The 57,143-nt window shown below is 62.1% G+C and carries 50 protein-coding genes, 1 tRNA gene, 2 pseudogenes and 1 riboswitch (1 of these 54 running past the window's edge); of the genes and pseudogenes, 31 read left to right on the plus strand and 22 right to left on the minus strand.

The genetic code is table 11. The features are described 5' to 3' along the window. Positions 1–559: 559 nt before the first annotated feature. Positions 560–853, minus strand: coding sequence for a hypothetical protein (locus AC4FS3_RS24710; protein ID WP_491022728.1), 294 nt, complete (start codon positions 851–853; stop codon positions 560–562). 472 nt (positions 854–1,325) lie between these two features. Between AC4FS3_RS24710 and secE the strand changes: the two genes are divergently transcribed. From secE to AC4FS3_RS24780, 14 genes are all read left to right on the plus strand, one after another. Continuing rightward, on the plus strand, positions 1,326–1,517 hold the full coding sequence (gene secE / locus AC4FS3_RS24715; RefSeq protein ID WP_092895871.1) for a preprotein translocase subunit SecE: 192 nt from the start codon (positions 1,326–1,328) through the stop codon (positions 1,515–1,517). A gap of 240 nt (positions 1,518–1,757) precedes the next feature. After that, entirely contained in the window at positions 1,758–2,291 is a 534-nt protein-coding gene (gene nusG, locus AC4FS3_RS24720) for a transcription termination/antitermination protein NusG (protein ID WP_198839196.1), read from the plus strand. A gap of 123 nt (positions 2,292–2,414) precedes the next feature. Next, the gene (gene rplK / locus AC4FS3_RS24725) at positions 2,415–2,867 is read left to right on the plus strand and encodes a 50S ribosomal protein L11 (protein ID WP_092895875.1); all 453 of its coding nucleotides are present in this window, start codon (positions 2,415–2,417) and stop codon (positions 2,865–2,867) included. A gap of 5 nt (positions 2,868–2,872) precedes the next feature. Then, positions 2,873–3,565, plus strand: a complete 693-nt coding sequence (gene rplA / locus AC4FS3_RS24730) for a 50S ribosomal protein L1 (protein WP_092895877.1) — start codon at positions 2,873–2,875, stop codon at positions 3,563–3,565. A 519-nt stretch (positions 3,566–4,084) separates the two neighbouring features. Beyond that, entirely contained in the window at positions 4,085–4,600 is a 516-nt protein-coding gene (gene rplJ, locus AC4FS3_RS24735; protein ID WP_491022729.1) for a 50S ribosomal protein L10, read from the plus strand. 81 nt (positions 4,601–4,681) lie between these two features. Next, positions 4,682–5,053, plus strand: a complete 372-nt coding sequence (gene rplL / locus AC4FS3_RS24740) for a 50S ribosomal protein L7/L12 (RefSeq protein WP_198839198.1) — start codon at positions 4,682–4,684, stop codon at positions 5,051–5,053. A gap of 243 nt (positions 5,054–5,296) precedes the next feature. Next, on the plus strand, positions 5,297–9,430 hold the full coding sequence (gene rpoB, locus AC4FS3_RS24745) for a DNA-directed RNA polymerase subunit beta (protein WP_491022730.1): 4,134 nt from the start codon (positions 5,297–5,299) through the stop codon (positions 9,428–9,430). An 87-nt stretch (positions 9,431–9,517) separates the two neighbouring features. Then, positions 9,518–13,756 (plus strand): DNA-directed RNA polymerase subunit beta', encoded by a 4,239-nt coding sequence (rpoC, locus tag AC4FS3_RS24750; protein WP_491022731.1) that lies wholly within the window; start codon positions 9,518–9,520, stop codon positions 13,754–13,756. 325 nt (positions 13,757–14,081) lie between these two features. After that, positions 14,082–14,951 (plus strand): DMT family transporter, encoded by an 870-nt coding sequence (locus AC4FS3_RS24755; RefSeq protein WP_491022732.1) that lies wholly within the window; start codon positions 14,082–14,084, stop codon positions 14,949–14,951. A 292-nt stretch (positions 14,952–15,243) separates the two neighbouring features. Further along, the gene (gene rpsL / locus AC4FS3_RS24760; protein WP_092895889.1) at positions 15,244–15,615 is read left to right on the plus strand and encodes a 30S ribosomal protein S12; all 372 of its coding nucleotides are present in this window, start codon (positions 15,244–15,246) and stop codon (positions 15,613–15,615) included. A gap of 20 nt (positions 15,616–15,635) precedes the next feature. After that, positions 15,636–16,106 (plus strand): 30S ribosomal protein S7, encoded by a 471-nt coding sequence (gene rpsG / locus AC4FS3_RS24765; RefSeq protein ID WP_092895891.1) that lies wholly within the window; start codon positions 15,636–15,638, stop codon positions 16,104–16,106. 9 nt (positions 16,107–16,115) lie between these two features. Further along, entirely contained in the window at positions 16,116–18,233 is a 2,118-nt protein-coding gene (gene fusA / locus AC4FS3_RS24770; protein ID WP_491022733.1) for an elongation factor G, read from the plus strand. Between the two features lie 80 nt (positions 18,234–18,313). Beyond that, the gene (tuf, locus tag AC4FS3_RS24775) at positions 18,314–19,489 is read left to right on the plus strand and encodes an elongation factor Tu (RefSeq protein WP_283176081.1); all 1,176 of its coding nucleotides are present in this window, start codon (positions 18,314–18,316) and stop codon (positions 19,487–19,489) included. A 214-nt stretch (positions 19,490–19,703) separates the two neighbouring features. Further along, a complete protein-coding gene (locus AC4FS3_RS24780; protein ID WP_491022734.1) occupies positions 19,704–20,654 on the plus strand; it encodes an endonuclease/exonuclease/phosphatase family protein in 951 nt (316 codons plus the stop codon). Positions 20,655–20,712: 58 nt separating this feature from the next. Here the strand turns inward: AC4FS3_RS24780 and AC4FS3_RS24785 are convergent, their stop codons facing one another. From AC4FS3_RS24785 to rpmH, 11 genes and pseudogenes are all read right to left on the minus strand, one after another. After that, a complete protein-coding gene (locus tag AC4FS3_RS24785) occupies positions 20,713–21,033 on the minus strand; it encodes a hypothetical protein (RefSeq protein ID WP_491022735.1) in 321 nt (106 codons plus the stop codon). 125 nt (positions 21,034–21,158) lie between these two features. Continuing rightward, positions 21,159–21,929 carry an amino acid ABC transporter ATP-binding protein gene (locus tag AC4FS3_RS24790; protein WP_491022736.1) on the minus strand — a complete coding sequence of 257 codons (771 nt, stop codon included), beginning with the start codon at positions 21,927–21,929 and terminating at the stop codon, positions 21,159–21,161. Between the two features lie 9 nt (positions 21,930–21,938). Beyond that, positions 21,939–22,583: pseudogene (locus tag AC4FS3_RS24795) on the minus strand (amino acid ABC transporter permease); the annotation flags it as partial. A 1,180-nt stretch (positions 22,584–23,763) separates the two neighbouring features. Then, positions 23,764–25,353, minus strand: coding sequence for an amino acid ABC transporter permease (locus tag AC4FS3_RS24800; RefSeq protein WP_491022737.1), 1,590 nt, complete (start codon positions 25,351–25,353; stop codon positions 23,764–23,766). Positions 25,354–25,494: 141 nt separating this feature from the next. Continuing rightward, the gene (locus AC4FS3_RS24805) at positions 25,495–26,511 is read right to left on the minus strand and encodes an amino acid ABC transporter substrate-binding protein (RefSeq protein WP_491022738.1); all 1,017 of its coding nucleotides are present in this window, start codon (positions 26,509–26,511) and stop codon (positions 25,495–25,497) included. A 230-nt stretch (positions 26,512–26,741) separates the two neighbouring features. Continuing rightward, a complete protein-coding gene (locus AC4FS3_RS24810) occupies positions 26,742–27,449 on the minus strand; it encodes an ATP12 family chaperone protein (protein WP_491022739.1) in 708 nt (235 codons plus the stop codon). 1 nt (position 27,450) lies between these two features. Continuing rightward, on the minus strand, positions 27,451–28,503 hold the full coding sequence (locus AC4FS3_RS24815; protein ID WP_198838947.1) for an RluA family pseudouridine synthase: 1,053 nt from the start codon (positions 28,501–28,503) through the stop codon (positions 27,451–27,453). Continuing rightward, positions 28,500–28,856 carry a fluoride efflux transporter FluC gene (locus AC4FS3_RS24820; RefSeq protein WP_491022740.1) on the minus strand — a complete coding sequence of 119 codons (357 nt, stop codon included), beginning with the start codon at positions 28,854–28,856 and terminating at the stop codon, positions 28,500–28,502. Before AC4FS3_RS24820 ends, AC4FS3_RS24815 begins: the two co-directional genes overlap by 4 nt. Then, positions 28,853–29,149 (minus strand): membrane protein insertion efficiency factor YidD, encoded by a 297-nt coding sequence (yidD, locus tag AC4FS3_RS24825; RefSeq protein ID WP_491022741.1) that lies wholly within the window; start codon positions 29,147–29,149, stop codon positions 28,853–28,855. Before yidD ends, AC4FS3_RS24820 begins: the two co-directional genes overlap by 4 nt. Beyond that, the gene (rnpA, locus tag AC4FS3_RS24830; protein ID WP_491022742.1) at positions 29,146–29,685 is read right to left on the minus strand and encodes a ribonuclease P protein component; all 540 of its coding nucleotides are present in this window, start codon (positions 29,683–29,685) and stop codon (positions 29,146–29,148) included. Before rnpA ends, yidD begins: the two co-directional genes overlap by 4 nt. Before the next feature lie 41 nt (positions 29,686–29,726). Beyond that, on the minus strand, positions 29,727–29,861 hold the full coding sequence (rpmH, locus tag AC4FS3_RS24835; RefSeq protein ID WP_092895917.1) for a 50S ribosomal protein L34: 135 nt from the start codon (positions 29,859–29,861) through the stop codon (positions 29,727–29,729). A gap of 491 nt (positions 29,862–30,352) precedes the next feature. Here rpmH and AC4FS3_RS24840 point away from each other — a divergent pair, with 491 nt between their 5' ends. The 4 genes from AC4FS3_RS24840 to AC4FS3_RS24855 all read left to right on the plus strand — a co-directional run bounded on the left by AC4FS3_RS24840 (position 30,353) and on the right by AC4FS3_RS24855 (position 32,844). Then, positions 30,353–31,744: a sensor histidine kinase gene (locus tag AC4FS3_RS24840; protein WP_491022743.1), complete on the plus strand. Its 1,392-nt coding sequence runs from the start codon at positions 30,353–30,355 to the stop codon at positions 31,742–31,744. A gap of 58 nt (positions 31,745–31,802) precedes the next feature. Continuing rightward, positions 31,803–31,879: transfer RNA gene (locus tag AC4FS3_RS24845), tRNA-Arg, on the plus strand. Between the two features lie 198 nt (positions 31,880–32,077). Continuing rightward, positions 32,078–32,308 (plus strand): transposase, encoded by a 231-nt coding sequence (locus tag AC4FS3_RS24850; protein WP_491022744.1) that lies wholly within the window; start codon positions 32,078–32,080, stop codon positions 32,306–32,308. Further along, entirely contained in the window at positions 32,257–32,844 is a 588-nt protein-coding gene (locus tag AC4FS3_RS24855; RefSeq protein WP_491022745.1) for an IS5 family transposase, read from the plus strand. The genes AC4FS3_RS24850 and AC4FS3_RS24855 overlap by 52 nt, the downstream gene beginning before the upstream one ends. 349 nt (positions 32,845–33,193) lie before the next feature. Here the strand turns inward: AC4FS3_RS24855 and AC4FS3_RS24860 are convergent, their stop codons facing one another. The 3 genes from AC4FS3_RS24860 to AC4FS3_RS24870 form a co-directional block, all read right to left on the minus strand. Then, a complete protein-coding gene (locus tag AC4FS3_RS24860; protein WP_491022746.1) occupies positions 33,194–33,694 on the minus strand; it encodes an IS5 family transposase in 501 nt (166 codons plus the stop codon). 54 nt (positions 33,695–33,748) lie between these two features. Next, positions 33,749–33,979 carry a transposase gene (locus tag AC4FS3_RS24865; protein ID WP_491022744.1) on the minus strand — a complete coding sequence of 77 codons (231 nt, stop codon included), beginning with the start codon at positions 33,977–33,979 and terminating at the stop codon, positions 33,749–33,751. 232 nt (positions 33,980–34,211) lie between these two features. Next, positions 34,212–35,081 (minus strand): glycosyltransferase family protein, encoded by an 870-nt coding sequence (locus tag AC4FS3_RS24870; protein ID WP_491022747.1) that lies wholly within the window; start codon positions 35,079–35,081, stop codon positions 34,212–34,214. Between the two features lie 203 nt (positions 35,082–35,284). Between AC4FS3_RS24870 and miaB the strand changes: the two genes are divergently transcribed. From miaB to AC4FS3_RS24890, 4 genes are all read left to right on the plus strand, one after another. Further along, the gene (miaB, locus tag AC4FS3_RS24875) at positions 35,285–36,661 is read left to right on the plus strand and encodes a tRNA (N6-isopentenyl adenosine(37)-C2)-methylthiotransferase MiaB (protein WP_283177244.1); all 1,377 of its coding nucleotides are present in this window, start codon (positions 35,285–35,287) and stop codon (positions 36,659–36,661) included. Positions 36,662–36,876: 215 nt separating this feature from the next. Beyond that, positions 36,877–37,464 carry an OmpA family protein gene (locus AC4FS3_RS24880; RefSeq protein WP_491022763.1) on the plus strand — a complete coding sequence of 196 codons (588 nt, stop codon included), beginning with the start codon at positions 36,877–36,879 and terminating at the stop codon, positions 37,462–37,464. A gap of 12 nt (positions 37,465–37,476) precedes the next feature. Then, positions 37,477–37,851, plus strand: coding sequence for a hypothetical protein (locus AC4FS3_RS24885; RefSeq protein WP_092895945.1), 375 nt, complete (start codon positions 37,477–37,479; stop codon positions 37,849–37,851). A gap of 222 nt (positions 37,852–38,073) precedes the next feature. After that, a complete protein-coding gene (locus AC4FS3_RS24890) occupies positions 38,074–39,078 on the plus strand; it encodes a PhoH family protein (RefSeq protein ID WP_491022748.1) in 1,005 nt (334 codons plus the stop codon). Positions 39,079–39,672: 594 nt separating this feature from the next. Here AC4FS3_RS24890 and AC4FS3_RS24895 read toward each other — a convergent pair. Continuing rightward, positions 39,673–40,461: pseudogene (locus tag AC4FS3_RS24895) on the minus strand (Mu transposase domain-containing protein); the annotation flags it as partial. A gap of 145 nt (positions 40,462–40,606) precedes the next feature. On the opposite strand from AC4FS3_RS24895, the gene ybeY reads away from it, so the two are divergent. The 7 genes from ybeY (at position 40,607) to AC4FS3_RS24930 (ending at position 47,991) form a co-directional block, all read left to right on the plus strand. Continuing rightward, entirely contained in the window at positions 40,607–41,110 is a 504-nt protein-coding gene (gene ybeY / locus AC4FS3_RS24900) for an rRNA maturation RNase YbeY (RefSeq protein ID WP_491022749.1), read from the plus strand. A 39-nt stretch (positions 41,111–41,149) separates the two neighbouring features. Next, a complete protein-coding gene (locus tag AC4FS3_RS24905; protein ID WP_491022750.1) occupies positions 41,150–42,088 on the plus strand; it encodes a CBS domain-containing protein in 939 nt (312 codons plus the stop codon). Between the two features lie 15 nt (positions 42,089–42,103). Beyond that, entirely contained in the window at positions 42,104–43,627 is a 1,524-nt protein-coding gene (gene lnt / locus AC4FS3_RS24910) for an apolipoprotein N-acyltransferase (RefSeq protein ID WP_491022751.1), read from the plus strand. Positions 43,628–43,659: 32 nt separating this feature from the next. Next, positions 43,660–43,709, plus strand: a riboswitch (SAM-SAH riboswitch). A gap of 8 nt (positions 43,710–43,717) precedes the next feature. Continuing rightward, a complete protein-coding gene (gene metK, locus AC4FS3_RS24915) occupies positions 43,718–44,884 on the plus strand; it encodes a methionine adenosyltransferase (protein ID WP_491022752.1) in 1,167 nt (388 codons plus the stop codon). Between the two features lie 140 nt (positions 44,885–45,024). Continuing rightward, positions 45,025–45,738: a tRNA (guanine(46)-N(7))-methyltransferase TrmB gene (gene trmB, locus AC4FS3_RS24920; RefSeq protein WP_491022753.1), complete on the plus strand. Its 714-nt coding sequence runs from the start codon at positions 45,025–45,027 to the stop codon at positions 45,736–45,738. A gap of 176 nt (positions 45,739–45,914) precedes the next feature. Beyond that, positions 45,915–47,261, plus strand: coding sequence for a 3-phosphoshikimate 1-carboxyvinyltransferase (gene aroA / locus AC4FS3_RS24925; RefSeq protein ID WP_491022754.1), 1,347 nt, complete (start codon positions 45,915–45,917; stop codon positions 47,259–47,261). 40 nt (positions 47,262–47,301) lie between these two features. Beyond that, positions 47,302–47,991 (plus strand): hypothetical protein, encoded by a 690-nt coding sequence (locus AC4FS3_RS24930; RefSeq protein WP_491022755.1) that lies wholly within the window; start codon positions 47,302–47,304, stop codon positions 47,989–47,991. A 142-nt stretch (positions 47,992–48,133) separates the two neighbouring features. On the opposite strand, the gene AC4FS3_RS24935 is transcribed toward AC4FS3_RS24930, so the two are convergent. Together AC4FS3_RS24935 and AC4FS3_RS24940 are read right to left on the minus strand one after the other, a co-directional pair. Next, positions 48,134–48,751, minus strand: coding sequence for a GcrA family cell cycle regulator (locus tag AC4FS3_RS24935; protein ID WP_092895961.1), 618 nt, complete (start codon positions 48,749–48,751; stop codon positions 48,134–48,136). 72 nt (positions 48,752–48,823) lie between these two features. Next, complete coding sequence (locus AC4FS3_RS24940; protein WP_491022756.1) at positions 48,824–49,501, minus strand: glutathione S-transferase family protein; 678 nt, start codon at positions 49,499–49,501, stop codon at positions 48,824–48,826. Between the two features lie 364 nt (positions 49,502–49,865). Between AC4FS3_RS24940 and AC4FS3_RS24945 the strand changes: the two genes are divergently transcribed. Together AC4FS3_RS24945 and argF are read left to right on the plus strand one after the other, a co-directional pair. Continuing rightward, a complete protein-coding gene (locus AC4FS3_RS24945) occupies positions 49,866–51,041 on the plus strand; it encodes an aspartate aminotransferase family protein (RefSeq protein ID WP_491022757.1) in 1,176 nt (391 codons plus the stop codon). A gap of 76 nt (positions 51,042–51,117) precedes the next feature. Continuing rightward, a complete protein-coding gene (gene argF / locus AC4FS3_RS24950; RefSeq protein WP_283177254.1) occupies positions 51,118–52,044 on the plus strand; it encodes an ornithine carbamoyltransferase in 927 nt (308 codons plus the stop codon). Between the two features lie 21 nt (positions 52,045–52,065). Here argF and AC4FS3_RS24955 read toward each other — a convergent pair whose 3' ends face one another. The 4 genes from AC4FS3_RS24955 to AC4FS3_RS24970 all read right to left on the minus strand — a co-directional run. Further along, positions 52,066–53,253, minus strand: coding sequence for an MFS transporter (locus tag AC4FS3_RS24955; RefSeq protein WP_491022758.1), 1,188 nt, complete (start codon positions 53,251–53,253; stop codon positions 52,066–52,068). A gap of 63 nt (positions 53,254–53,316) precedes the next feature. Next, positions 53,317–55,731 (minus strand): ATP-dependent helicase HrpB, encoded by a 2,415-nt coding sequence (hrpB, locus tag AC4FS3_RS24960; RefSeq protein WP_491022759.1) that lies wholly within the window; start codon positions 55,729–55,731, stop codon positions 53,317–53,319. Between the two features lie 105 nt (positions 55,732–55,836). Then, the gene (locus tag AC4FS3_RS24965) at positions 55,837–56,901 is read right to left on the minus strand and encodes a heme-dependent oxidative N-demethylase family protein (protein ID WP_491022760.1); all 1,065 of its coding nucleotides are present in this window, start codon (positions 56,899–56,901) and stop codon (positions 55,837–55,839) included. A gap of 10 nt (positions 56,902–56,911) precedes the next feature. Then, a protein-coding gene (locus tag AC4FS3_RS24970; RefSeq protein WP_491022761.1) for a PDR/VanB family oxidoreductase crosses the window boundary here: on the minus strand, positions 56,912–57,143 show its end. It continues 731 nt past the right edge of the window; the window shows 232 of its 963 coding nt (coding positions 732–963); the start codon falls outside the window, past its right edge — the gene reads right to left on this strand; the stop codon is at positions 56,912–56,914.

Below are 57,143 nucleotides of genomic sequence, written 5' to 3' on the forward strand. Positions count from 1 at the left end.
AGACCTTCGTGCAAATGGACCACAGGCCGACAATGCACTAACATTCAAACCGGACCACTCAGTGGGGGCATTCCAGCAGTTTCTGGCTGGTGCCGTTATAGTCGCCCCAGTTGAACCCAACCCCGTCGCCCGGACGCTGCACGGGCCTGGTGGTCTGGCTGAGTGCGAAGCAGAGTGTGATGCCAAACGGAGCCTGCATCGTGAGGCAGGCCGGAGCGCGGCTGCGCTGTAATCGCGCTAGTCGAACGTCCTTACTGATCGGACGCAAGGGAGATGTCATGGGGCGCGGGCAGCCGGTATCTCTCCTTCCGTTCGGAGCCCCTCGCTGCCGCTTGCGGCTAAAGGTGTCGCGGCAGGACGGCAGGGGGCACAGACAGCAAAAAGCCGGTCCGACAGCGGGCCGGCTTTGAGAATGAGGCGAAAAACCTTGCGCCGGGCGGGGCAGATCCCTGCTGAGACGGTACGGAATGCTCAGGCTCCGCCGTGTTATCTGAGCCAGGCGAAGCAGCGGTCGGGCAGGACTGCGTGTTCCCGTCTCAGGTGCTCCCGGGCGGGGAGGTCAATAGCCGCTTTTACGGATCAGGAGGTTGAGACGCTTGGTCAACTCTTCTGAATTGCCGACGATGCTCATGTCTGAACAGACCTGATAGGCAATGTAGCTTGCCTGCTCGCGCGGCATTTTCGGGCGAACTTCCTGAATGAAATCAATAAAAGCGGAATGGGTCTCGTTGATGATAGCCCAGTGCGGCACGGGGCCGCGATTGCAGGGCTGTTCGAAAACCCGGGCATTTTGTGCAACTGCGGGAACAGCAAGGCAGGCGACCGCGGCCGCAACTGTCACGATTTTGTACATTCTGGCACTCCGGTCCTGGATAGATGTCCGCGAGACTCTTGCGCTCTGGAGGGGAGTGAGTCCAGCAAATTGCTGGTAAAATCATGCCTGCAACGTGGAAACTAACTGGCGCGCGAACGGAAACGGCCAGCGCGCAGGCTTCTGAAGCGGGGGCTGCCAGGCGGCTTGCCCCGCCTGCCGGGCACGTATTCCCGTAAAACAGGGGGCTGAGCCACATTACACAACCTTGCGGATGATTGTGGCGCAGATGTGTCATTGCCAGGGCGTGTTTCGGACGGGACGTAAGGCCTGAGGCGCGGCGGCGTAACCGTCGCGCAAAATGAAATTCCCCCTCCCGTCGCGGATTGCCGGCAGAATGACTTGAATTTCCGGCTCCAGGCCAGTATCTCGGCGCGAATGGCCGCCAGGACCGGAGCTTTCCAAAGCTTTCTGACCGGGGCGGCTTTGGGAATTATCTCGGGATACCGCAGTCATGGCGACGACCAATCCTCTTCAGTTCCTGCAGCAGGTTCGCGGCGAAGTGGGCAAGATCCACTGGCCGAAACGCCGTGAGGTGGTGCTGACGACGATCATGGTCTTCATCCTTTCGGCGCTGGCAGCGACTTTTTTCAGCCTTACGGATCTGGCGATCCGCTGGGGGCTGGAGCTGATCATCGGCGTCTGAGCGGGGATCGGCGGGCGGCCCGGACGGGCCGCCGGGCAGGCCGGTACGCCGGTTAGGACTTGATCGGGGCGGCGTGAGCGGATATTCCGCGCCGACGTCTCTGTCACGGGCGCGCATCGATTCGGGATGCGCGCTGTTTTTTGTTCGGAGCGGCAGGCAGATCGGCAATTTGCGGATCGGGTCGGCAACAGGAATTCGGGAGGCAATCCTCCCATGCAGTCAGAAGGTGGAAGCGAGACCATGGCAAAACGCTGGTATTCGGTGAGCGTCCTCTCGAACTTCGAGAAGAAGGTTGCCGAGCAGATCCGGACCGCCGTGGACGAAGCGGCCCTGCAGGAAGAAATCGACGAGATCCTCGTGCCCACCGAAGAGGTGATCGAGGTGCGTCGCGGCAAGAAGGTGACGTCTGAGCGTCGCATCATGCCCGGCTATGTGCTGGTGCATATGGAAATGACGTCGCGCGGCTATCACCTGATATCGTCGATCAATCGCGTGACCGGTTTCCTTGGCCCTCAGGGCAAGCCGATGCCGATGCGGGATGCCGAAGTCGCCGGGATGCAAAGCAGCAGCGCCCAGAAGGGCGAAGTCGCGCCGAGGAACCTGATCCGGTTCGATATCGGCGAGAAGGTCAAGGTTACCGACGGGCCGTTTGACGGCTTTGAGGGCATGGTCGAAGAGGTCGATGAGTCGGAAAGCCGTCTCAAGGTCTCGGTTTCGATCTTCGGCCGGGCAACCCCGGTCGAGCTGGAATTCACTCAGGTCGTGAAGTTCTGACCTTCGGGTCCTGAGTGCATCGCGCGGAAGGCGAGCGCCTGTTTCAGAGGGCTGAACCAGGTGACGGACCGGACCGCTAAACGCGTCTCCATGAGGGCGGCGCCGTGAAAAGGAGAAGGCCAGATGGCCAAGAAGATTATGGGCAGCCTCAAGCTGCAGGTGAAAGCACAACAGGCGAACCCGTCGCCGCCCGTCGGCCCGGCTCTGGGTCAGCGCGGCCTGAACATCATGATGTTCGTCAAGGAATTCAACGCGAAGTCGGCTGATTTCCCGCCCGGAACCCCGATCCCGACGATCATCACCTATTACCAGGACAAGTCGTTCAGCCTCGAGCTGAAGACGCCCCCGGCCGCTTTCCTCGTGAAAGAAGCCGCTGGCCTGAAACCGGTTGGCAAGCGTAACCGCACCAAGGGTTCGGACAAGCCGGGCCGCACCGTGGCCGGCACGATCACTGCGGCACAGCTGCGCAAGATCGCAGAGACCAAGATGAAAGATCTCAACGCCAATTCCGTGGAAGCGGCGATGAACATCATCCTGGGCTCGGCCCGGTCCTGCGGCATCGAAGTGAAGGGCTGATCGACATGGCAAAGCTCGCAAAACGTGTGAAGAAGGCGCAAGAGGCTTTCGCTGGCAAGGATCTGCTGGCTGTTGAGGCCGCTGTCGCGCTGATCAAATCGGCGGCTTCGGCGAAATTCGACGAAACGCTGGAAATCGCGATGAACCTGGGCGTCGACCCGCGTCACGCTGACCAGATGGTCCGCGGCGTGGTTCAGCTGCCGAACGGCACCGGCAAAACCGTGCGCGTCGCTGTTTTCGCCCGTGGTGCCAAGGCTGATGAAGCCAAAGCCGCCGGTGCGGAAATCGTCGGTGCAGAAGACCTGCTGGAGAAAATCCAGGGCGGCATGCTCGATTTCGATCGCTGCATCGCAACCCCGGACATGATGCCGCTGGTCGGCCGTCTCGGTAAAGTGCTCGGCCCGCGCAACCTGATGCCGAACCCGAAAGTCGGCACGGTGACAATGGATGTCGCGACCGCTGTGACCAATGCCAAAGGCGGCGAGGTCCAGTTCAAGGTCGAAAAGGCCGGCGTGATCCATGCGGGTATCGGCAAAGTCTCGTTCACCGAAGAGAAGCTGGCTGAAAACGTCCGCGCCTTCGTTGACGCTGTGACCAAGGCCCGCCCGGCTGGCGCCAAAGGCACCTATGTGAAGAAAGTTTCGCTTTCCTCGACCATGGGCCCGGGCGTCTCGCTGGATCTCGCGACCACGGCATAAGCCGCGTTGCAGCTGGCTTGAAATCGAGACCGCCGTCCTTCGGGGCGGCGGTTTTGCTTTTGCCCACCCGCCCACTTCCGGAGGACGACGGAAGCCTCCGGCGGGGATATTTAAGGACAGAAAATGGTCTTTGTTGTCATTTTCTGTCCTTAAATATCCCGGGGGTGAGCGCGGTACGCGCGAGGGGGCAGGGCCCCCTCCTTTTCTGGCGGCCGGGTTGCGGCAAATGTCCTGTCCCAAATTCCTTACTTCTGTCTTGGCAATAGGGGTGCAACGGGTTAAACACCCTTTCTGTTGGGGCTGTGTGATTCGTCACTCAGCCCCAACGCGCTTTGTCCGAGAAGGCTGGTGGCGCGCAAACGCCTTAATTTCCGGCCTGAGATGGAGTTCGGGACGATTTTTTCCGGGGCTTGCCTCGGGTGATTTTGGCTCTCGGGACGACATCATGGACCCGAATGCTCTGGCCGCGAGGCCCGGGCTGACTTGAGCCGGGGGAAACCCCAAACTTGGAGTGAAACTGTGGATAGAGCCCAGAAAGAGAAATTGGTCGAGGATCTCGGCCAGATCTTTGAAAGCTCTGGCGTCGTAGTGGTTGCCCATTACGAAGGCATGACGGTTAAACAGATGCAGGACCTCCGCGCGCGTATGCGTGTCGTGGGTGGGTCCGTTCGCGTTGCCAAGAACACGCTCGCCAAAATCGCCCTTGAGGGGAAAGCCATCGCCAAGATGGGTGACCTGCTTACGGGTATGACTGTGCTGACCTTCTCGGAAGATCCCGTGGCTGCGGCCAAGGTCTCCGAGGGCTATGCCAAGGATAACGAACGTTTCGTGATCCTCGGCGGCGCTATGGGCGGTACGGTTCTGGACCCTGTCGGTGTCAAAGCCGTCGCATCGCTGCCGTCGCGCGAAGAGCTTCTTGCTCAGATCGCGTCGATGATCGGTGCGCCTGCTTCGAACATCGCTGGTGCCATTGGCGCGCCTGCTTCGAACATCGCCGGCATCCTGTCGACCATCGAGGACAAAGCCGCGGCCTGAGGCCCCGGCATTGCCCAATGTCTTTCGTAGGGTTGATCAACACGTCGTTGGACCCCATCTTAACTGAACGGAATGTGAAAAATGGCTGATCTTAAAGCTCTCGCCGAACAAATCGTTGGCCTGACCCTCCTGCAAGCTCAGGAACTGAAGACCATCCTGAAAGACGAATACGGCATCGAGCCCGCTGCTGGCGGCGCTGTTGTCATGGCTGGCCCGGCTGCTGCAGCTGAAGCCGTCGAAGAGAAAACCGAATTCGACGTCGTTCTCGTCGAAGCCGGCGCAAACAAAATCAACGTCATCAAAGAAGTCCGCGGCATCACCGGCCTGGGCCTCGTTGAAGCGAAAAACCTCGTTGAAGCCGGCGGCAAAGTCAAAGAAGGCGCTGCCAAAGCTGACGCAGAGGAAATCAAGAAGAAGCTTGAAGCTGCTGGCGCTAAAGTCGAGCTCAAGTAATCTGGCTTGCGGGTCACCCCGCAGCTTTGATTTTCAGGCAGGGGGCGGAGCAATCCGCCTCCTGCCATTCGCGTCCTGAAAGGGGATTTTACGAAATCCTCTCTCCGGGTGCGGTATCGGTTCGGGAGCCGTCTGACGGGACAGATGGCAGGTATGGAACCGGATATCCCCTCTCGCCAGTTGGCGTGTGCCTGTGCCCCGACGGGTCGCGCGCCGGCGAAACGATGAAAGGTGACCACGAACATGGCGCAAGCTTATGTTGGCCAGAAGCGTATCCGCCGCTATTACGGCAAGATTCGCGAAGTCCTCGAGATGCCGAACCTTATCGAGGTTCAGAAATCCTCCTATGATCTCTTCCTCAATTCGGGTGACGGCGAAAAGCCGCATGACGATGAGGGCATCCAGGGCACGTTCCAGTCGGTCTTCCCGATCAAGGATTTCAACGAGACCGCTGTTCTTGAATTCGTCCGTTACGAGCTGGAAAAGCCGAAATACGACGTCGATGAATGTATGCAGCGCGACCTGACCTATGCGGCGCCGCTGAAGGTGACGCTGCGCCTGATCGTGTTCGATATCGACGAGACCACCGGCAATAAGTCGGTGAAAGACATCAAGGAACAAGACGTCTATATGGGCGATATGCCCCTGATGACGCCGAACGGAACGTTCATCGTGAACGGCACCGAGCGCGTGATCGTGTCGCAGATGCACCGCTCCCCGGGCGTGTTTTTTGATCACGACAAGGGCAAGACCCATTCCTCGGGTAAACTCTTGTTTGCCTGCCGGATCATTCCCTATCGCGGTTCCTGGCTCGATTTCGAATTCGACGCCAAGGATATCGTCTTTGCCCGCATCGACCGCCGCCGCAAACTGCCGGTGACGACGCTTTTGTACGCGCTTGGTCTCGACCAGGACGCGATCATGAAGGCCTATTACGACACGGTCACCTTCAAATATGTGAAGAACAAGGGCTGGGTTACGCGCTTCTTCCCGGAACGCGTCCGTGGCACCCGTCCGACCTATGATCTCGTTGATGCGGCCACCGGCGAAGTGATCCTGAAAGCGGGTGAGAAAGTCACCCCGCGCATGGTCAAGAAATGGCTGGACGAGGGCGAGGTCACCGAGCTTCTGGTGCCGTTCGACCATATCATGGGCCGCTTTGTCGCCAATGACATCGTGGATGAGGAAAACGGCGCGATCTGGGCCGAGGCCGGCGATGAGCTGACCTGGGAGCTGGACCGGGATGGCGAGGTCAAGGGCGGCACGGTGAAAACCCTGCTCGACCAGGGCGTCAATGAGATCCCGGTTCTCGACATCGACAATATCAATGTCGGCCCCTATATGCGCAACACCATGGCCGCCGATAAGAACTGGGGCCGTGACACCGCGCTGATGGACATCTACCGCGTGATGCGTCCGGGCGAGCCGCCGACCGTTGAAGCGGCGTCGAGCCTCTTCGACACGCTGTTCTTCGATAAAGACCGCTATGATCTCTCGGCTGTTGGCCGGGTGAAGATGAACATGCGCCTTGACGTGGCCAAGCCGGACACCCAGCGGACGCTGGACCGTGACGATATCATCAAGTGCATCAAAGCCCTGGTGGAACTGCGCGACGGCAAAGGCGAGATCGACGATATCGACCACCTCGGCAACCGCCGGGTGCGCTCGGTCGGCGAGCTGATGGAAAATCAGTATCGCGTCGGTCTTCTGCGCATGGAACGTGCGATCAAAGAGCGGATGTCCTCGGTCGAGATCGACACGATCATGCCGCAGGATCTGATCAACGCGAAACCGGCGGCTGCGGCTGTCCGCGAATTCTTCGGCTCGTCGCAGCTGTCGCAATTCATGGACCAGACCAACCCGCTGTCGGAAGTCACTCATAAGCGCCGTCTTTCGGCGCTTGGGCCGGGCGGTCTGACGCGGGAACGCGCAGGCTTCGAGGTTCGCGACGTTCACCCGACCCACTACGGCCGGATGTGCCCGATTGAAACGCCGGAAGGTCAGAACATCGGTCTGATCAACTCGCTCGCGACCTTTGCGCGCGTGAACAAATATGGCTTCATCGAGACCCCGTATCGCAAGGTGATCGACAACAAGGTGACTGACGAAGTCGTCTATATGTCGGCAACCGAAGAGATGCGTCACACCGTTGCTCAGGCCAACGCATCGCAGGATGCGGAAGGTCACTTCACCGACGACCTGATTTCGTCGCGTAAGGGCGGTGAATTCATGCTGAACCCGCCGGATGCTGTCGATCTGATCGACGTTTCGCCGAAACAGCTCGTCTCGGTCGCGGCCTCGCTGATCCCCTTCCTGGAAAATGACGACGCCAACCGCGCTCTGATGGGCTCGAACATGCAACGTCAGGCGGTTCCGCTCTTGCAATCCGACGCGCCTTTCGTGGGCACGGGGATTGAGGCTGTGGTTGCGCGCGACTCGGGTGCTGCCATCATGGCGCGCCGTTCGGGCGTGATCGACCAGGTCGACGCACAGCGTATCGTTATCCGCGCGACCGAACTCCTGGAGCCGGGCGAGCCGGGCGTTGACATCTACCGTCTGCGCAAGTTCAAGCGGTCGAACCAGTCGTCCTGCATCAACCAGCGTCCGCTGGTGAAGGTGGGCGATACGGTCATCCGGGGTGAAGTGGTCGCTGACGGCCCCTGCACCGATATGGGTGAACTGGCGCTTGGCCGGAACGTGATCGTGGCCTTCATGCCCTGGAACGGGTATAACTATGAGGACTCGATCCTGATTTCCGAGCGGATCCTCAAGGATGACGTCTTCACCTCGATCCATATCGAGGAATATGAAGTCGCCGCCCGCGATACCAAGCTCGGGCCGGAAGAGATCACCCGCGACATCCCGAATGTCGGCGAGGAAGCTCTGCGCAACCTCGACGAAGCGGGGATCGTCTATATCGGTGCAGAAGTGCAGCCGGGCGATATCCTCGTTGGCAAGATCACCCCCAAGGGCGAAAGCCCGATGACGCCGGAAGAGAAACTTCTGCGCGCCATCTTCGGTGAAAAAGCGTCTGACGTCCGCGACACAAGCTTGCGTCTGCCGCCGGGTGCCTATGGTACCATCGTCGAAGTGCGGGTGTTCAACCGTCACGGCGTCGACAAAGACGAACGCGCGCTGCAGATCGAGCGCGAAGAAGTCGAACGTCTGGCACGTGACCGCGACGACGAAATGACCATCTTGGAGCGCAATATCTATTCGCGTCTCAAGGCTCTGATCCTGGGTCGCGAAGCGGTCAAAGGCCCGAAAGGTGTCCGCGCCGGTTCGACCATTGATGAGGAACTGCTCGGCACTCTGAGCCGAGGCCAGTGGTGGCAGCTTGCTGTCGCCGAAGAGGCCCAGGCGAAAGAGATCGAGGCGCTTCACGACCAGTATGAATCCCAGAAACGCGCTCTGACCGCACGTTTCGAGGATAAGGTCGAGAAGGTCCGTCGCGGTGACGATCTGCCTCCGGGCGTGATGAAGATGGTCAAGGTCTTCGTGGCGGTGAAGCGCAAGCTGCAACCGGGCGATAAGATGGCCGGTCGTCACGGCAACAAGGGTGTTATCTCGAAGGTCGTGCCGATCGAGGATATGCCCTTCCTGGCCGACGGCACCCATGTCGATCTCGTGCTGAACCCGCTCGGCGTGCCGTCGCGGATGAACGTCGGGCAGATTCTGGAAACCCATATGGGCTGGGCCGCACGCGGTCTGGGCATCCGGATTGACGATGCTTTGCAGGACTATCGACGCTCGGGCGATCTCACCCCGGTCAAGGAAGCCATGCGCTTTGCCTATGGTGACGAGACCTATGACGAGGCTTTCGGCGAAGCGGGCGATGAGGATATCATCGAAAGCGCGCGGACCGTCACCCGTGGCGTGCCAATCGCGACCCCGGTCTTCGACGGTGCGAAAGAGGCGGATGTGAACGACGCGCTGCGGCGTGCCGGTTTCGACACCTCTGGCCAGTCGGACGTCTTTGACGGCCGTTCGGGCGAGAAGTTCCAGCGCAAGGTCACCGTGGGCGTGAAATACATGCTCAAGCTGCACCACCTCGTTGATGACAAGCTTCACGCGCGTTCGACCGGTCCGTATTCGCTCGTCACGCAGCAGCCGCTGGGTGGTAAGGCGCAATTCGGTGGTCAGCGTCTCGGGGAGATGGAGGTCTGGGCTCTGGAAGCCTACGGTGCCGCCTATACCCTGCAGGAGATGCTGACGGTGAAGTCGGATGACGTCGCAGGCCGGACCAAGGTCTATGAATCGATCGTCAAGGGCGAGGACAACTTCGAGGCAGGTGTGCCTGAGAGCTTCAACGTTCTCGTGAAGGAAGTCCGCGGCCTCGGCCTGAACATGGAACTCCTGGATGCGGAAGAGGAGTGACCGGAATTTTAAGGAAAATTCCGGGCCGGTTTCTGGAAAGAAACCGGCGCCACCCTCTGACCGCAACCTCCTGATTGGGAAGATCAAATGAACCAGGAACTGACGAACAATCCGTTCAACCCGGTCGCGCCGGTCAAGACGTTTGACGAGATCAAAGTCTCGCTGGCGTCGCCGGAGCGTATTCTCTCGTGGTCCTACGGCGAGATCAAAAAGCCGGAAACCATCAACTACCGGACTTTTAAGCCCGAGCGCGACGGTCTGTTCTGCGCCCGGATTTTCGGGCCGATCAAAGACTATGAATGCCTTTGCGGCAAATATAAGCGGATGAAGTATCGCGGCGTTGTCTGCGAGAAATGCGGCGTGGAAGTCACGCTGCAAAAGGTCCGCCGTGAGCGCATGGGCCATATTGAGCTGGCCGCTCCGGTCGCGCATATCTGGTTCCTGAAGTCGCTTCCGTCCCGGATCGGCCTCATGCTGGACATGACCCTGCGGGATCTGGAACGCATCCTCTACTTTGAGAACTATGTTGTTATCGAGCCGGGTCTGACCGATCTGACCTATGGCCAGCTGATGACCGAGGATGAATATCTCGACGCGCAGGACCAGTATGGCGCTGATGCTTTCACTGCCAATATCGGTGCCGAAGCGATCCGCGAAATGCTGGCCGCGATTGATCTGGGCCAGCTGGCCGAGACCCTTCGCGAAGAGCTGAAGGAAGCCACCGGCGAGCTGAAGCCCAAGAAGATCATCAAGCGTCTGAAGATCGTCGAGAGCTTCTACGAATCCGGCAACCGCCCGGAATGGATGATCCTGACCGTGCTTCCGGTGATCCCGCCGGAACTGCGTCCGCTCGTGCCCCTCGACGGTGGCCGTTTCGCGACCTCGGATCTGAACGACCTCTATCGCCGCGTCATCAACCGGAACAACCGGCTGAAGCGTCTGATCGAGCTGCGTGCGCCTGACATCATCGTCCGCAACGAAAAGCGGATGCTGCAGGAGGCGGTTGACGCGCTGTTCGACAACGGCCGTCGTGGCCGCGTGATCACCGGGACGAATAAGCGCCCGCTGAAATCGCTGTCCGATATGCTGAAAGGCAAGCAGGGCCGCTTCCGTCAGAACTTGCTCGGTAAGCGCGTCGACTTCTCGGGCCGCTCGGTCATCGTGACCGGCCCGGAGCTGAAGCTGCACCAGTGTGGTCTGCCGAAGAAGATGGCTCTCGAGCTCTTCAAGCCCTTCATCTATTCGCGGCTGGAGGCCAAGGGCCTGTCCAGCACCGTGAAACAGGCGAAGAAGCTCGTTGAGAAAGAGCGTCCGGAGGTCTGGGATATCCTCGACGAGGTCATCCGCGAACATCCGGTCCTGCTGAACCGTGCGCCGACGCTGCACCGTCTGGGCATTCAGGCGTTCGAGCCGATCCTTATTGAGGGTAAGGCGATCCAGCTGCACCCGCTGGTTTGTTCCGCCTTCAACGCCGACTTCGACGGCGACCAGATGGCTGTTCACGTTCCCCTCTCGCTGGAAGCCCAGCTTGAGGCCCGCGTTCTCATGATGTCGACGAACAACGTTCTGTCGCCCGCCAACGGCGCGCCGATCATTGTTCCGTCGCAGGATATGGTTCTCGGGATCTATTACGTGACCATGCAGCGCGAAGGCATGAAGGGCGAGGGCGGTCTCTACCGTGATATCGACGAAGTCGAACACGCCCTTGCCGCCGGCGAGCTGCATCTGCATGCCAAAATCACCGCCCGCCTCAAGCAGGTCGATGAGGAAGGCAATATCGTCTGGAAACGCTACGAGACGACGCCTGGCCGTCTGCGGATCGGGAACATCCTGCCGCAAAACGCCAAAGCGCCGTTTGAACTGGTGAACCGTCTTCTGCGTAAGAAAGACGTGCAGACGGTCATCGACACGGTCTACCGCTACTGCGGTCAGAAAGAGTCGGTGATCTTCTGTGACCAGATCATGGGTCTCGGCTTCCGCGAGGCGTTCAAAGCAGGCATCTCGTTCGGCAAGGACGACATGGTCATCGCCGACAACAAATGGGACATCGTCAATGCGACGAAGGCTCTCGTTGCCGACTTTGAACAGCAGTATCTCGACGGCCTGATCACTCAGGGCGAGAAATACAACAAAGTCGTCGACGCCTGGTCGAAGTGCAACGACAAGGTGACCGAGGGCATGATGTCCACGATCTCGGCCACCAAATACGACGACAATGGCGCCGAGAAGGAACCCAACTCGGTCTATATGATGGCCCACTCCGGTGCCCGGGGTTCGGTCACGCAGATGAAGCAGCTGGGCGGTATGCGCGGCCTTATGGCCAAGCCGAACGGCGAGATCATCGAGACGCCGATCATCTCGAACTTCAAGGAAGGTCTGACCGTTCTTGAATACTTCAACTCGACCCACGGCGCCCGGAAGGGCCTGTCGGATACCGCTCTGAAGACGGCGAACTCGGGTTACCTGACCCGCCGTCTGGTCGACGTGGCGCAGGATTGCATCGTTCGCGTGCATGATTGCGGCACCGAGAACTCGATCACTGCTTCGGCAGCCGTCAAGGAAGGCCAGGAAACCGCTCCGCTCTCGGAACGGGTGCTGGGCCGTGTCGTGGCGGAAGACATCATGATCCCGGGCACCGATGAGGTGCTGATCGCCAAGGGTGAACTGATCGACGAGCGCAAGGCAGATCTGGTCGGCAAGTATAACGTACCTGTCGCCCGTATCCGCAGCCCGCTGACCTGTGAGGCCGAGGAAGGCGTCTGCGCCCAGTGCTATGGTCGCGACCTCGCCCGCGGTACTCAGGTGAACATCGGTGAAGCGGTCGGCATCATCGCCGCCCAGTCCATCGGTGAGCCGGGCACGCAGCTGACGATGCGGACCTTCCACATCGGCGGTGTTGCGCAAGGCGGCCAGCAGTCGTTCCTTGAAGCAAGCCAAGAGGGCAAGATCGAGTTCCGCAACGCGAACCTCCTTCTGAACGTTGCAGGCGAGCAGGTGGTGATCGGCCGGAACATGTCCATCGCGATCATCGACGCCAATGGCGACGAGCGCGCGGTGCACAAGCTGACCTATGGCGCCAAACTTCACGTGAAGGATGGCGAAGAGGTCAAGCGCGGCCATAAGCTGTTCGAATGGGACCCCTTCAACCTGCTGATCGTGGCTGAAAAGGCCGGTGTGGCGCGGTTCAAGGACCTGATCAACGGCATCTCGGTGCGCGAAGACACCGATGACGCAACCGGCATGACGCAGAAGATCGTGTCTGACTGGCGTGCGGCACCGCGCGGCTCGGATCTCAAGCCCGAGATCCTGGTGGTGAACCCGGAAACGGGCGAACCGGTGCGCGGCGACAGCGGCAACCCGATCCAATATGCGATGTCGGTGGATGCGGTTCTCTCGATCGAAGACGGTCAGGAACTGCGCCCGGGCGATATCGTGGCGCGTATTCCGCGCGAAGGCACCAAGACGAAGGACATCACCGGGGGTCTTCCCCGCGTGGCGGAACTCTTCGAGGCGCGTCGCCCCAAAGATCACGCAATCATCGCGGAAGCCGATGGTTATGTGCGCTTTGGCAAGGACTACAAGAACAAGCGCCGCATCACGGTCGAGCCGGTGGACGAGACCCTTCAGTCGATGGAATATATGGTGCCCAAGGGCAAACATATCCCCGTCCAGGAAGGCGATTTCGTCCAGAAGGGCGACTATATCATGGACGGGAACCCCGCGCCGCATGACATCCTGCGCATCATGGGTGTCGAAGCGCTGGCAAACTACATGATCGACGAGGTCCAGGACGTCTATCGTCTGCAGGGCGTGAAGATCAACGACAAGCATATCGAGGTTATCGTGCGGCAGATGCTGCAGAAACTCGAAGTGCTGGATTCGGGGGATACCACGCTGCTGAAAGGCGAGCAGGTCGAACGCCAGGAGCTGGAGGAAGAGAACCTCAAAGCCCGTGGCCGCGGTCTGCGCGAGGCGAAAGCCGAGCCGGTTCTGCTGGGGATCACCAAGGCGTCGCTGCAGACCCGCAGCTTCATCTCGGCGGCTTCCTTCCAGGAGACGACCCGCGTCCTTACCGAGGCGTCCGTTCAGGGCAAGCGCGACAAGCTGCAGGGCCTGAAAGAGAACGTCATCGTGGGCCGTCTGATCCCGGCCGGCACCGGTGGGGCCACGCGCCGCGTGAAGTCCATCGCGTCCGAGCGCGACTCGACGGTGATCGAGGCACGCCGCAGCGAGGCGGAAACCGCCGCAGCTCTGGCCGCTCCGATCCCGGCTGCGCAGCCTGATCTGGCCAGCGTGATCGTCGACGATCTGGAAAGCCGGGATTGATCTCCGGCTCACTGGCCCCGGGCCGGTGAAGTGATCTCTGGCCCCGTCCGGACAACCGGGCGGGGCTTTTTCTGTCTCCACTCCCGGGGCGCTGAACCGGGGCAGGGGGCCAGACCGGATATTCCGCATTGGCAGGGCCTGTGCCTTCGCGGTGCACGGTTGTGGGCCGCGCGTGGTTCGCTGGTCCCGGCCTTTCCCCTGGGGATATGTGGAACGTGGCGCCGCCGGGGGCCGATATAAAGCGGAGGGGCCCGCATCCTGCCCTTCCAAACTGCGCTGAAACCTGACAGAGGGCAGGGCGAGCAGAATTGAGGCGCCCGACATCATGCCAGTGAGTGAGAAGACGCGCGGTATTGCGCTGATGTTGCTGGCCATGCTCGCCTTCGCGATCAATGACACGATCATCAAGCTCCTGCTGGCCGATATGCCTTTGCCGCAGGCGATGGTGGTGCGCGGTGTGCCGGCCTGCGCCATGCTGGCGCTGCTGGCCTGGCGGGCGGGGGCCTTCTCACATCTGCCGAAGGGGAGGGACCGCAAATTCCTGATCCTGCGCAGCCTTGGCGAAGTGGCGGCGACGCTGACCTTCCTCGCCTCTCTGATGCATATGCAGCTGGCCAATGTCACCGCCATCCTGCAATCAGTGCCGCTTGCTGCGACGGCTGCTGCCGCTATGTTTCTGGGGGAAAAGGTCGGCTGGCGTCGCGCGCTTGCAGTGGCCATCGGCTTCATCGGGGTGCTGATCGTGATCCGTCCCGGCGAGAACGGGCTGGACCCCTGGGCGTTTCTGGTACTTCTGTCGGTGGCCTGCGTGGTCTGCCGCGATCTGATCACCCGGCAGATCAGCCGCGATGTGCCGGCGGCGCTGGTCGGGCTTGGCGCGGCGATCATGGTCCTGACGCTGAGCATCGTCTGGTCGGTCTTTGTGCCATGGGAGCCCGTGACCCTGCGCCATCTGCTGCTGGCGCTTGTCGGCGGGTTCTTCATGACGATGGCATTCGTCTCGCTGGTGGGCGCTTTGCAGTCCGGAGATGTCAGCATGACGGCGCCCCTGCGGTATAGCCAGCTCTTATGGGCGACGCTGCTCGGCTGGCTGGTCTTTGACCATCTGCCCGATATTGTGACCCTTGCAGGGGCGGCGCTGATCGTGGCCTCCGGGGTCTTCACCATCCTGCGTGAGGCCCGGCGTAACAGGTGAATTCTGCCCGGTTCCTGTGGCCCGGGCGCCTGTGCCACGGGCGGGGGCGCAGTTGACACCAGGGACGATTCCACCTATAGCCCGCTCACCCTTGCGGGGCTGCCATGTGCCGCCAGGGTCAGAGCGTCCTGAAATTCAGGGCCGGACCCCGTCCGATCCTCTGCAGAAATACCCGCGTCATCCACCTTATCGGCGGATGAGTGCGGTTTTTGTGTTTTGCGATTCGCGCAATACACTCGAGAAGCGGCGCACCATAAGGCATAGGGTGCGAGTATCGAAACGAGGAACGTGAATGCCGACGATTCAACAGCTTATCCGGAAACCCCGGGAAGATAAGCCGAGCAAGTCCAAGTCCCAGCACCTGGAATCCTGCCCGCAAAAGCGTGGGGTTTGTACCCGCGTTTACACCACGACCCCGAAGAAGCCTAACTCCGCTATGCGGAAAGTGGCCAAGGTTCGTCTGACGAACGGCTTCGAGGTGATCTCCTACATCCCCGGCGAAAAGCACAACCTGCAAGAGCACAGCGTTGTTCTGATCCGCGGCGGCCGCGTCAAAGACCTTCCGGGTGTCCGTTACCACATCCTCCGGGGTGTTCTGGATACCCAGGGCGTCAAAGACCGTCGTCAGCGTCGTTCGAAGTACGGCGCCAAGCGTCCGAAGTGATCCAGGAGAGGTAGAGAGACATGTCCCGTCGTCACGCCGCAGAGAAGCGCGAAATTCTCCCGGACGCCAAATATGGCGACCGCGTTCTGACCAAATTCATGAACAACCTGATGCTGGATGGCAAAAAGTCGGTCGCCGAGTCGATCGTCTATGGCGCCCTGACCCGCGTCGAAGGCCGCCTGAAGCGCTCGCCGATCGAAGCCTTCCACGAAGCGCTCGACAATGTGAAGCCTTCGGTCGAAGTCCGGTCGCGCCGCGTTGGTGGTGCCACCTACCAGGTTCCGGTCGAAGTCCGCACCGAGCGCCGCGAAGCGCTTGCGATCCGCTGGCTGATCATCGCTGCGCGTAAGCGCAACGAGAACACCATGGAAGAGCGTCTGGCAGCTGAGCTGTCCGATGCCGTCAATGGCCGCGGCACTGCCGTGAAAAAGCGCGAAGACACCCACAAGATGGCCGACGCGAACAAAGCGTTCAGCCATTACCGCTGGTAAGGGGGCCAAATGGCACGCGACTATCCGCTTAATCTCTATCGTAACTTCGGCATCATGGCCCACATCGATGCCGGCAAGACGACCACGACCGAGCGTATTCTTTTCTATACCGGCAAGAACCACAAAATGGGCGAGACGCATGATGGCGCCTCGACCATGGACTGGATGGAGCAGGAGCAGGAGCGGGGGATCACCATCACCTCGGCTGCCACCACCACCTTCTGGGAAAAGACCTACGACGGCACCGCTCCGACCTCGCCGAAGCACCGCTTCAACATCATCGACACCCCCGGCCACGTTGACTTCACCATTGAAGTTGAACGTTCGCTGGCGGTTCTTGATGGCGCGGTCTGCCTTCTCGACGGTAACGCCGGTGTGGAGCCGCAAACCGAAACGGTGTGGCGTCAGGCCGACCGTTACGGCGTGCCGCGCATCGTGTTCGTCAACAAGATGGACAAGATCGGCGCTGACTTCCAGAAGTGCCTCGACATGATCAAAGACCGCACCGGCGCGACCACCGCGCCGATCGCGTTCCCGATCGGTGCCGAAGACCATCTGGAAGGCATCGTTGACCTCGTCACGATGGAAGAATGGGTCTGGGAAGGCGACGATGTCGGCGCATCCTGGGCGCACCGTCCGATCCGTGACGACCTGAAAAAAGAAGCCGAGACCCGTCGCGCGACCCTCGTCGAGCTCGCCGTCGAGCAGGACGATGCTGCGATGGAAGCTTACCTCGAAGGCAAAGAGCCTTCGCAGGACGAGCTGCGCGCGCTGATCCGCAAGGGCACCCTGGCGATGGCATTCGTGCCGGTTCTGGGCGGTTCTGCGTTCAAAAACAAAGGCGTGCAGGCTCTCCTGAACGCTGTTGTCGATTATCTGCCTTCGCCGCTGGACGTGAAACCCTATATGGGCTTCGCACCGGGCGACGAGACCGAGACCCGCAACATTCAGCGCGTCGCAGACGATGCCCAGCCCTTCTCGGGTCTGGCGTTCAAGATCATGAACGACCCCTTCGTCGGCTCGCTGACCTTCACCCGTCTCTATTCGGGCGTGATGAAAAAAGGCGACAGCCTGCTCAATTCGACCAAAGGTCGCAAAGAGCGCGTTGGCCGGATGATGATGATGCACGCCATCGAGCGTGAGGAAATCACCGAAGCCTTCGCCGGCGACATCATCGCGCTTGGCGGTCTGAAAGAGACCACCACCGGTGATACGCTTTGCGATCCGGCAAACCCGGTCGTTTTGGAAACCATGACCTTCCCGGTCCCGGTTATCGAGATCGCCGTCGAGCCGAAGACCAAGGCTGACCAGGAAAAGATGGGCATCGCTCTTGCCCGCCTGGCTGCCGAAGACCCCTCCTTCCGGGTTGAGACCGATCAGGAATCGGGCCAGACCATCATGAAGGGCATGGGCGAACTTCACCTCGACATCCTCGTTGACCGTATGCGTCGCGAGTTCAAGGTCGAGGCGAATATCGGCGCGCCGCAGGTGGCTTATCGTGAGACGATCTCGCAGCAGCATGAGATCGACTACACGCATAAGAAGCAGACCGGTGGTACGGGTCAGTTCGCACGCGTCAAGCTGGTGATCACGCCGACCGAACCGGGCGAAGGCTATTCGTTCGAGTCGAAAATCGTTGGTGGTGCGGTTCCGAAGGAATACATCCCCGGCGTCGAAAAAGGCATCAAATCCGTCATGGATTCGGGCCCGCTGGCTGGCTTCCCGGTGATCGACTTCAAAGTCGCTCTGATCGATGGTGCTTTCCACGACGTCGACTCCTCGGTTCTCGCCTTCGAAATCGCAGCGCGTGCAGCAATGCGTGACGGTCTGAAGAAAGCCGGCGCGAAACTGCTTGAGCCGGTGATGAAAGTCGAAGTGGTGACCCCGGAAGAATATACCGGCGGCATCATCGGCGATCTGACCTCGCGTCGCGGCATGGTTCAGGGGCAAGACACCCGGGGCAATGCAAACGTGATCAATGCGATGGTCCCGCTGGCGAATATGTTCGGCTATATCAACAACCTGCGTTCCATGTCTTCGGGCCGCGCGGTGTTCTCGATGGAATTCCACCATTATGACGCTGTGCCGGAAAACCTGAGCCAGGAAATCCAGAAGAAACACGCCTGATCCGGCGGGAGGGCGGTAACGCCCTCCACCCCCCCAAATGCCGCGACCCTCGCGGAGCAAGAATTTGAAGGAGTTGCCAAATGGCAAAGGCAAAGTTTGAACGGAACAAACCGCACGTCAACATCGGCACGATCGGCCACGTTGACCACGGCAAGACGACCCTGACGGCCGCGATCACCAAATATTTCGGTGACTTCAAAGCCTATGACCAGATCGACGGTGCTCCGGAAGAGCGCGCCCGCGGCATCACGATCTCGACCGCACACGTTGAGTATGAGTCGGAGTCGCGTCACTACGCCCATGTTGACTGCCCCGGCCACGCCGACTACGTCAAAAACATGATCACCGGTGCGGCCCAGATGGACGGCGCGATCCTCGTGGTGAACGCAGCTGACGGCCCGATGCCGCAGACCCGTGAGCACATCCTGCTCGGCCGCCAGGTGGGTATCCCCTACATGGTCGTCTATATGAACAAGGTCGACCAGGTTGATGACCCGGAACTTCTGGAACTCGTCGAGATGGAAATCCGCGAGCTTCTGTCGTCCTACGAATACCCGGGCGACGATATTCCGATCATCAAAGGCTCGGCTCTGGCTGCGATGAACGGCACCAATCCGGAGATCGGCGAGAACTCGATCCGCGAACTGATCGCGGCTGTCGACGCCTATATCCCGACCCCGGAGCGCGCTGTTGACCAGCCCTTCCTGATGCCGATCGAAGACGTGTTCTCGATCTCTGGCCGTGGCACGGTTGTGACCGGTCGTATCGAGCGCGGCGTGATCAACGTCGGTGACGAAGTCGAGATCGTCGGCATCCGCCCGACCTCGAAGTCGATCTGCACCGGTGTGGAAATGTTCCGCAAACTGCTCGACCGCGGTGAAGCCGGCGACAATATCGGCGCGCTGCTGCGCGGCGTCGACCGTGACGGCGTTGAGCGTGGTCAGGTTCTGTGCAAGCCGAAATCGGTTCTGCCGCACACCACTTTCGAGGCTGAGGCCTATATCCTCACCAAGGAAGAGGGTGGCCGTCACACGCCGTTCTTCGCGAACTACCGCCCGCAATTCTACTTCCGCACCACGGACGTGACCGGCATGGTCAAGCTTCCGGAAGGCACCGAAATGGTGATGCCGGGCGACAACCTGAAGTTCGAAGTCGAACTGATCGCGCCGATCGCCATGGAAGAGAAACTGCGCTTCGCAATCCGCGAAGGCGGCCGCACCGTTGGTGCAGGCGTTGTTGCCAAAATCATCAAGTGATCTGAAGCCTTCGGGCTTTGTGATCCAGAGGCCGCCCTTCGGGGCGGCCTTTTTCTGTTCCGAGCCGCCGGCGGGCGTATCTGGAGCAAGCGGAAATTCCGGCGCTCTCTTGATGCAGACGCGCCCCGCAGAGCGATCTGCCGAAACCAGAGACTATTCCTCGTCATAATTCCGCGCCAGGATAAGCTGGCCTGGTTTTTGTGCGGAGGTCTTCATGCGCCTTTCGATTCTGGCTGTATTGCCCCTGTCCCTTTTGCCGCTGCCCGCTGCGGCCGAGACCGTGTTGCGGGTGATGAGTTTCAACATCTGGGGCGGCGGCGTGAATGAGGATAAGGACGTCTCTGAGACGGTCGCTGCCATTCGTGCCGCAGGCGCGGATATCGTGGGTCTGCAGGAGACCCGGGCAGAGCCTGAGGATTGCAGTGCCGAATCCTGCGAAGCGACTGGTCCCTCTGTGGCTGAGGCAATTGCCCAGGCGCTTGGCTGGCACTGGCACGATCAGAAGGGCGGGGCGCCGGCGCTCTGGGCCAATGCGGTGATCTCGCGCTACCCGATTGGCGAGGCCAGCCCGCATGAGCTTGGTGTCCGGATTGATGTGGAGGGAAGGGCGGTCTGGCTCTTCAATATCCATCTCGATGATGAACCCTATCAGCCTTACCAATTGCTCGGGATTGAATATGGCCCGGCGCCATTCCTGACCACGGGGGAAGAGGCGGCGGATTGGGCGCGGCGGACACGGGCGAGCGGGATGGATTTGCTGGAGAAGGATCTGAAATCCGCAGAGGGCGCGGCAGCGGTGTTCGTGACCGGTGATTTCAATGAACCGTCCTGGCTTGACTGGACCGGGGCTGCGATGGCGCAGGGCACGCATCCGGCTGTGGTCGAATGGCCGGCGACGAAGCGGTTGAACGATCTTGGGTTCACCGATGCCTATCGGGCGGTCTTTCCCGATCCAGTGGTGAAGCCTGCTTTCACCTGGGCGCCGCGTTACGACGAGGCTGCCACGGATGACCACCCGGACCGGATCGACCAGCTGCTGGCAAAAGGCGATGGGCTGCGGGTTACCGATGCCGCCATCATTGGCGAAGATGGGCCGCGCAGCGATATTGTCGTGATGCCCTGGCCCTCGGATCACCGGTCGGTGGTGGCGGAATTCGCATTCTGACCCCTGCCGGGCGGTGTTTGCCCGGGGTGCACCCCCGGGCAAAGTCTCTGCGCGAGGCTCAGTGATCGCAGGCTTCTACCGGCGTGCGGACCTCATAAGTGACTTTGCCGGTCATCCCTTCCGGCAACGGCTGCGGGTCCAGCCAGATCTCGATATCGCAGCCATCAGTGTCGATTTCCCATTTCACGCTGCCATCTTCGGCATGGCGTTCGTATTCAAGCCCGTCGATGGGGCGCCCGCCGAGACGCTCGGCCACGGCCTCGCTGGCGAGGATGGTCTGCATCTGCTCGATCCGGTCAAAATAGGGCGGCAGGGCGGCCAGGGCCGGCAGGCTGCCAAGCACGATGACGGCGGCGGCGAGGGGAAGGGTGCGGGACATGGATGCTCCTCTGAAAGCGTTTTTCCAGTGATAGCCGCCGGGCCTGTGATTGTAAGGCAGGATTACGTCAAAAGCGAAAACCCGCCAGCGGGTACGGCGGGTTTTCAGGGGGAGCTGCAGGCAGGTCAGTGGCCGAGGATCTGGCTCAGGAAAAGCTTGGTACGTTCAGATTGCGGGTTCGAGAAGAACTCTTTCGGCGCATTCTGTTCGACGATCTGACCCTGATCCATGAAGACGACGCGATTTGCCACAGCCTGGGCAAAGCCCATCTCATGGGTGACGCAAAGCATGGTCATGCCCTCTTCGGCGAGCTCGATCATGGTGTCGAGCACCTCTTTGATCATCTCGGGGTCAAGCGCCGAGGTCGGCTCGTCAAAGAGCATGATCCTGGGGCGCATGCACAAAGACCGCGCGATGGCGACCCGCTGCTGCTGGCCCCCCGACAACTGGCCCGGATATTTCTGTGCCTGATCCGGGATTTTCACCTTTGTCAGGAAATGCATCGCGGTTTCTTCGGCCTGCTTTTTCGGGATCTTGCGGACCCAGATCGGCGCAAGGGTGAGGTTTTCCAGCACCGTCAGATGCGGGAAGAGGTTGAAATGCTGGAACACCATTCCGACCTCGGAGCGCACCTTGTCGATATTCTTGAGGTCATTGGTCAACTCGGTGCCGTCGACGAAGATATGACCGGACTGGTGTTCCTCCAGCCGGTTGATGCAGCGGATCATAGTTGATTTCCCCGACCCGGAAGGGCCACAGATCACGATCCGCTCGCCGCTCGCCACCGTCAGGTCGATATCGCGTAAGACGTGGAACTGGCCGTACCATTTGTTCATCTTGCGGATTTCGATCGCGACTTCGCCCGCGACGTCCGGGATCTTTTGTACCTGGCTCATGATGCGTCCTTAGCGATGGTCTGTCTTCAGCTTGCGTTCAAGATACATAGAGTATCGTGACATACCAAAGCAGATAATGAAGAAGATGGCGCCGACGAAGATATAGGGCTCCCAATAGATGCCCTTCCAGTTGATGTCGGCGCGCACGGTGGTGGTAACGCCGCGCAGCGGGTCGAGAAGACCGACGAAGGAGACCAGGGTCGTATCCTTGAAGAGCCCGATAAAGGTCGAGACGATTCCCGGGATCGAGATTTTCAGCGCCTGGGGCATGATGATCAGGCGCTGCGCCTGCCAATAGGTCATGCCAAGGCTGTCGCCGGCCTCATACTGGCCACGGGGCAGGGCCGCGAGACCGCCCCGGATCACCTCGGCCAGATAGGCGGCCGAGAAGAGCGAGGCGAGGATGATCACCCGCAGGATCAGGTCGAAATTGGTCTGCGGTGGCAGGAAATACTGCAGAAGCAGGGATGCGGTGAAGAGGAGCGTGATCAGCGGCACCCCCCGGATGAACTCGATAAAGCCGATCGAGAGCATCTTCATCAGCCACATGTCCGACCTGCGCCCGAGCGCCAGCATGATGCCGAGAGGCAGTGAGGCCGCGATGGCGGTGACCCCGATGATCAGCGCCAGCAGAAAGCCCCCGATCATATTCGAGCCGACCGGCGCAATCGTCAGCGGCAGGTCGGTTGCCATATAGGAAACCATCTTCGGCGCCTGGTACAAAAGCCAGCCACCGCCCGCCAGCAGCCCGGCGAGAATGCCGATCACGACGGATCGATTGCGTGCCGCGACAAAGACAAGCGCGAAGGCAAACAACGTGCCGAGACTGATCATCGCCGCCCAGGCGGGCAGAGTTTCATAGCCAAAGAGCCGGGCGAGATCGGTGAGATTGTAGTTCAGCACCGCGCTGATCACATACATCACGGCGAGCAAGAGCCAGATCGCCGCGGTCAGAAGCATGACGACGAAAGAGACGACGGCGCCGAAGGCCATGGCCAGGATATTGCCGCCCTGGCCAAAGCCCTGCCAGAAGGTCGCCATGCGCAGCCGCGCAAAGAAATCGGTCGAGATGGCATCGCTGTAATTGATCACCACTGAAGCCACCCAGGCCGCCGCCAGGGCAACCACCAGCGCAAAAGCGTCATTCAGCCATTTATTGGGGTTGTTGTAATAGACCCGCGCCACCAGGGCGCCAAGCGCAATGGCCAGCAGCTGCGTGACCGGGGTCCAGAACGACCCGCCCCAGATCAGCCAGATCGCGATAAAGGGGAAAAGCCCGGTTACCCAGATCAGTGCCGCCGGGCGCAGGCTCGCTGTTACCCAGAGCACCGCGAAAATGACGGCAGTCGCGGCAAAGGCGAGGCTGTTTGCGGAAATGGCGTAGAGGGCGGCAAGGGTCAGGATGCCCGCAAGGCCGACCATATGGGCGCTTTTGCGGTTCTTCCAGAACAGGATCGGCGCCAGCGCGGCAAAGAGCAGCCCGCCGGTGAGCACCGGGCGCCAGTATTGATCGGGCGGGAAGAAGCCGAACAGGAACTGGTGCCAGCGCGCTTTGATCACCGCCCAGCAGGCGCCGCTTTCGCCGCCCGCCGCCGCGACGATTTCGCGGCATTCCGCCAGTGAACTGGCGTTCCAGACCGAATGCCACCACCAGGGAAAGGCGGTCCAGACCATCCAGATTGCCACCAGAAGCCCGGCAAAGGTCAAAAGCGTATTGACCGGAGACGAGATCAGGTTCTCGCGCAGCCACTTAACCGCCCCCGCCTCACGCAGTGGGGGCGGTGCGGGGCGCAGCATTTCCTCGCGGACCCAGAGATGCGAAGTCCCGGTCATCTCAGCGCTCCTTCAGCTTAACGGCAGAGTTGAAGGCATTCATGCCGGAGGAAATGATCAGGCTGATCGTCAGATAAATCAGCATCATCAGGAGCATGCATTCCAGCTCGCGCCCGGTCTGGTTCAGCGTGATGCCGCCCAGCGTGCCGCGCAGATCAAGGTAGGATACCGCGATTCCCAGCGAGGTGTTCTTTGTCAGGTTCAGATACTGGCTGATCAGGGGCGGAATGATTACCCGCAGGGCCTGGGGCAGGATCACCAGCTTCATCGTGCGGCCCGGGCGCAGGCCCAGGGCGGCGGCAGCCTCGGATTGTCCGCCCGGGATGGCCTGAATACCGGCGCGCACGATCTCGGCGATAAAGGCCGAGGTATAGAGCGTCAGTGCGATGAGGAGGGCGGTGAAGGAATGCATCACTTGGAGGCCGCCCTGGAAGTTGAAGCCCTGGCTCACGCCCTGGTCATTCACCGGAAAGCCCGGCAGCTCCCAGTGCAGGCCAAGCGCTGTCAGCAAAATGACCAGCGGCAGGAAGAGGATCAGAAGCGAGATCCACCAGGTCGTCGGGCGGCGGCCGGTCTCTTCCTGAAGTTTGTTGGCGCGCCGGGTGACCGAGCGATTTGCGATCGCCGAGACGATGATCACTGCAAGCACCGCCAGCACCGAGAAGTTCACCGGCACCGAGGCGATTTCGGTCCCGCCGAGCGGGCGGTCCAGCAGCGGCGCGGGGATATTGGTGCCGCGATTGGTCAATGCAATGGAATCGAAGAAGAATTTCGAGGCTGCGGGCTCGGTCGGCCCGATGGCGGTTGCCTCGCTGTCTGCGAGAACCGGCGAGAGCGAGGGGCTGAATACGGTCAGGGCCGCGATGATCCACAGAGCCGCCGGAACGGCTGTAATCAGCGCCGCCTTACCGGCGTCAAACCGGCTGCGGGCATATTGCCAGGTCGCGCCGGTAATGCCGATAAATGCGAGCAGCCAGAGGAAGAAGGCGAAAGACGAGACCTGGAGCCCCGCAAGTCGCGCCGCAAGCCCATAGCCACCGGCCTGGGCCGTCAGCCCCTCAAGCGCGGCCCGGCTTTCAAGGATCGCGGGCGTGATCTTGAAGGCCGCCGGCGCCGGCATGGTCTCGGAGATCACGACGAAAGTCAGAAGGATCCACAGAAGCAACGGCACATTGCGGCAAACCTCGACATAGACCGTCATCAGCCGCGAGATCAGCCAGTTGTTCGACAGCCGCAGCACGCCAACGGCGACCCCGACTACGGTGGCGAGGATACAGCCGAAGAATGCCACAACCAGCGTGTTCAAAAGCCCGATGATAACCGCGCGGCCATGGGTGGAATCATTGGTATAGGGGATCAGGGTCTGCTCGATATCATATCCGGCCCGGACCCAGAGAAAGCCGAAATTGATGTCCTTGCCCTTGGCGTCGAGGTTGCGGATCACATTATCCGTCAGCCAGCCGATGAAGAGCAGGAAGAGAACAAGTGCAATCACCTGGAGCGTGATGGCGCGGAAACGGGTGTCATAAATCAGCATCGAAAGGCGGAATCCGCCCTTCGACGCCTCCGCCCGACTGGTGGCAAAGGCCATGAATTCCCCCTGAGCCCGACCGCCTCCGGCTTTTGCCGGTTATGGTACTGCCGCTGTCGGGCAGTCCGTGGTCGTGGTTGTTCTGATTGTTTGATCTAAAAGAAGTGGGGGCGCGTCTTGCAGACGCGCCCCCGGGGCAGATCAGCGCATCGGCCAGGCGTATTGCAGCCCGCCTTGTGTCCAGAGCGCGTTCAGACCGCGCGCCAGACCGATCGGGGTGCCGGTTCCGAGATTGGCTTCAAAAATCTCGCCATAATTGCCGTTTGCGGCAATCGCACGTTTGGCCCAGTCATTGTCGAGGCCGAACATCTTGCCCATTTCGCCTTCGAGACCCAGCAGGCGGCGGATTTCGGGGTCGGTCGAGGAGCCGGCGACCTCTTCGATATTGGCTTTGGTGATGCCTTTCTCTTCGGCGATCAGCAGCGCGTTATAGGTCCAGCGCACAATATCGCCCCAGACATTGTCACCATGACGCACGGCCGGCCCGAGCGGCTCTTTCGAGATGATCTCGGGAAGGATGATGTGGTTTTCCGCATCCGCCATGGTTGCACGGCCCGCCGCCAGGCCCGAGGCGTCGGTCGTATAGGCGTCGCAGGCGCCTGCGAGATACTGGCGTTGCGCCTCAGAATCGTCCTGAACCGTGACCGGGGTATAGGTCATGTTATTCGCCTTGAAAAAATCGGCGAGGTTCAGCTCGGTGGTGGTCCCGGTCTGGATGCAGACGGTGGCGCCTTCGAGTTCTTTGGCCGAGGAAACGCCCAGGTCTTTTTTGACCATGAAGCCCTGGCCGTCATAGTAATTGATGCCGACAAAATCGAATTTCAGGTCAACGTCACGGGTGAAGGTTGCGGTCGAGTTGCGGACGAGCAGGTCGACCTCACCCGAGGCGAGGGCGGTAAAGCGCGTCTCGCCGGTGGTGGGGACAAATTTCACCTTGGTCGGGTCGCCAAGCACGGCAGCGGCAACCGCGCGGCACAGATCGACGTCAAAGCCGACCCAGGTGCCATTCGCATCCGCCATGCCAAAGCCGGTGAGGCCGACATTGACGCCGCAATTCAGCTCGCCGCGGGCCTTAACATCATCGAGCGTGGCCGCACTGGCAGCGCCCGCGAGCATGGTGCTGGCCGCCAGCGCGCCGATGAGTGCTGATTTCTTCATAATTACCTCTTCCTGAGCTGCCGCCATCGGCCGGGCCGCGGCGGGGGTGTCGCCTGACTGTTCGCAGGCTGTCTCTCGGGTCTTTGATCGCCCGATGAGCATATTTTCAGAGCAAGGTCGCTTATCGGTCAATAGGCGAGCGTCGAATACGGGAAAATCGCCGTTTTTTCGGGCTTTGCGCCGGAAAAATGCCGCTCAGATCAGCTTTGCCGGGAAATCGGCCTGAATTGTTACCCGCACAATCCGTAGAATCGCCAGGCAAGCTCAAAGGCCGACCGCTTCACAACCTCAGTTGCGGCGGCGTCTTCATCGACGCCCCATTGCTCGCTTTGCCAGCTTTCATCGAGACGCGAAGCCTCCCAGGCTTGCCCGGCGTCAATCTGGCCAGAGATCAGCGCCAGCGCAAGCACCAGTGAGCCGGAAATCGCCACCAGGTCGTGGAATGCGGTGAGGCGGAAATTGTCCAGCGCGGCGACCTCGGCGGTCAGCCGGGCGAGACTTGCCGCAGGCTGCGCCACCGGCACGACGCCGGCGGTCACGGCAAGCGGCGCCTGCAGGCTGTCGGCCGCCCAGTCGAGGATCGGGTTCCAGACCTCGGCCTGGCGGGTAACAAGGGCAAGCGGGCGCTCGGCGCGGTAGCACAGCAGGTCGGTCTCGCCGTAAGCCGCGAGCATGGTCACCACGGCCTCGCGCTGTTCACTGAGCTTGTCGATCGCCGAATTGGCCGAGCGGGTCGCCGGCATCGATTCAGGGTCGATCTTGCCCTGTTGCGCCTCCCACTCCGTGGCGATCAGTTCCGCCAGAGGCCGCGTCGGCACGATCAGCGGTGCCTTTTGCGGCGTGCGGATCGGGCGCCCGTCCAGATGGACGGTAAAGCCACCATCGGCCTCGGCAAGGCGTGTCTCTTTCCAGAACCGTTTCGGGGCCCAGGCCGACATTTCAGCGCCCTCCGAAAGTCTTGAACGGATCAGAGGGGACGTCGTCTTCCTTCCAGTCCAGCGCCTTCCAGGTGCGTTTCATATGGTCCGGGAGCGGCGCCTGGAACAGCATCTCTTTTTTGGTGATCGGATGTTCAAACCCGATGGACCGCGCATGGAGATGCAGCTTTTTCGACAGATCACCGCCGATGCCCGCGCCCCAGCCATCGCCCTGGTTTTCCATATCACCGCCGCCATATTTTCCATCCCCCAGAATGGGATGGCCGATTTCCGCCATATGGGCGCGCAGCTGATGGGTGCGGCCCGTCACCGGCTCCAGCGCCATCCAGCTCAGCCGGGTGCCAAGGAACCAGAGGGTGAAATAATCGGTCTGGCTGCGTTTCGCATCCGGGTAGTCTTTGGCCTGGGCGGGGTGGATGGCGATCATCTTCTCGCCTTCGCCGCCACGACCACGGCCCGGCGCCTTCATCAGGTGGAACTTGATCGAGCCCTGTTTCGGATGCGGCACGCCGGCGACCACGGCCCAGTAAATCTTGCGGGTCAGCCGGTGGCGCAGCGCCTCGGAAAGCGCGCGCGCGATGCGGTCGGTCCGCGCCAGCAAGAGGATCCCTGAAGTGTCTTTATCCAGCCGGTGCACCAGCTTCGGGCGGTCTTTATAGCCGAATTTCAGTGCCTCGGTCAGCCCGTCGACATGGCGGTCACCCTGGCCTGATCCCCCTTGCGAGGGCAGGCCCGGTGGCTTGTTCAGCACGATGATATGCTCGTCCTTCCACAGCACGCAGGCCTGGATCATCTTTGCATCGGCATCCGAGACGCCTTTGGTCTGTTCGCGCACCGGAGCCTCGGCGGCGGGCAGGGGGGGGACGCGGATCGTCTCGCCCGGCTGCACCCGGTCGGCCGCCTTTGCCCGCCCGCCTTCGATGCGGATCTGACCGGTGCGGCACATCTTTTCGATATTGCCCTGGGTCAGTTGCGGAAAACGCTTTTTCAGCCAGCGGTCCAGCCGCTGTTCGCCATCATCTTCGGTGACCTGGATCAGTTGAACGCCGCTCATGAAAGCTGCCTCGCTAAAGTGACGCCGAGGAAGACGGCGAAGAGTGAAAGGAAGACCGAAGCCGCGACATAGGCCAGGGCTTCGGTCATGCGGCCCGCTTCGACCAGTTTCAATGTGTCGAGTGAGAAGGCCGAAAAAGTGGTGAAACCGCCCAGAAGGCCGGTCATCACGACCGGACCCGGCAGGAGGCGCTGGCTCAGCAGGATCCAGGCCAGTCCGATCAGAAAGCTGCCGGCGATATTGATGGCGGCCACAGCCCAGGGCGCGCCGAAAAGCGAAATGATCAGATGGCGCAGCACCGTGCCGGCGGCTCCGCCAAGGGCAAGGGCGAGGAGGCCAGAAAAATGCATCATTTTACCCCCTCAACCGGCGGGTTTTTCCCGCCGGATTTTCCCTTTTGCAACATTTTATCAAATTCCGGGTCGGCGCCAGGCACCGGATCATACCCCGCGCCACCCCAGGGATGGCAGCGGCAGAGACGATGCGCGGTCAGCCAGCCGCCCTGAATGCCGCCATGCCGCGACAGGGCCTCCATCGCATAGGCCGAGCAGGTCGGCTGAAACCGGCAGCCATGCCCGACCCAGGGGCTCAGCAGCAGCCGGTAGCCGCGCACGGGCAGCGAGACGAGGAAGGCGAGGGGGCTCATTGCCCTGCTCCCATGGGTGGCGGTGCCGGCCCGGTCGCCGGGTCGCGCGGCGGCTTTGGCGCCCGCTCGCGATGAACCGAGGCGAAAGCCTCGCGCAGATCGCTCACCAGATCACTGAAACCACGGGCGAGGGTTGCCTCCGGGCGGGCAACCAGAACGTAGTCCCAGCCGTCACGACCGAGTTCGGGCAAAACGGCCCGCGCCACTTCTCGCATCCGCCGCTTTGCCCGGTTGCGCGCCACGGCATTGCCGATCTTCTTCGAGGCGGTGAAGCCGATCCGCGTGACCTGATCACCATCGCGCCGGTCGCGGGCCTGGAGCAGGAAAGAGGATGTCCCCTGACGCCGTGCCGAAGCAGCTTTCAGGAAATCCTTGCGCTGCGGGATGACCACAAGCGCCGAATTGTTTGATTTGTGCAATTCCGTCACGGAATCTTCCCATCTGCGGGCAGTTGGATGTTCCAAAACGGAAACCGCCGGAGGCTTTTCGGGCTGTCCGGCAAATTGCCTCATACCCTTTGCCTCCGGCGGTGCCATTATCCGTTCCTCCGGCCCTGCAGGTGCAGGGCGGTGGCAGATCAGGCCGAAAGAACCTTGCGGCCTTTGGCGCGGCGGGCAGCCAGCACGAGACGGCCGCCTTTGGTGGCCATGCGGGCACGGAAGCCGTGGCGACGGGCGCGAACCAGCTTCGAGGGTTGATAGGTGCGCTTCATTGCGGCATTCCTTCTGCGTTTGTTGTGGCCAGGGGCCTGTTTCCAGGCCTTTCGGCCATATCTCGCGGCCTCGCGGCCATATCTCAGTCGGATGCCTGTCGCAGCTTTCCCACGGGCGCCTGGACGGCGCAGGATTCGCGGACGTTGATCCTGAAGCCCGGCCTATAGGGGCAGCCGGCGCCCAAGTCAACGTATCCTGACAGGAAACCCGGCAGATTTGGCCCGGTTTTGCAGCTTTTACATGGGTCTTCCCATACTGTCCAACCTGCCCGCGATTTGCTAGATATTTTCAGGAACGGGCGGGTCATACGGATCCCCGCCGCGCACGGCCCGCCGAAATGGGGCGAAAGCCTCTGGCGGGACCGCGGCGGGCGGCAAACCGGGGCGGCAGAACAGACGGCCAGCGCGGAAGGCCAGGCCGAAGGAGGGACGGGGTGACGCAGAGGCAAAGCGGGCGGCGGTTTTTACGGACCTTGTCCGGCCGTTTCCTCATGCTGACCGTCATTTTCGTCCTTCTGGCCGATGTGCTGATTTTTGTCCCCTCCCTTGCCCGCTACCGCGCTGATTTCCTGCTGGAACGCTTGCGTCAGGCGCAGATCGCGGTGCTGACCCAGCTGGCCTCGGACAGCGGGGTCTCGCCCGAACTTGAGGCGGAACTGCTTGCCAATGCCGGGGTCTATAACGTGGTGCTGCGGCGCGACGATATCCGTCAGCTGGTGCTGTCTTCGCCGGTGCCGGAACCGGTCCATGCTGATTACGACCTGCGACTCTCCGGCCCCTGGGAGCTGATCCGCGATGCGCTTGCGACCCTTTTTGATTCCGAGCATCGCGTGGTGCGGGTGATCGGCAGCCCGGTGCAGGAGGGCGGCCAGCTGATCGAGATCACCATGCCGCAAGAACCCTTGCGCAAGGCGATGTTGCTTTACGCCTGGCGGCTCCTGCTGTTCTCGGCGCTGATCTCGGCAGTGATGGCGGTGCTTTTGTTCCTCGCGGCGCAGCGGCTGATTGTGCATCCGATTCGGCGCGTGGTCCTGCATATGAAGGCCTATGCCGAGGCGCCCGAGGATGCGCGTACGGTGATCGAACCCTCGGCCCGGGTCGAGGAGCTGCGCGAGGCCGAAGAGATGCTGGCCAGCATGCAGCGTCAGCTGACCGGCGCGCTGAAACAGCGGGAGCGGCTGGCGCAGCTTGGCGGCGCGGTGGCGAAGATCAGCCATGACCTGCGGAACATCCTGACCACGGCGCAGCTGTTTGCCGACAGAATCGAAGGCAGCGCCGATCCGGTCGTGGCACGCTCGGCGCCGAAACTGGTCAATTCGATCAGCCGCGCGGTCAGTCTTTGCGAGGCGACGCTGACCTTCGGCAAGGCCGAAGAGGCGCCGCCGCAGCTGACGCGTTTTCCGCTGGCCGTGCTGGTGAATGAGGTGATCGAAGGTGAGGGGCTGTCCAGTGGCGAAGAGCTGCAGCCCACGGCCCTGGTGACCTCGCTTACAGATATCGCACCGAATCTGTCGCTCCGCGCCGATCGTGAGCAGCTTTACCGCGTAATATCGAACCTGATCCGGAATGCGCGTCAGGCGATCGAGGCGACCGGCCAGGCCGGCACGATCGAGATTTCCGCCGGAGAAAGTGATTCTGAATGGTGGATCAGGGTGGGCGACACTGGCCCGGGCCTGCCGCCAAAGGCGCGCGAGCATCTTTTCGCGGCCTTCCAGGGCGGAGTGCGTAAGGGCGGCACCGGGCTCGGGCTCGCGATCTCGTCTGAACTGGTGCGTGGCCATGGCGGCCGGATCGAGCTTTTGCACAGCGATTCCGAGGGAACGGAGTTCATGATCCACCTCCCGAAGGTAGCGCTTGTCATCGATCCGCAGCAAATCGAATGAGACTGCATTTTGTCTCTTGCATCCCCCCGCCGCGCCCTCTAGATACCGGCCTCACAGCGGACCCATAGCTCAGCTGGATAGAGCACCAGACTACGAATCTGGGGGTCGGGCGTTCGAATCGCTCTGGGTCCGCCATAGAATTCAAGGGGTTAGCCGTGAGGCTAGCCCCTTATTCTTTTCTCCTGGTACTCACAAAATACTCAGCTTGGGCGGGGTAGGGTGGAATCGCGTGGGTTGTGTCGGCGGCTTGCGCAGGACAGCCCCTAGGCCGTGTTAACAAAAAGGATTTCCCTGCACGGTCGGCTGTGATTCAAGCTCATCTCTACAAGGGAGATGAGCCTGGCACGCAACCTGATGTGCGACGACGAATGGGCATTCTTTGAGGGCTTCATCCGAGCCGTCCGGCATCCGAACGGGCGCAGGCCTGCGGACCATCGACTTGTTCTGGATGGCATTTTCTGGGTCGCGCGGACCGGTGCGCCCTGGCGGGACCTGCCAGAGGAGTTTGGCAAGTGGTCATCTGTCTGCCGGCAGTTCCGGCGCTGGACGCTCGCCGGGCTGTAGGAGGACATCCTGGATGCGCTGAACCACGCCAAGCTCGCGCCCGACAAGCTCCAGATGATCGACAGCACTGTAATCAGGGCCCACCACCATGCGGCCGGCGTAAAAGGGGGACTGCTGACAAGAGGTGGGTTCTCGACCAGGATCCATCGTCCTTCGTCAACGGTGCTGGCCTCCCGATGAGGACCGAGATCACGCCCGGGCAGGATTCAGACTACACGGGCTATGATCTGGTGATGGCCGCCAACCTGCCGCAGCCAGCCGTCCTGGTCGCAGACAGGGGCTACGACTCTGATAAAATTCGGGAAGATATCGAGAGCCGCAACGCCCTGCCAATGATCCCGATGCGAAAGAACCGAAAAGTGCGCAAGGCCGTCGACATGGCCATCTACACACTGCGCAATATGGTCGAACGGTGTTTCAACAAACTCAAGAACAGTCGCCGCCTGGCAACCCGCTACGACAAAACCGCAGACAGTTTCCTCGGCTTCATCGACATCGCCTGCATCAGGCTCTGGCTTCGCCATTTGTCAACATAACCCAGCCTGAGCGGTATTTCCCTCGCGCGCTCGCACAGCCACTCTCATCATCTTTGCCAGTGTTATCCACTTGTTGGGCGATGATATCCGGATGATCGGTCAGTGTTATCCATGTGATGGCCCGATGTTATGTGAAAACGCCGATTTTTGGGCGTTTTTTCACGGTCGTCCAGAAGCGTTTTCTTCCGGAAACCATCATTTAGCTTTCCCTTACAAGCACTTAGTCAGGGTTTCTGGCATATCTTCTCTGTCCAGAAGGTAAGACACCCCTACACAATCTGCGTCAAATCCATGAATCAATCCTCCCGAGTGCAATTGGCAATCACTCTACCTTGTGCACCGTGCTAGGTTACGTTGACAAATGGCGAAGCCAGAGCCTGATGCAGGCGATGTCGATGAAGCCGAGGAAACTGTCTGCGGTTTTGTCGTAGCGGGTTGCCAGGCGGCGACTGTTCTTGAGTTTGTTGAAGCACCGTTCGACCATATTGCGCAGTGTGTAGATGGCCATGTCGACGGCCTTGCGCACTTTTCGGTTCTTTCGCATCGGGATCATTGGCAGGGCGTTGCGGCTCTCGATATCTTCCCGAATTTTATCACAGTCGTAGCCCCTGTCTGCGACCAGGACGGCCGGCTGCGGCAGGTTGGCGGCCATCACCAGATCATAGCCCGTGTAGTCTGAATCCTGCCCGGGCGTGATCTCGGTCCTCATCGGGAGGCCAGCACCGTTGACGAAGGACGATGGATCCTGGTCGAGAACCCACCTCTTGAACGGCCAGGAGCCTTTTGTCAGCAGTCCCCCTTTTGCGCCGGCCGCATGGTGGTGGGCCCTGATCACAGTGCTGTCGATCATCTGGAGCTTGTCGGGCGCGAGCTTGGCGTGGTTCAGCGCATCCAGGATGTCCTCCTACAGCCCGGCGAGCGTCCAGCGCCGGAACTGCCGGCAGACAGATGACCACTTGCCAAACTCCTCTGGCAGGTCCCGCCAGGGCGCACCGGTCCGCGCGACCCAGAAAATGCCATCCAGAACAAGTCGATGGTCCGCAGGCCTGCGCCCATTCGGATGCCGGACGGCTCGGATGAAGCCCTCAAAGAATGCCCATTCGTCATCGCACATCAGGTTGCGTGCCAGGCTCATCTCCCACGTAGAGATGATCTTGAAACACAGCCGACCGTGCAGGGAAATCCTTTTTGTTAACACAGCCTAGGGGCTGGAACCCCTTTCGTCGTTACAAAGATCCTGTCGCAGCTATGGATAACGCGAAAACCGTGAAAACAGCCATTGCGGCACCCGTGAATGGCAAATGCGGACCGAAACCTGTCAATTGCGGCAAGTTTGCCCGCAGCTGACAACAAGGCTCGGGCAGCGGTCAGAACCATTGCCCGGGTTCCATCAGGCCCAGATCCATCAGCTGGTGGCTGTCCCAGCGGAACGGCTCAGAGCTGTGCCAGCGGAAACTGCGGATCTCGTTGCGGCTGCCGGGATTGGTGCGCAGCGCTTTGGCGGTGCGGAACGAACAGACTGCGGTGGTGAGATTGTGATGCCAGGGGCAGGCAAAGGTGTTCATCTCCTCATCCGAGAAGGTGAAATCCGGCCTGAGTTTTACGCCCTTCGTTGCGCGGAACAGCGAGATGCGGTCGATCTTGCGCCGCGCCCAGGGCACGTGCTCTTCGAACCGCCAGCGCAGCCCGCCAAAGAAATCCATCTGGCGCTCTTTCTCGGCCCAGTCGCGCTCGGGATCCTTGCGGGGCAGCGCGTAATAGCCGGCGCGGTCGAGATGGGCGTGGTCCAGCGAGACCGCATTGGGATGGGCGGCCAGATCGCAGGAATACAGATCAACCACATAGCTGAGCATCGCACTGCGGCGCTCTTCGCTGTGGAAGGTGGTCAGATCACGGATCGAGCGGGTCTCGCAAAAGGGGAAGAACAGGAATTCGGCGTTGTAGCAGTAGTAGATCCATTCGCCCTGCCCCCCCTGAGCGATGAGGTTCACGGCAGTGACAAGCGCGTCTTCGGCAAAGGCATCGGTTTCGACCCGGTCGATCTGCGCTTCCAGCTCGGGGGGCAGAATAATCTCTTCGCCGGCCAGCAACACGACACGCCCGAAGCCCAGCCTGAGGTGATGGCGCAGCGTGGCGGCGGTCTCGCAATTGTCCTCGGCAAGGATCAGCGCCACAGGACCCTTGCCCGGCGCGGGTCTTGCCATTTCCAGAAACTGGCCAATTGAACTATACTGCATGTCTCGCCCGGGTGGTGTATCGGCCCGCATCCGGCCGCGCATAAGACTCTGCTATCACGCCGCCGATGACAAGACGTTACCCGGACAGGCATGGCGGTGTATGGCCGCACAAATCCGCAAAGCGGGCCAGGTCGCAGCCCTGCCGGGCATGGCGTTGCCCCGGGCGGCCGGCGCGTGTAAAAGCGCGCTCCAGGAGGCACGCCATGTCGAACCCCGAAAGCCTGACAGATCCCGCAGAAAGCAATGCCGGCCTTGCAAAGGGCAGCGATGCAGATGCGGTGAAGAAGCTCTTCATCAAGACTTACGGCTGTCAGATGAATGTCTATGACAGCGAGCGCATGGCCGAAGCCATGGGCGCGAAGGGCTATGTGCTGACGGATAAGGCAGATGACGCCGATATGGTGCTGCTCAACACCTGTCACATCCGCGAAAAGGCCTCGGAGAAGCTTTATTCCGATCTTGGCCGGCTGAAACCGCTGAAGCGCGACAAGCCGGACCTCAAGATCGGGGTGGCGGGCTGTGTGGCCCAGGCCGAGGGCGCAGAGATCCGCCGCCGCATGCCACTGGTGGATATCGTGGTCGGCCCGCAGGCCTATCACCGCCTGCCGGCGATGGTTGAGGCGGGCGGTGCCCAGGTCGATACCGATTTCCCGGTCGAGGATAAGTTCGAACATCTGCCGCAACGGAAGGGCTATCGCGGCCCGACGGCATTTCTGACCGTTCAGGAAGGCTGCGACAAGTTCTGCGCCTTTTGCGTGGTGCCCTATACCAGGGGCGCCGAAGTGTCGCGCCCGGCGGCGCGGCTGATGCACGAGGCGCGCGAGCTGGTCGCCCGTGGGGTGCGCGAGATCACACTGCTGGGTCAGAACGTCAATGGCTATCATGGCGAAGGAGAGGGGAAAGACTGGACCCTCGCCCGGCTGATCCGCGAGCTGGCCGAAATCGACGGGCTGGACCGCATCCGCTATACCACGAGCCACCCCAATGACATGGATGACGACCTGATCGCCGCCCATGGTGATGTGCCGCAGCTGATGCCCTATCTGCATCTGCCGGTGCAATCCGGGTCGGACCGCATCCTGAAAGCGATGAACCGCAAACATACGCGCGACCAGTATTTCCGCCTGATCGACCGGATCCGCGCGGCGCGGCCCGATATTCTGATGACCTCGGATTTCATCGTGGGCTTCCCGGGCGAGACCGACCAGGATTTCGCCGATACGATGGATCTGGTGGCGCGGGTTGGTTATGGCGCGGCGTTTTCGTTCAAATATTCCGCGCGTCCCGGCACGCCTGCGGCGGAAAAGCCCGGCGTCGAGGCGGCGGTGGCGGATGCCAGGCTTCAGGCGCTGCAACGTCTGATCCTGGATCAGCAGCACGCGGCCCAGGCGGCGATGGTCGGGCGCGAGATTTCTGTACTCTACGAGAAACCCGGTCGCCTCCCGGGGCAAATGGTTGGCAAATCCGATCATCTGATGGCGGTGCATGTCAGTGATCCGGAGGGCCGAATCGGCGACCTCGTCCGGGCGCGTGTGACAGCCGCGTCCTCTAACTCCCTTGCGGCGGAACGGCTTTTCTGACCTCCCCTATGCCGGGACTGCATCACTGACCCTGGCTTGACCTCATTGCTTTCGGACCTGAGAGATCAGGTGCGGGAGCCACTTCATCTTGTGTGCAACTGAAAGTTGAAGCCTACATAAATGAATTGGTTACGGTAAATTCTCCTTTACTTGCGCGTGAGCGGGGGGCAAATCTGCAGCTGCTGCACAAGAGAACAGGGGGGCTGGCTGTGAATATGCTTTCACGCGCCGCGCGGAAGATGGGCGCTCGAATGAGCCTTGGGGCGACCGCGCTGGCAATTGCGATTTCCGGGGGCAGTGCTGCCCTGTCGCAAAGCACGATTGATCGCACCGTGGTCACCGGCCAGATCGAATGGGGCGTCTGGGTCGATGATGACGGCTGTATGCACTGGTGGGCCGATGGCGGTCTCGAAGGCTATATGGTGCCGCGCCGCGATCCGAAAACCGGCAAGCCGGTCTGCCTGAAAAAGAACCTCTGCCTGAACGAGAACACCGATCAGCTTTTCGCGACTGACAGCGCGAAGCTCACCAAAGCCGGGCGGCAAAGGCTGGCGAATTTCTTCTCTTCAACCGATGCGTTTGGCTACGCGATCTACGGTCATACCGACAGCCGCGCCTCGGATGAGTATAATATGAGCCTCTCGCAGCGTCGCGCCAAAGCGGTGGCGGATGTGGCCCGTTCGGTCGGTGCCTCGGTTGAGCGCGAGATCGGTTTCGGCGAGCGTAATCCGATCGCCACCAACTCGACCGCTGCTGGCATGGCGAAGAATCGCCGCGTCGAAATCGTCTGCTATCGCTGGTAAGGGGGCATGAGCATGAAACTTGTGACAGTGCTGCTCGGGGCTGGCCTGGTGGCCGGCTGTGCCGAGAGCTTTGAAGGCACCCGGGCCTATTACGGCCCGGATTCGGTGATCGCGACCGGTGTGGACAAAGGCCGCGACCGCGGCGTTTTGCAAAATGGCCGCGCCGCCATCGCCTATGATCCGGATGGCTGCCAGAACTGGATCATCGATGACGGCCTTGAAGGCTATTCGACGCCGCGTTTCGACCCGGTATCGGGCCTGCCGATCTGCAATGACAAATATCCTCCGGGCACTGTGCTGGGCGATTACCAGTCGGCCAATCCGGGGATCCGGGACCGTGTCTCTGGCCCGGGCCGCAAGACCGTGGTTGTGCGCCGCACGAACTGAAACACGCAGTCAGAACCCTGACTTTGACGGGCTGCGGGGGAACCTGCGGCCCGTTTTCACATCCGGGGCCTTCCCTCCGGCGCAGGGCGTCCCATATTGTACAGATTGTCATCAGATTCTGATCTTCATCCGCAAGATCTGGTGGTGGCAATGAAAGGTCTTGCCAGATGCCGCGTTGAGGCGCAGCATCGTGATTAAGGCTCTTGCAGGAAGGAGGCCCATTTGGGCATCAGCGCGCTGACCCCCCCGACCAGCCCCGAGGACATGGTGGAAACCGTCCTGGAATTTCCCGACAACCGGCTCCTGATCGGGCTTTGCGGTGAATATGACCGCAATCTGGCCCAGGTCGAGCATCAGCTGGGGGTCCATGTGCTCAGGCGCGGCAACCGCCTGACGGTGGTCGGCGCTCCGGCTGCACGAGAGCAGGCAGCGGCTGTGCTGCGTGCGCTTTATGCCCGGCTCGAGGCCGGCCGCAGTGTTGAAGCCGGCGATGTCGATGGCGCGCTGCGCCTGTCGATCCCGGCGCAGCCGCGCGATGGCGAGCAGATCGAACTCTTCACTCCCGGGATGGAGCTGCGCACCCGCAAAAAGCCGATCGAGCCCCGCACCGAGGCGCAAAAAGCCTATGTGGCGAACCTGTTCAAACATGAGCTGGGCTTTGGCATCGGGCCGGCAGGCACGGGAAAAACCTATCTCGCGGTTGCGGTCGGGGTGACAATGTTCATCTCCGGCGCGGTTGAAAAGATCGTGCTCTCGCGCCCTGCGGTCGAGGCCGGCGAGCGGCTCGGCTTCCTCCCCGGCGATATGAAGGAGAAGGTCGATCCCTATATGCAGCCGCTCTATGACGCGCTGAACGACTTCCTTCCGGCGCGCCAGGTCGAGAAGCTCTTCGCCGAGAAGCGCATTGAAATCGCGCCTTTGGCCTTCATGCGCGGGCGCACCCTGTCCAATGCCTTCGTGGTGCTGGACGAGGCGCAGAACGCCACGGCGATGCAGATGAAGATGTTCCTGACGCGGCTTGGCGAGGGCTCGCGGATGGTGGTCACTGGTGACCGCACCCAGGTCGATCTGCCACGCGGCGTGACTTCGGGTCTGGCTGAGGCGGAGCGGATCCTGAAAGGGGTCCGGGGCGTCAGCTTCAACTATTTCAACTCGGCCGATGTCGTGCGCCACCCGCTGGTCGCCCGTATCATCGATGCCTGGGAAAAAGACGAAGCGTCTGCCTGATCGCGGCCGGAGGATTTCGGCACAAAAGACCACCCCGGAGCACGGCGCCGGGGCGAGTTCTGACGAGAGTTGCAGCCAGTTGCGCCTTTTTGTGATTTTCAGACACAGGGATGGGTGAGGGCGTCATCCCGGCATAACGCACAGATGCGTCAAAAGCACCCCTCACTGGCTATGCGTCCTGCGCCTGACGGGCGTCTCCAGGGGCAGGTATCTGCCTCTTTTCCGGCGCAGCAGTGTCTGCCGCTGGCGCCGCCGCCTGCCGGGGCGATCCGTAACTGTCGCCATGCCGCAGTTGCCATAGCACACCGGGTTGCGGTCGGAAGCCTTGATGATCGCGAGAAAGCTGATCGTTAAGAGTGATCGCATCGAGCGGGATCTCACCCTTAACCTGATCTCCCAGATGGAAATCCGGACGTGGCTGTCTGTCCGCCGTCAGCGCCCATGGCACAGTTTGGCGTGCTTGCTGTCAATCGGCCCGCAAAACTCTCCCTCTATGCTGCGTCGAGTTCTGGGCCTGAGCCGACGGAACAGCTCACAGAGTGGGGGCGGGCCGGGTGCGGTTCTCGAGCCTCCCGTAAAGCCTGAGACTGCCTATCAGGTCTGAGATCTGAGTGCATTCCAAGTCGCTGGTCCTCCTGAGTCTGTCGTCAGCCAGGCGCAATCGGCCACGGGTTCGCGGGTCAGGCGCCGCGCGGTGGGGGTTAGTAGACGTGGCGACCGGGTCGTGTCGTCGGGCGAGGATGTTGATAACGACAGGCGCGGAATGGACGCCCTGATCCACGGATTCTCGGCAGGCGGCTTCAACGGCCTGCAGCCCGTCATCGGACACGCAACTCAGGATCTGGACCATTTGCCGGTCTTTGTCATCGCTGCCCTTCAGCTTGCTCCGGATCGCGGCCATGGCAGGCGGCAGAACCCAGTCCTTGAGCTGGGCACCGTTGCACGAGCCGCGCCGGGTTTGTTTGCCAGAACAGGCACATAGTGCCAGGGATCATAGAGCGTCTGACCGCGTCCGGAGGCGCGCGCATGCTCTCCGACGACTACACTATCCTGCCGGATGACGATCCCACGGCATAGACGTGCACATCAACGGGACGTCCGACTGCGGTCGCCAAGACCGAGTATTTGTTGTTGTCGGACCGAACTGTGCAGATCTTCGACATACGAGATCTTGTTCGCAATTGGTTCGAGAACAATTGTCGGGTGGGCTGGCACGCTGTGGAGGCAGTCGGAGCGGCCAACGCAAGGGACGAGGTGGGAGCGCTCAGCCTCGAACATTTCCCAGATCTTCTTTTCGGCCTCCTCCACATGGCGATGCGCCTTGGCATACACCACGCATGTGACCAGCAGCCAGGCGTTCAGCTCATCGAGGTTCTTCATCTTTCCACTCCAAAGATGGATCGCACCATCAAAGCCCCGGATCAGACACCTGAACATTCCTGGGATGAGCGGCTTTTCCGCGCGGGGCGACGGGCCCCTGTTTTTTCTTCCCTTGCCTTGCGCGAAGCAGCGGGATAGCGCGACTCTCATGGACCCAATCTTTGATATTGTCTTTGAAGATACGCGCTGGCAGGCTTTTGGGCTGGATGGCCTTGCCGAAACGGCTGCGGCCGCAGTCTTTGCGCAGCTGGGGCTTTCCCCGACCGGCTTCCTGATCTCGCTGCTCGGCTGCGATGACCAAAGGATCGCCGCGCTCAACACCGAATTTCGCGGCAAACCTGTGCCAACCAATGTCCTGTCCTGGCCCTCGGAGGAGCGCGCGGCGGAGGAGGCCGGTGGCATTCCCGACCTGCCGGAGCCCGGTGACGCTGAGGATCCCGGGGAGCTCGGCGATATCGCCATTGCTTACGAGACCTGCATGCGCGAGGCCACAGATCAGGGCAAGGATCCGCGGGAACATGTGACCCATCTGATGGTTCACGGGATTTTGCATCTTCTCGGCTATGATCATATTGATGACGCAGATGCGGCTGTGATGGAAAATCTCGAGACGCGGATACTTGCGGGTCTGGGCATTCCTGACCCATATTGAAACGCACCCACATAACGGGTGGCTCTGGACAAAGGGACAATGGGCAGTAGCAGCGACGGGCCGGTTACGGCGCAGGATGCGGCGGCATTAGCGGGAACAACGGTTCCGCAGGATAATGCGGGACAGGGGAATACACCGGCAGCACTGCCCGGTGGCGGGCAAAGTGGCCCCAGGGGCTTTTTCGGCCGCCTGATCTCGGCTTTCTCGGGCACAGATGCCGAGGGGGCCGCGCTGACCCAGGGCGAGCAGGCCTTTGCCCTGCTGGCCGAGGTCAGCGTCGATGACGTGGCCATTCCCAAGGCCGAGATCGTGGCGGTTGCGCTTGATACCGGGCTGGAGGATCTGGTCCGTGTGTTCCGAAGCCACGGATTTTCGCGCCTGCCGGTCTATGAGGAAAGCCTTGATCACCCGCTTGGGCTTGTGCTTCTGAAGGATGTGGCGCTGCGTTTTGGTTTCGGGGCAACCGAGGCCTTCACCCTGAAAGACCTGCTGCGGCCGATCCTCTTTGCGCCGCCCTCGATGCCGGCGGCGGTGCTTTTGCAGAAGATGCAAAAGGAACGCGCACATATGGCGCTGGTGATCGACGAATATGGCGGCGTCGATGGGCTGGCGACTTTTGAGGATCTGATCGAAGCCGTGATCGGTGAGGTCGAGGATGAGCATGACGAGGTCGCCGGGCTTTTGTGGAAAGAGGAAAGCCCGGGCGTCATCCTTGCGCAATCCACGGCGGAGCTTGAGGATCTGGAGGCTGCTTATGGCGTCCGGCTGCGGGGCCTTGCGGAAGATGATGATATCGACACTCTGGGCGGGCTGGTGTTCCTGCGCACCGGCCATGTGCCGGTGAGGGGCGAGATGGTGGTGCTGGAAAACGGCGCCACGATCGAGGTGGTCGATGCTGACGTGCGCCGGATCAAGCGGCTCAGGCTGCGGCTGCCGCAGGCGGCGGGCGTTCCGGCGGGCATCGCGGCGGGAAACTGAACAGGGACAGAATTCATGCAGCCTCAGCGCAATCGCCTCTGGCATCAGAGGCTGCGTGATTTTGTCATCGGTGCTGTGGCGGCGCTGGGCCTTTCGCCTTTTGGCCTCTGGCCGGTGGCGCTGGTGGCGCTGGTGCTGATCCTCAGGCGGGTGGGCGCGGCAAAGACCGGGCGCGAGGCCTTCTGGCGCGGGCTCTTTGCCGGAGCCGGCTGGTTCGGGCTTTCGCTCAACTGGATCGTGCAGCCGTTTTTCGTTGATCCCTGGCGGCATGGCTGGATGGCGCCTTTCGCGCTTTTGCTGATCGCCTTCGGTCTGGGGCTGTTCTGGGGCCTTGCCGGGCTGATCGCGCGGCGTGCCGGCGGGGGGGCAATGGCCTTCGCGCTGGCGCTTTCGCTGACGGAACTGGCGCGCGGTTTCATCTTCACCGGCTTTCCCTGGTCCTTGCCGGGCCATATCTGGCTCGATACCGCGCTGGTGCAGATGGGCGCGCTTATGGGCGGCTATGGCATGACGGCGCTGACGCTGATCGCGCTGGCCGCACCATTCTCTTATGGCTGGCGGCGGGGAGGGGCGGTTTCCACTGCCATTCTCGGGCTCGGGGTCGGCTGGTCGGGCTACCGGCTTTCCCTGCCCGAACCTGCGCCGCGCGACATGGTGATACGCATCGTGCAGCCCAATATCGCGCAGAACCTGAAATGGGACCCCGAAGAGGCGCGCAGCAATTTCACGCGGCTCTTGTCGATGACCGCCGGCGCCCGGGCAGATCTGGTGATCTGGCCCGAGACTTCGGTTCCCTATCTGGTGACCGAAGGCGATGGCGCCGCGCTGTCGATCGCGCAGGCCGGAGGCGAGGCGCTGGTCGTTGCCGGGTATCAGCGCGACGAAGGTGCGGCGGCCTGGAACACGCTGGGCGTCTTTGGCCCGGGCGGGCGCATCTCACAGACTTTTGACAAGATCCATCTGGTGCCGTTCGGGGAATATATGCCGATGGGGGATCTGCTTTATGATCGTTTCGGCATCCGCGCTTTTGCAAGCCAGGCCGGGGCGGGCTATTCGGCGGGGCTCGCGCGCAATCTGCTGGATTTTGGCACCATGGGGGGACGGGCGCTGCCGCTGATCTGTTATGAGGCGATCTTTCCAGGCGATCTGGTCACGGATGAGCGCCCCGACTGGATCTTGCAGGCCACCAATGACGCCTGGTTCGGCACCCTGACCGGGCCGTATCAGCATTTCGCCCAGACCCGGCTGCGCGCGATTGAACAGGGGCTGCCGCTGATCCGCGCCGCCAATACCGGGATCTCGGCGGTGGTCGATGCGCGCGGCTTTGTCGCGACAGACCGCGATGGCCGGCCCGCGCATCTTGGCCTCGGGCTGCAGGGCGTGATCGACGCGCAGCTTCCCGGCCCGATGGAGCCGCCCCCTTATGCGCGGATGCTGCGCAGTGCCGGCGAGGCGCCCATGCTGGTTTTCCTGCTGTTTGGCCTTGTGGTTCGGGCACTTTCCGCCCGCCGCCGGGCCGCCGGCCGACCTGGAGCTTGATTGTTGGCCCCGTGGGCGCTAAGCGCAATGACACACCGTCACAACGGCTTCCTGGCGTGACGCGGTCCTTTCCAACGGAGCACTTCCCCAATGAGCCGCAAGAACTATGTCTTCACCTCCGAATCCGTGTCGGAGGGGCATCCCGATAAGGTTTGCGATCGCGTCTCCGACGCCGTGCTGGACGCATTCCTGACCGAGCAAGCCAATGCCCGCGTCGCCTGTGAAACCTTCGCCACGACGAATTGCGTGGTCGTGGGCGGCGAGGTCGGTCTGAGCGACAAGGCCGCGCTGACCTCTATGCTGGAGCGCGTCGAGACCATCGTGCGCGACTGTGTGAAAGATATCGGCTACGAGCAGGACGAGTTCCACTGGAAAACGCTCAAAGTCACCAATCTGCTGCATCCGCAATCGGCGCATATCGCGCAGGGCGTTGATAAGGACGGGGCAGGCGATCAGGGCATCATGTTCGGCTATGCCTGCCGCGAAACGCCCGAACTGATGCCGGCGCCGATCCAGTATTCTCATGCGATCCTGCGCCGCCTGGCCGAAGTGCGCAAATCCGGCGCCGAACCGACGCTGCGGCCGGACGCGAAATCGCAGCTCTCGCTGCGCTACGAGGACGGGCTGCCCGTCGAGGCGACCTCGATCGTGCTCTCGACCCAGCATTCCGATATCGCGCAAAGCTCGGATGATATCCGCGCCATCGTGGAGCCCTATATCCGCGAAGTGCTGCCCTCGGGCTGGATCACTGAAAAGACCGTCTGGCATGTCAACCCGACCGGGTCTTTCGTGATCGGCGGTCCGGATGGCGATGCGGGTCTGACGGGGCGCAAGATCATCGTCGACACCTATGGTGGCGCAGCCCCCCATGGTGGCGGAGCGTTTTCGGGGAAAGATCCGACAAAGGTTGACCGTTCGGCCGCCTATGCCGCGCGTTACCTCGCGAAAAACATCGTCGCAGCCGGCCTTGCGGATCGCTGCACGGTGCAGGTCTCCTATGCCATCGGCGTGGCCGAGCCGCAGTCGATCTATGTCGATACCCATGGCACCGGCACGGTCCCTGACAGCGTGATCGAGCTTGCGATCCCGAAAGTGCTGGATCTGACGCCGCGTGGTATCCGCACCCATCTGGGTCTGAACCGCCCGATCTATGCCCGGACCTCGGCCTATGGCCATTTCGGCCGCGCGCCGGAAGCGGATGGTGGCTTCTCCTGGGAGCGCGACGATCTCGTCGCCGCCCTCAAAGCTGCGGTCTGAGGCCGGTCAGCCTGCCAATCTTTGAAAAGGGCGCCCATAGCGGCGCCCTTTTTCATGCATCCCGGCCGGCCTGCGCTTGACCCGGTGCCGCGCGGCGCTTAGACGCGCGCCCTGACCGCACCCCGCCAGAGGCCCGCCCGATGTCCGATCCCGTTGCCCCGGAACAGCACCCAGCCGAGCCCCGCCGCAATTTCTACGGCCGCTCAAAAGGCAAGACGCTGAGGGCGAGCCAGAAGGACTATCTGGCCAATGATCTCGAGACGTTGCGGCTGAGGGGCGTCACCCGCGACGAAAACCCGGCCCGTGCGCCGCTGGATCTGACGCAATTCGGTGGCCTTCCGCTCTGGCTGGAGGTCGGCTTTGGCGGCGGCGAACATCTGGTGCATATGGCGGCGCTGAACCCGCAAATCCACCTGATCGGCTGCGAGCCCTTTGTGAATGGGGTGGCGATGCTGATCGGCAAGATCCGCGCCGCCGGGGTGACGAATCTTTCGATCCATCCGGGCGACGTGCGTGACCTTTTTGACGTGCTCCCGGATGGGGTGATCGGCAAGACCTTCCTCAATTACCCTGATCCCTGGCCGAAAGCCCGCCACCACCGCCGCCGCTTTGTGACGCAAGGCTATCTGCGCGCGCTGCACCGCGTGATGGCGCCCGCGACCGAATTTCGCATCGCGACCGATATCCCCGATTACGTCCGTCAGGCGCATGAGGAAGTGCCCGAAGCCGGCTTCCGGCTTGATCATGAAGCCGGCGATGGCGGTGCCTGGGATGACTGGATCTCGACCCGTTACGAGCAAAAGGCCTTTCGTGAAGGCCGCTTCCCGCATTACCTGACCTTCCGTCGGGCGTAAGACCGCGGAACGCTCCGCCTGGAGTGGTCCGGCCAGACGGGGCAGGGAGTTCAACCTGATCCGGATACTCCCGCCGGAGGCATCTGCGCTTTCCGCTTCTCATGCCGCCGCGATGCTGGACCCCCTCTTCTGCTTGCGCTATCAGGCAGGGGCATTTGCGGGGACGGGAGAGAAATATGTCTGGCCATGGTGACGCACAGGTGATGATTTCCGCCAAAAGCGGGCCGCTGAAAGGCGTGGCATCGGTGCCTGGCGACAAGTCAATCTCGCATCGCTCGCTTATTTTCGGCGCCATGGCTGTCGGTGAGACGAAAATCTCCGGTCTCCTCGAAGGCGAAGATGTGATCGACACCGCGAAAGCGATGCGCGCTTTCGGCGCGACCGTGACCCGCCATGGCGAGGGGATCTGGTCGGTAAACGGCGTTGGCGTCGGCGGCTTTCAGGAACCTGCCGATGTGATCGACTGCGGCAATTCCGGAACCGGCGTGCGGCTGATCATGGGGACCATGGCGACGACGCCGATTTCGGCCACCTTCACCGGGGATGCGAGCCTCAGGAAACGGCCGATGGGGCGGGTGACCGACCCGTTGTCGTTGTTTGGAACCGCAGCTTACGGGCGCAAGGGCGGCCGTCTGCCGATGACCGTGGTTGGTGCCGCCGATCCGGTTCCGGTGCGCTATACGCTTCCGGTCGCCTCGGCCCAGGTGAAATCCGCCGTGCTGCTTGCGGGTCTGAACGCGCCCGGTGAGACCGTCGTGATCGAGCGCGAACCGACCCGCGATCATTCCGAGCGCATGCTGCTGGGATTCGGTGCCGATCTGACCGTTGAAAAAACCGCAGAAGGCCATGTCATCACGCTGAAAGGCCGCCCCGAACTGCGCCCGCAGAGTGTGGCCGTGCCGCGTGATCCGTCTTCGGCCGCGTTCCCGGTCTGTGCCGCGCTGATCACCGAGGGCTCGGATATCCGCGTGCCGGGCGTCAGCCAGAACCTCACCCGCAACGGGCTTTACCTGACCCTGGTCGAGATGGGCGCGCTGATCGACTTTGAAAACCCGCGCGAAGAGGGCGGCGAGCCGGTGGCCGATCTGCGCGTCCGTTTCTCGCCCGACCTCAAAGGCATCGAAGTGCCGGAAGAGCGCGCGCCGTCGATGATCGACGAATATCCGATCCTCTCGGTCGTGGCGTCTTTTGCCGAAGGCGTCACCACCATGCGCGGCGTCAAAGAGCTCCGCGTCAAGGAATCCGACCGGATCGACGCCATGGCGCGCGGCCTTGAGGCCTGCGGTGTGAAGATCGAGGAAGAGGAAGACGTGCTGATCGTCCATGGCATGGGCGCGGGCGGGATGCCGGGCGGCGCCACTTGCAAGACCCATCTTGATCACCGCATTGCCATGAGCTTCCTCGTCGCCGGCATGGCCGCGAAACGCGAGATTACCGTTGATGACGGCTCGCCCATCGTGACCTCTTTCCCGATCTTCGAGACGCTGATGAACGGGCTCGGCGCGGCGATCCGGCGCGGCTGATCTATTCCCGGGACCAAACCGAACCCGCCCCGGCTGTGCCATGGGCGGGTTTTCCATATCCGGATCACGGCTTTACATCCCGACCCCGCGCCGCCAGTTTACCCGCAGTTTTCACCTCTTTCCGGGGATCCGCGCCATGCGCCTTGTCTGTTCTGCCGCCCTTCTTTCCGTGATCCTCTCTGCGGCCATTCCTGCGGTCTTTTCCGCGACCCCGGCTTTGGCCCAGGAAGAGGGGGAGGAGATGGAGCAGGTCACCGGCCAGCAGGTCGATGGCTGGATCAGGCTGGAAAGCGACGGCGAAAGCCATGACTTCATGACGGTCAGCTTCCTGTTCGACACGGTCAGGGTCGGCACGGCTTCGGTTGCTGATGGTACGCAGACGGGCAATGAAACGATTGTGGCCGTTTCGGGCGGGCAGGAGCCGGATGGCAGTGGGCCGTTCTTCCACCTCGCGTTCGGCTGGCCGGGCGAAGGCGCCGAGCCGGTGCTGAAGCCCGAAATCACCTGGTATCCGGCCGGGCAGCAGCCACCCTTCTTTGCCAGCCTTCTGGCCAGCCCGCCGGAGGTCACGGTCACCCGCTACGCGTTTGACGGACAGGCCGGGGCGATCAGCGGCAGCTTCAGCGGCAGGGTCTGTTCGGTCACAGACTGGGACCAGGAAGAACCGGATCCTGCACTTTGCCGCGATATCACCGGGGCGTTCGAGACAAAGCTCAACCCGGCTTTCTGATTTTCCAGCCCTCCGGCTTTCTGGCTTGCCTGGTCTCAGCAGGCCGGGACGTCTCAGCAACCGGGGCGACGCGAAAAGCCCGCAGGATTTCTCCTGCGGGCTTTTGTCATTCCGGTGCCCGGGCGAAAAACGCCTGGAGGGATCAGCGACGGCGGTCGCGGCGGGCGCTCATCGGCTGGAAGGCGACGCCGACATGGGCCTCGCAATAGGGTTTGCCGGGCAGCGAAGGCAGGCCACAGAACCAGAAATCATCGGTTGCCGGGTCGCCGATCGGCCATTTGCAGGTGCGCTCGGTCAGTTCCATCAATGATAGCTTACGGGCACGCTTTTCGACCTCGCGCACCGAAGCCAGCGCCTCGGGGCTGATCTCGTTGAGCGAGGGCTGCGGCGGCAGCGGCTGACCTGCGGGCACGATGGCCTTGCGGAGTGGCAGGGGCGTGACATTCGACACCGGAGCCGCCGATGGCGCAGGGGCTGCGCGCGGTGCCGCCGGTGCGGGCTCTTCACGCGGCGGCGCCGGCTGAGCCGGGGCCGCCTCGGCGACGGGTTCCGGGCGTGGCGGCGGGGCCGCTGCTGCCGGAGCCGGCGCGGCCTCTTCGTCATCCTTGCCGCCTACGCGGTTAGAAAGGCCCAGCCGGTGGACCTTGCCGATGACTGCATTGCGGGTGACGCCGCCAAGTTCCTTGGCGATCTGGCTGGCCGACTGACCCTCGCCCCACATGCGCTTGAGGGTTTCAACCCGCTCGTCCGTCCAGGACATATGCCTCTCCGCCTGTCTGATAACCGCTGCATAATAAGGGGAGGGGGCAGCGGGCCGCAAGGGGATAGCGAATCAAATCCCGTTACTGATCGCGTGTCCGGATTTATGGTCCGATAAAGGGGCGAGGCAGGTGGCGAGATGAGGGCGTTTTGCCTGCCGTTGCCACCAGTTGTGCAACGCCGGAAAGCCGGCCACCGCCGCGGCTCCGTCGGGGCTGCGGATAAAGCCTGCAAACATCGGCGCCAGATGCAGATCGGCAAGGGTCAGCGGACCGGACATCACCAGACCCTCAGCCGCGATAACGTCAAGCGCGGCCAGAACCGGCATCGCGGCGCGGAGCCCGGCCGCGGCCCGCGCCGGATCCGGCGGCTCGCCCTCGGACAGCGCAAAGACCCCCGCCCCGTAATGGTCGCGCAGCATCGGCCGAAAACCATGCGCATCCATGATGACGATGGCCTGGACCATTCGGGCCCGCGCCTTCGGATCCCCGGGTTGCAGGGCAGGGCCCGGGAAGCCCTCATCAATCCAGCGGCAGATCGCCCCGGTCTCATAAAGCGTGAAATCCCCCTGGCGCAGCACCGGCACCATGCCAAAGGGGGAAAGCCCCGCCGCATCAGGCGTCCTGAACGGGTCAACCTCGGTGAAACGCACTGCCACGCCTTTTTCCGCAAGGGTCAGCCGCACGATGGCAGTGTGGATGCTGTGGCGCCAGCCGGTCAGGGTCAGGGGCAGAATCAGGGGATCACGCATCCGCCGATCCTCGCATGGCGTGACCCCCCGTGCAAAACCTCCCCCGTGCAAAATCTCCGCCGCACAAAAGCCCCGCCGCGCAAAATCCTGCGCACAGATCCCCCGCATTCCCGTTTACAAAGCGCCACTGTCGTTTTATCAGACAGGCATGACCATGAATGCGAAACAGCTTATTCATTCGCGACGCCGCTGAGGCGTTGGTCCCGGCTTGCCCGCCGGTCATTCAGGGCAATCCCCCGCATATCCCGACAGAGCTGTATCTGTCTGTCCACGGACCCGTCACCACGCTGGAATAGAATCCGCATGTTGACACCCCCATTGCCCCGGCTTTACGCCTTTGGCTTCCATTCCTGAGGGTAATTCCATGATCACGCCCGTGCTTCCCACCTATAACCGCGCGCCTTTGTCCTTCGTGAAGGGCGAGGGCAGCTGGCTGGAGGCGCGCGACGGCCGCCGATATCTGGACCTCGGCGCCGGGATCGCGGTGAATGCGCTTGGCCATGCCGCGCCAGAGCTGGTGGCCGCGCTGACCGAACAGGCGGGGCGGCTCTGGCATGTTTCGAATGTCTACACGATCCCGGAACAGGAAAAGCTGGCAGAGCTGCTGGTCGACCGGACCTTTGCCGACACCGTCTTCTTCACCAATTCCGGGACGGAAGCTGCCGAGCTTGCGATCAAGATGGCGCGGAAATTCCATTACGAGAATGGCCAGCCGGAGCGGACCGGCTTCATCGCTTTTGAAGGCGCTTTCCACGGCCGCTCCACCGGTGCCATCGCGCTTTCAGGGGCGGAAAAGATGGTCAAGGGCTATGGCCCGCTGATGGAAGGTTTCCAGCAGCTGGCCTGGAATGATGCCGACGCGATCCGCGCCGCCATCACCGGCCAGACCTGCGCCGTGATCATCGAGCCGATCCAGGGCGAGGGCGGCATCCGCCCGATGCCCGATGCGCTTTTGCAGGAAATCCGGGCACTTTGCGACAAGACCGGCACGCTTCTGATCCTCGACGAGGTGCAATGCGGAATGGGCCGCACCGGACGGCTTTTCGCGCATGAATGGAAGGGCGTCACGCCTGATATCATGATGGTCGCCAAAGGCATCGGCGGCGGCTTCCCTCTGGGCGCGGTGCTGGCCACGGAACGCGCCGCCAAAGGCATGGTCGCAGGCACCCATGGCTCGACCTATGGCGGCAACCCGCTGGCCTGTGCGGTGGGCGCAAAACTCACCGAAATCATCTCCGACCCCGCCTTTCTTGCCGAGGTCGCGCGCAAATCGGCGCTTTTGCGTCAGGGGCTCGAATCCCTCGTCGCGCGCCACGCGGATATTTTCACCGAAGTCCGCGGTGAGGGCCTGATGCTCGGGCTGAAATGCGTCCTTGCGCCGGGCGATGTGGTCACTGCAGGCTACCAGGCTGGCCTCCTGACGGTCGCCGCAGCCGATAATGTCCTGCGCCTGCTCCCGGCCCTCAATATTCCCGATGCAGACATCACCGAGGCGCTTACCCGCCTCGACCAGGTGGCGACGAGTCTGAAGGCGGCCTGATTTCATCTGTCCTTAAATATCCCGGGGGTGCGGGGGCTGGCCCCCGCTGCCCGACCTGTCAAAAAAGCGAACCGAAATGAAACATTTCCTCGATATCCACACCACTTCGACCGATGATCTCCGGGCGATGATGGACCAGGCACATGCGATGAAGGCCGCCCGCAAGGATCGCCCGAAAGGCACGCCTGATGATGACCAGCCGCTGAAAGGCCGCATGGTCGCTCTGATCTTTGAGAAACCCTCGACCCGTACCCGCGTCTCGTTTGATGTCGGCGCCCGCCAGCTCGGGGCCGAGACCATGGTGCTTTCCGGCAAGGAAATGCAGCTCGGCCATGGCGAGACCATTGCCGATACCGCCAAAGTGCTCTCGCGCTATGTCGACCTGATCATGATCCGTACCTTCGAGGAAGACACGCTTCTCGAGATGGCGGAACATGCCACGGTGCCGGTGATCAACGGGCTGACAAACCGCACCCATCCCTGCCAGATCCTCGCTGATATCCAGACCTATGAAGAACATCGCGGTCCGATCAGGGGGCGTAAGGTGGTCTGGGCCGGCGACGGCAACAATGTCTGTGCAAGCTTTCTGCATGCGGCCGGGCAGTTTGGCTTTGACTTCACTTTCACCGGGCCGGAAACGCTTGATCCCGAAGGGAAATGGCTGGATTTCGCGCGCTCGAAAGGTTCAAAAGTCACCATCCAGCGCGATCCCTTCACCGCGATTGAGGGCGCCGATCTGGTGGTCACCGACACCTGGGTCTCGATGCATGACCCGGAATCCGCGCGCGAACGCCGGCACAACCAGCTGCGCCCCTATCAGGTCAATGAACAGCTGATGAGCCGTGCCAAACCCGATGCGCTCTTCATGCATTGCCTGCCGGCGCACCGCAATGACGAGGCGACCAGCGCCGTGATGGATGGCCCGCATTCGGTGATTTTCGACGAGGCCGAGAACCGGCTCCACGCGCAAAAGGCCGTGATGCGCTGGTGCCTCGGGGTCTGAAGCCTCCGGTCTGCGGGCAGTTCACACCACCTGGCGATCATCGGCGCTGGCGGTTCGTCCGGCCAGCGCCGCAAGTCCGAAGATCATCACAGCTAGGCCGCCGAAGGTGACGCGATGGCCGAAATGCTCGGCCAGCCAGCCGATCGAGGCGGGCGCCATCAGGATCCCTGCGTAGCCCACCATCGTCACCACTGACAAAGCCGCCCCGGCGCGCTGGCCGGGATAATTGCCGGCGGCAGAAAAGATCACCGGCACCAGATTGGCGCAGCCGAGCCCGGAAATGGCAAAGCCGAAGATCGCAATCCAGGACCCGGGCGCGGCGGCGGCCAGTGCCATCCCGACCCCTGCTATCAGACCCGAGACAAAGAAGATCCGCACGCCTCCAAAGATATTCCTGAGCCGGTCGCCGAGAAAGCGGGTGATCGCCATGGTCGCCGCGAAAAACGCAAATCCAAGGCCTGCGGTGAACTCATCGGCGCCAAAGGCTTCGCCAAGATAAAGCGCGCCCCAGTCCAGGATGGATCCTTCCGGCACAAAGGCCATCAGCGCCATCAGGCCAAGGATCCAGATGCCGGGATCTTTCGGCAGGAAACTGTCCTTCACTGCGGCCGCAGTCCCCGGCTGGGGCGACCCCTCGGGCGGGTCACCGCGCAGGAAGGGCATCGCGACAAGAACCAGCGCGGCAATCGCCCCCGCAGCCACCAGGGACTGGGTCTCAGCCGAGGTTTTCGAGATGATCCATGCCCCGAGCGTGCCGGCGGTAAAGCCTCCAAGGCTCCAGAACCCGTGCAGCGATGACATCACCGCCCGCCCAAGACGCCGTTCGATCTCGACCGCATTGGAATTCGCAAGCACATCGAGAAGGCCCATCATCAGGCCAAAGATCACCATCGCCAGCGCGAGCAGCGGCAGCGAGGGCGCGTAGACCACCAGCGGCAGCACCGGCGCCTGGGCCAGCGCCGCGAGGCGGAGCAAAGGCAGCGTGCCATATTTCTGGATCGCCTTGCCCGCGACCAGCATCGCAAGCATCGCCCCCACCCCAAGCCCCAGGATCAGCAGGCCCAGCACCGCCTTGTCGATGCCGTGCTTTGGCAACAAAAGCGGGATCTGGGGGGCCCAGGCGCCCACCAGCATACCGCCGCCGGCAAACATCGCGGCCAGCGCCCAGCGGGCGCGTGTCGCTTCCTGGCGGGTCATGGTGAGGCTCATGGCTGTCGTTCCTCCGTTAGCGCCAGCATCCCTATCCTGGGCTACTGACGGCGGGAAGGGGGATCAGCTGCGGGGTTTGGCGCGCAAGGTAGGCTCTGCTTCGCGCGGGTCTTCGGGCCAGGGATGTTTCGGATATTGCCCGCGCATATCCTTTCTGACATCGGCGTAAGACGAGGCCCAGAAACCCGGCAGATCCAGCGTCACCTGCACCGGACGGCGCGCCGGCGACAGAAGCGTGATGCGCAAGGGCAGCCGGTTCTGGCCGACCACCGGATGGCGGCTGACGCCGAACATTTCCTGTAAACGGACCTCGATCGCGGGGTGGTCGCCGTCATAATCGATCGGCACCTCGCGCCCCAGAGGCGTGGTGAAATGGGCGGGCGCAAGGCGGTTCACCTCTGCCATGTGGTCCCAGCCGATATGGGCTTTCAGGGGCTCGATCAGATCCAGGGCCTTCAGGTCAGACAGGCTGCGGGCGCGGGTCAGATGCGGCAGGAGCCAGTCCTCGGCGCTGGCCAGCAGCGCCTCGTCGCTGACCTCGGGCCAGGTCTCGTCACGGGTCAGGCGGATACGGGCGCGCAGCCGCGCGGCGGCGGGCGACCAGAACAGCCCGTTTTCGCGCAGACCGTCCAGCGCCGCGCGGGCGAGCGCCGCAGCGGGCGCGTCTGGCCAGGGGCGCTCGGCCAGCACCAGCGCGCCAAAGCGCTCGCGTTTCAGGGCCTGGACGCGGTTTTCACGGCTGTTCCAGATCACCTCATCGGACCAGGTGATCGCCGGGCCATGGATCTCGCGCAGCTCTTCCTCGCTGATGGCCAGCCCAAGGCGCAGCGTGGCCTCGCGCAGATCGCCATCGAGGTCGGTTGCAATGATCAGCCGTTCTTTGGCCAGCGCGGTGCCGGTGCCGACCACCGCACCCTTGCCATTGGCCAGAAGGTAGCGCGGTGCGTCGCCTTTGCGTCGGAGCCCGATACGGTCTGGCCAGGCCAGCGCCGCCCATTGCGCGACCGAAAGCCCGGGGCGCGCGCCCTCAGGCACCGCGCGCGCGAGGCGCTTCGCCTCCTGGCGGATCCGTTCGATCACCGCGCGACTGGCGGTTTCGGGCGGGCGTTCAATGGCTTTGAGGCGCAGCATCAGATCGGGCCCGGCGCCGCGCATCGGGTCGCGCTCTTCCGCCAGCGCCGCAAGGCGCGCGGCATCGGGGCCGGCGATCATCAGCATATGACCAAGGCGGGGATGCAGCGGCAGGCGTGAGAGCCGGCGCCCGTGAGCGGTGATTGAACCCGCCCCGTCCAGCGCCCCGAGCGTGATCAGCAGCTCGCGTGCCTCGCGCAGGGTGGCGGGATGCGGCGGAGTGAGGAACGGCAGATCATCCGATCCCCATTCCGCCAGTTCCAGCGCGAGCGCGGTCAGATCGGCCGAAGCGATCTCGGGCGGCGGGAAAGCCAGAAGCCCGCCTTCCTCGCCTTTGGTCCAGAGCCGGTAGCAGATGCCTGCCGCAACCCGGCCGGCGCGGCCGCGGCGTTGTTCGGCCTCGGCGCGGGTGACGCGCTCGGTCACCAGCCGCGACATGCCCGAAGCCGGGTCGAACCACGCGCGGCGCGCACGCCCACCATCGACCACCACACGGATGTCAGGCAAAGTCAGCGAGGTTTCCGCAATCGAGGTCGCCAGCACGACGCGCCTGAGACCTTCGACCGGCGCAAGTGCTGCGCGCTGCGCCTGGAAATCCATTGCGCCAAACAGCGGGCGCAATGCGATCCCGGGGATGTCCTGCAGTCGCGCCTCAACCCTCCGGATCTCGCCCTCACCGGGCAGGAAGGCCAGCAGACCGCCTTCGGAGGTTTCCTCCAGTGCCTGGGCGATCAGCCCGGCCATGGCGGCATCAAACCGCATCGAGGCATCAACCGGGCGCGGCAGCCAGCGGGTCTCGACAGGAAAGGCGCGGCCCTCTGCCGTGATCATCGGCGCATCACTCATCAGGGCTGCAACCGGGCCCGCATCAAGCGTTGCCGACATGACCAGCAGCGCCAGATCGGGGCGCAATGCCGCACGGACTTCCAGCGCCAGCGCAAGGCCGAAATCGGCATGGAGCGAGCGTTCGTGGAATTCGTCAAAGATGATGCAGGAGATCCCCGGCAGTTCGGGGTCAGACTGGATCATCCGGGTCAGAATGCCCTCGGTCACCACCTCGATCCGGGTCGCGCCCGAAACCTTCGCCTCGCCCCGGATGCGGTAGCCGACGGTTTCGCCAATCTTTTCGCCAAGGGTTTCCGCCATGCGCTCGGCACTGGCGCGGGCGGCGAGGCGGCGCGGTTCCAGCATCAGGATTTTTTGCGCGAACAGCCCTGATTTCAGCAGGTCGAGCGGCACCAGCGTGGTCTTGCCGGCCCCTGGCGGGGCCTGCAGAACGGCCCGCCCCGCGCGGGCCAGCGCCGCACGCAGGTCAGGCAGAATCTCGGTGACGGGCAGCTCTTCCATGCCTGCTATATGGCAAGCCCGGTGCAGATAAGCCAGCGCCGCCCGGGGGAGGGGCGGCGCCGGGTCATTCTCGTTTCCGGGTCAGTCTTCGGCTCCGTCTTCGGCTCAGTCTTCTGGCCACCAGCCGGGCGAGGTTGGCGCGCCATCATCATATTTCGCCAGATAGTCGAGGATCATCGGCTTGTTGCGGATGAAGCCCTTATAGGTCGCCAGCTCGTCGGGGACGGTTTTGATCACCCGGTGGAAACGCCGCGCCCATTTCGGCTTGGTGACCAGATCATCCAGGCTGATCAGGTAGCAACGGATCGGGAAAACAATCGCATTCGAGCGCGGCAGCCGGATCAGCGTCTGCAATTCCACCCGCAGATGCTGGCGCTTGCCGATGGTCTCGGGCGTCATGGTGGTCTTTGACGGGCCCCATTTGTGGTAATTCTCGGGGCTGGTATCCAGCAGCGGATCGACCGTCATCGTCCAGTTGAACCGCCGCACCGGCGCCCCATACTGAAGCGCGAGCAGGAATTTCAGCGCCCGGTCAAAGATCCCCATTTCATGGGCCAGCGGCACCGGCGCATGCCATTCGTGGAAATTCATCCCGATGTCGAAATCGAGGCTCCAGTCGGCCTGGCTGGTCACCATGCCGGCTTCGATCCAGAGATTGTCGTCGCGCTGGTCCTGCAGCGTGAAATCGCCCTGGGCCTGGCGGGTGATATATTCAAACGGCCCCATCGGCAGGGTCGATTCGTCCAGGAAGGTGAACTTCTGGTCGATCCCCAGCGGACGGTTGACCCAGTGCCACTTGTTCCCGTCTTTCGTCAGCGAGAACCACTGGGGATATTCCTCCGAGAACTTCTCCATGATCAGCTCAAGGAGATCCCAGCCTGCCAGCGTCATATGTGGCAGTGACTGGCAGCGCAGCGGATCCTGCTCCAGCACCCGGGCGCGGTCCCGCATTTCCGAGACGTAATGCTCGTCCACGTCAAAGTAATGTTCAAAGATCGAGCCGGGTCGACCTGCGACATGGGGCTCCATATTCACCGAATACATGTAGTCGTCTTCGGGGAAGGGGAAGGGGAAACGGTTCACCGCATGGGGCGAATTGCGATAGGTGTAATCGCCGAAAAAGCTCTCGTGGCGGAAGAACGGGTCTTTGAACGCATCATCAAGGCTCATCGCATCCTCCTCAGAGTTCAATCACCAGGCGCTCGCCTTTGAAACGCGAGACGCAGGGCATGATATGGGATTTCGCGGCTTTCTGTTCGTCAGAAAGCCAGTGATCATAATTCAGGATCTCGCCCTCGACGGCGTTGACCTTGCATTCGCATTGGCCACAGGCGCCGCCACGGCAGAGATAGGGGGCATCGACGCCGGCGGCTTCCAGCGCCTCAAGCATCGACTGGGTCGGGCCGACATTG

The organism is Pseudogemmobacter sp. TB195 (assembly GCF_058313095.1).

What these genes read in the sequence shown, in the direction of transcription:
- AC4FS3_RS24865 (WP_491022744.1), bottom strand. Translation starts at nt 33,979, where the DNA reads ATGAGCCTGGCACGCAACCTGATGTGCGATGACGAATGGGCATTCTTT.
- AC4FS3_RS24955 (WP_491022758.1), bottom strand. Translation starts at nt 53,253, where the DNA reads ATGAGCCTCACCATGACCCGCCAGGAAGCGACACGCGCCCGCTGGGCG.
- lnt (WP_491022751.1), top strand. Translation starts at nt 42,104, where the DNA reads ATGCAGCCTCAGCGCAATCGCCTCTGGCATCAGAGGCTGCGTGATTTT.
- rpsG (WP_092895891.1), top strand. Translation starts at nt 15,636, where the DNA reads ATGTCCCGTCGTCACGCCGCAGAGAAGCGCGAAATTCTCCCGGACGCC.
- argF (WP_283177254.1), top strand. Translation starts at nt 51,118, where the DNA reads ATGAAACATTTCCTCGATATCCACACCACTTCGACCGATGATCTCCGG.
- AC4FS3_RS24860 (WP_491022746.1), bottom strand. Translation starts at nt 33,694, where the DNA reads ATGATCGACAGCACTGTGATCAGGGCCCACCACCATGCGGCCGGCGCA.
- rpmH (WP_092895917.1), bottom strand. Translation starts at nt 29,861, where the DNA reads ATGAAGCGCACCTATCAACCCTCGAAGCTGGTTCGCGCCCGTCGCCAC.
- AC4FS3_RS24805 (WP_491022738.1), bottom strand. Translation starts at nt 26,511, where the DNA reads ATGAAGAAATCAGCACTCATCGGCGCGCTGGCGGCCAGCACCATGCTC.
- AC4FS3_RS24870 (WP_491022747.1), bottom strand. Translation starts at nt 35,081, where the DNA reads ATGCAGTATAGTTCAATTGGCCAGTTTCTGGAAATGGCAAGACCCGCG.
- miaB (WP_283177244.1), top strand. Translation starts at nt 35,285, where the DNA reads ATGTCGAACCCCGAAAGCCTGACAGATCCCGCAGAAAGCAATGCCGGC.
- trmB (WP_491022753.1), top strand. Translation starts at nt 45,025, where the DNA reads ATGTCCGATCCCGTTGCCCCGGAACAGCACCCAGCCGAGCCCCGCCGC.
- AC4FS3_RS24850 (WP_491022744.1), top strand. Translation starts at nt 32,078, where the DNA reads ATGAGCCTGGCACGCAACCTGATGTGCGACGACGAATGGGCATTCTTT.
- rplA (WP_092895877.1), top strand. Translation starts at nt 2,873, where the DNA reads ATGGCAAAGCTCGCAAAACGTGTGAAGAAGGCGCAAGAGGCTTTCGCT.
- fusA (WP_491022733.1), top strand. Translation starts at nt 16,116, where the DNA reads ATGGCACGCGACTATCCGCTTAATCTCTATCGTAACTTCGGCATCATG.
- nusG (WP_198839196.1), top strand. Translation starts at nt 1,758, where the DNA reads ATGGCAAAACGCTGGTATTCGGTGAGCGTCCTCTCGAACTTCGAGAAG.
- AC4FS3_RS24785 (WP_491022735.1), bottom strand. Translation starts at nt 21,033, where the DNA reads ATGTCCCGCACCCTTCCCCTCGCCGCCGCCGTCATCGTGCTTGGCAGC.
- AC4FS3_RS24885 (WP_092895945.1), top strand. Translation starts at nt 37,477, where the DNA reads ATGAAACTTGTGACAGTGCTGCTCGGGGCTGGCCTGGTGGCCGGCTGT.
- rpoB (WP_491022730.1), top strand. Translation starts at nt 5,297, where the DNA reads ATGGCGCAAGCTTATGTTGGCCAGAAGCGTATCCGCCGCTATTACGGC.
- AC4FS3_RS24940 (WP_491022756.1), bottom strand. Translation starts at nt 49,501, where the DNA reads ATGCGTGATCCCCTGATTCTGCCCCTGACCCTGACCGGCTGGCGCCAC.
- AC4FS3_RS24965 (WP_491022760.1), bottom strand. Translation starts at nt 56,901, where the DNA reads ATGAGCCTTGATGATGCGTTCAAAGACCCGTTCTTCCGCCACGAGAGC.
- AC4FS3_RS24905 (WP_491022750.1), top strand. Translation starts at nt 41,150, where the DNA reads ATGGGCAGTAGCAGCGACGGGCCGGTTACGGCGCAGGATGCGGCGGCA.
- secE (WP_092895871.1), top strand. Translation starts at nt 1,326, where the DNA reads ATGGCGACGACCAATCCTCTTCAGTTCCTGCAGCAGGTTCGCGGCGAA.
- AC4FS3_RS24880 (WP_491022763.1), top strand. Translation starts at nt 36,877, where the DNA reads ATGCTTTCACGCGCCGCGCGGAAGATGGGCGCTCGAATGAGCCTTGGG.
- AC4FS3_RS24780 (WP_491022734.1), top strand. Translation starts at nt 19,704, where the DNA reads ATGCGCCTTTCGATTCTGGCTGTATTGCCCCTGTCCCTTTTGCCGCTG.
- AC4FS3_RS24710 (WP_491022728.1), bottom strand. Translation starts at nt 853, where the DNA reads ATGTACAAAATCGTGACAGTTGCGGCCGCGGTCGCCTGCCTTGCTGTT.
- rpoC (WP_491022731.1), top strand. Translation starts at nt 9,518, where the DNA reads ATGAACCAGGAACTGACGAACAATCCGTTCAACCCGGTCGCGCCGGTC.
- AC4FS3_RS24790 (WP_491022736.1), bottom strand. Translation starts at nt 21,929, where the DNA reads ATGAGCCAGGTACAAAAGATCCCGGACGTCGCGGGCGAAGTCGCGATC.
- tuf (WP_283176081.1), top strand. Translation starts at nt 18,314, where the DNA reads ATGGCAAAGGCAAAGTTTGAACGGAACAAACCGCACGTCAACATCGGC.
- AC4FS3_RS24800 (WP_491022737.1), bottom strand. Translation starts at nt 25,353, where the DNA reads ATGGCCTTTGCCACCAGTCGGGCGGAGGCGTCGAAGGGCGGATTCCGC.
- rplK (WP_092895875.1), top strand. Translation starts at nt 2,415, where the DNA reads ATGGCCAAGAAGATTATGGGCAGCCTCAAGCTGCAGGTGAAAGCACAA.
- AC4FS3_RS24810 (WP_491022739.1), bottom strand. Translation starts at nt 27,449, where the DNA reads ATGTCGGCCTGGGCCCCGAAACGGTTCTGGAAAGAGACACGCCTTGCC.
- aroA (WP_491022754.1), top strand. Translation starts at nt 45,915, where the DNA reads ATGTCTGGCCATGGTGACGCACAGGTGATGATTTCCGCCAAAAGCGGG.
- AC4FS3_RS24755 (WP_491022732.1), top strand. Translation starts at nt 14,082, where the DNA reads ATGCCAGTGAGTGAGAAGACGCGCGGTATTGCGCTGATGTTGCTGGCC.
- hrpB (WP_491022759.1), bottom strand. Translation starts at nt 55,731, where the DNA reads ATGGAAGAGCTGCCCGTCACCGAGATTCTGCCTGACCTGCGTGCGGCG.
- AC4FS3_RS24815 (WP_198838947.1), bottom strand. Translation starts at nt 28,503, where the DNA reads ATGAGCGGCGTTCAACTGATCCAGGTCACCGAAGATGATGGCGAACAG.
- AC4FS3_RS24945 (WP_491022757.1), top strand. Translation starts at nt 49,866, where the DNA reads ATGATCACGCCCGTGCTTCCCACCTATAACCGCGCGCCTTTGTCCTTC.
- ybeY (WP_491022749.1), top strand. Translation starts at nt 40,607, where the DNA reads ATGGACCCAATCTTTGATATTGTCTTTGAAGATACGCGCTGGCAGGCT.
- AC4FS3_RS24930 (WP_491022755.1), top strand. Translation starts at nt 47,302, where the DNA reads ATGGGCGGGTTTTCCATATCCGGATCACGGCTTTACATCCCGACCCCG.
- rnpA (WP_491022742.1), bottom strand. Translation starts at nt 29,685, where the DNA reads ATGGCACCGCCGGAGGCAAAGGGTATGAGGCAATTTGCCGGACAGCCC.
- metK (WP_491022752.1), top strand. Translation starts at nt 43,718, where the DNA reads ATGAGCCGCAAGAACTATGTCTTCACCTCCGAATCCGTGTCGGAGGGG.
- AC4FS3_RS24840 (WP_491022743.1), top strand. Translation starts at nt 30,353, where the DNA reads ATGCTGACCGTCATTTTCGTCCTTCTGGCCGATGTGCTGATTTTTGTC.
- rpsL (WP_092895889.1), top strand. Translation starts at nt 15,244, where the DNA reads ATGCCGACGATTCAACAGCTTATCCGGAAACCCCGGGAAGATAAGCCG.
- yidD (WP_491022741.1), bottom strand. Translation starts at nt 29,149, where the DNA reads ATGAGCCCCCTCGCCTTCCTCGTCTCGCTGCCCGTGCGCGGCTACCGG.
- rplL (WP_198839198.1), top strand. Translation starts at nt 4,682, where the DNA reads ATGGCTGATCTTAAAGCTCTCGCCGAACAAATCGTTGGCCTGACCCTC.
- AC4FS3_RS24820 (WP_491022740.1), bottom strand. Translation starts at nt 28,856, where the DNA reads ATGATGCATTTTTCTGGCCTCCTCGCCCTTGCCCTTGGCGGAGCCGCC.
- AC4FS3_RS24935 (WP_092895961.1), bottom strand. Translation starts at nt 48,751, where the DNA reads ATGTCCTGGACGGACGAGCGGGTTGAAACCCTCAAGCGCATGTGGGGC.